Annotated in this window: 50 protein-coding genes and 6 tRNA genes (2 of these 56 only partly in view); 19 read left to right on the top strand and 37 right to left on the bottom strand. The window is 41.2% G+C overall.

All coding sequences use genetic code 11. From position 1 onward, the window contains the following. Positions 1-628 carry the 3' portion of a coniferyl aldehyde dehydrogenase gene (locus FPL17_RS18220; protein WP_159886654.1) on the top strand. Its footprint begins 833 nt before the window's first position, so only the last 628 of its 1461 coding nucleotides appear in the window; its start codon lies beyond the left edge, outside the window; it ends in the stop codon at positions 626-628. Between the two features lie 59 nt (positions 629-687). Here the strand turns inward: FPL17_RS18220 and FPL17_RS18215 are convergent, their stop codons facing one another. The 8 genes from FPL17_RS18215 to kdpA all read right to left on the bottom strand — a co-directional run bounded on the left by FPL17_RS18215 (position 688) and on the right by kdpA (position 10309). Continuing rightward, positions 688-1365 (bottom strand): DUF799 domain-containing protein, encoded by a 678-nt coding sequence (locus FPL17_RS18215; protein ID WP_005192742.1) that lies wholly within the window; start codon positions 1363-1365, stop codon positions 688-690. Next, entirely contained in the window at positions 1362-1730 is a 369-nt protein-coding gene (locus tag FPL17_RS18210) for a DUF4810 domain-containing protein (protein ID WP_005192744.1), read from the bottom strand. The genes FPL17_RS18215 and FPL17_RS18210 overlap by 4 nt, the downstream gene beginning before the upstream one ends. Positions 1731-1747: 17 nt before the next feature. Then, complete coding sequence (locus tag FPL17_RS18205; RefSeq protein ID WP_005192746.1) at positions 1748-2419, bottom strand: CsgG/HfaB family protein; 672 nt, start codon at positions 2417-2419, stop codon at positions 1748-1750. A 144-nt stretch (positions 2420-2563) separates the two neighbouring features. Beyond that, a complete protein-coding gene (locus tag FPL17_RS18200; protein ID WP_159886652.1) occupies positions 2564-3262 on the bottom strand; it encodes a response regulator in 699 nt (232 codons plus the stop codon). A gap of 11 nt (positions 3263-3273) precedes the next feature. Next, entirely contained in the window at positions 3274-5925 is a 2652-nt protein-coding gene (locus tag FPL17_RS18195; protein WP_159886650.1) for a sensor histidine kinase, read from the bottom strand. Between the two features lie 12 nt (positions 5926-5937). Then, positions 5938-6573 (bottom strand): potassium-transporting ATPase subunit KdpC, encoded by a 636-nt coding sequence (kdpC, locus tag FPL17_RS18190; protein ID WP_159886648.1) that lies wholly within the window; start codon positions 6571-6573, stop codon positions 5938-5940. A 9-nt stretch (positions 6574-6582) separates the two neighbouring features. Then, positions 6583-8595, bottom strand: a complete 2013-nt coding sequence (gene kdpB / locus FPL17_RS18185) for a potassium-transporting ATPase subunit KdpB (RefSeq protein ID WP_159886646.1) — start codon at positions 8593-8595, stop codon at positions 6583-6585. A gap of 16 nt (positions 8596-8611) precedes the next feature. Further along, on the bottom strand, positions 8612-10309 hold the full coding sequence (gene kdpA / locus FPL17_RS18180) for a potassium-transporting ATPase subunit KdpA (RefSeq protein ID WP_159886644.1): 1698 nt from the start codon (positions 10307-10309) through the stop codon (positions 8612-8614). 487 nt (positions 10310-10796) lie between these two features. Here kdpA and FPL17_RS18175 point away from each other — a divergent pair, with 487 nt between their 5' ends. Then, a complete protein-coding gene (locus FPL17_RS18175) occupies positions 10797-12239 on the top strand; it encodes an outer membrane protein transport protein (protein ID WP_159886642.1) in 1443 nt (480 codons plus the stop codon). Positions 12240-12491: 252 nt separating this feature from the next. After that, complete coding sequence (locus FPL17_RS18170) at positions 12492-13721, top strand: OmpP1/FadL family transporter (protein ID WP_159886640.1); 1230 nt, start codon at positions 12492-12494, stop codon at positions 13719-13721. 76 nt (positions 13722-13797) lie between these two features. Here the strand turns inward: FPL17_RS18170 and thrH are convergent, their stop codons facing one another. After that, entirely contained in the window at positions 13798-14415 is a 618-nt protein-coding gene (thrH, locus tag FPL17_RS18165) for a bifunctional phosphoserine phosphatase/homoserine phosphotransferase ThrH (protein ID WP_004652299.1), read from the bottom strand. Positions 14416-14623: 208 nt separating this feature from the next. Here thrH and FPL17_RS18160 point away from each other — a divergent pair, with 208 nt between their 5' ends. Together FPL17_RS18160 and FPL17_RS18155 are read left to right on the top strand one after the other, a co-directional pair. After that, positions 14624-15244, top strand: a complete 621-nt coding sequence (locus FPL17_RS18160; protein WP_005192766.1) for a phosphoadenosine phosphosulfate reductase domain-containing protein — start codon at positions 14624-14626, stop codon at positions 15242-15244. Between the two features lie 185 nt (positions 15245-15429). After that, positions 15430-16815, top strand: coding sequence for a WS/DGAT/MGAT family O-acyltransferase (locus FPL17_RS18155; RefSeq protein ID WP_005208645.1), 1386 nt, complete (start codon positions 15430-15432; stop codon positions 16813-16815). 36 nt (positions 16816-16851) lie between these two features. On the opposite strand, the gene FPL17_RS18150 is transcribed toward FPL17_RS18155, so the two are convergent. From FPL17_RS18150 to FPL17_RS18125, 6 genes are all read right to left on the bottom strand, one after another. After that, complete coding sequence (locus tag FPL17_RS18150) at positions 16852-17025, bottom strand: PA1571 family protein (protein WP_005150146.1); 174 nt, start codon at positions 17023-17025, stop codon at positions 16852-16854. A gap of 135 nt (positions 17026-17160) precedes the next feature. Beyond that, complete coding sequence (gene rng / locus FPL17_RS18145; protein ID WP_159886638.1) at positions 17161-18615, bottom strand: ribonuclease G; 1455 nt, start codon at positions 18613-18615, stop codon at positions 17161-17163. Between the two features lie 63 nt (positions 18616-18678). Beyond that, a complete protein-coding gene (locus FPL17_RS18140; protein WP_159886636.1) occupies positions 18679-19239 on the bottom strand; it encodes a Maf-like protein in 561 nt (186 codons plus the stop codon). Next, complete coding sequence (gene mreD / locus FPL17_RS18135) at positions 19227-19718, bottom strand: rod shape-determining protein MreD (protein ID WP_004802990.1); 492 nt, start codon at positions 19716-19718, stop codon at positions 19227-19229. Before mreD ends, FPL17_RS18140 begins: the two co-directional genes overlap by 13 nt. Further along, positions 19705-20562, bottom strand: coding sequence for a rod shape-determining protein MreC (gene mreC, locus FPL17_RS18130; protein WP_005192771.1), 858 nt, complete (start codon positions 20560-20562; stop codon positions 19705-19707). The genes mreD and mreC overlap by 14 nt, the downstream gene beginning before the upstream one ends. 17 nt (positions 20563-20579) lie before the next feature. Further along, complete coding sequence (locus FPL17_RS18125) at positions 20580-21620, bottom strand: rod shape-determining protein (protein ID WP_004652309.1); 1041 nt, start codon at positions 21618-21620, stop codon at positions 20580-20582. Positions 21621-21753: 133 nt separating this feature from the next. On the opposite strand from FPL17_RS18125, the gene gatC reads away from it, so the two are divergent. The 3 genes from gatC to gatB are packed head-to-tail and all read left to right on the top strand — an operon-like array spanning position 21754 to position 25072. Beyond that, entirely contained in the window at positions 21754-22071 is a 318-nt protein-coding gene (gene gatC / locus FPL17_RS18120; RefSeq protein WP_004652310.1) for an Asp-tRNA(Asn)/Glu-tRNA(Gln) amidotransferase subunit GatC, read from the top strand. Between the two features lie 53 nt (positions 22072-22124). After that, positions 22125-23603 (top strand): Asp-tRNA(Asn)/Glu-tRNA(Gln) amidotransferase subunit GatA, encoded by a 1479-nt coding sequence (gene gatA, locus FPL17_RS18115; RefSeq protein ID WP_004652311.1) that lies wholly within the window; start codon positions 22125-22127, stop codon positions 23601-23603. Further along, positions 23603-25072, top strand: a complete 1470-nt coding sequence (gene gatB / locus FPL17_RS18110; protein ID WP_005206021.1) for an Asp-tRNA(Asn)/Glu-tRNA(Gln) amidotransferase subunit GatB — start codon at positions 23603-23605, stop codon at positions 25070-25072. Before gatA ends, gatB begins: the two co-directional genes overlap by 1 nt. A 44-nt stretch (positions 25073-25116) precedes the next feature. Here the strand turns inward: gatB and FPL17_RS18105 are convergent, their stop codons facing one another. The 4 genes from FPL17_RS18105 to FPL17_RS18090 all read right to left on the bottom strand — a co-directional run bounded on the left by FPL17_RS18105 (position 25117) and on the right by FPL17_RS18090 (position 29074). Next, positions 25117-26196 (bottom strand): SIR2 family protein, encoded by a 1080-nt coding sequence (locus FPL17_RS18105; protein ID WP_159886634.1) that lies wholly within the window; start codon positions 26194-26196, stop codon positions 25117-25119. A gap of 333 nt (positions 26197-26529) precedes the next feature. Continuing rightward, positions 26530-27051 carry a hypothetical protein gene (locus FPL17_RS18100; RefSeq protein ID WP_159886632.1) on the bottom strand — a complete coding sequence of 174 codons (522 nt, stop codon included), beginning with the start codon at positions 27049-27051 and terminating at the stop codon, positions 26530-26532. Between the two features lie 153 nt (positions 27052-27204). Then, positions 27205-27975, bottom strand: a complete 771-nt coding sequence (locus FPL17_RS18095) for a hypothetical protein (protein WP_159886630.1) — start codon at positions 27973-27975, stop codon at positions 27205-27207. Between the two features lie 34 nt (positions 27976-28009). Then, positions 28010-29074: a DUF1176 domain-containing protein gene (locus tag FPL17_RS18090; RefSeq protein ID WP_159886628.1), complete on the bottom strand. Its 1065-nt coding sequence runs from the start codon at positions 29072-29074 to the stop codon at positions 28010-28012. A gap of 133 nt (positions 29075-29207) precedes the next feature. On the opposite strand from FPL17_RS18090, the gene FPL17_RS18085 reads away from it, so the two are divergent. After that, positions 29208-29957: a DUF4850 domain-containing protein gene (locus tag FPL17_RS18085; protein WP_159886626.1), complete on the top strand. Its 750-nt coding sequence runs from the start codon at positions 29208-29210 to the stop codon at positions 29955-29957. Positions 29958-29970: 13 nt separating this feature from the next. Here the strand turns inward: FPL17_RS18085 and FPL17_RS18080 are convergent, their stop codons facing one another. Continuing rightward, on the bottom strand, positions 29971-30870 hold the full coding sequence (locus FPL17_RS18080; protein WP_159886624.1) for a LysR family transcriptional regulator: 900 nt from the start codon (positions 30868-30870) through the stop codon (positions 29971-29973). Positions 30871-30970: 100 nt separating this feature from the next. Between FPL17_RS18080 and FPL17_RS18075 the strand changes: the two genes are divergently transcribed. Beyond that, the gene (locus tag FPL17_RS18075) at positions 30971-31543 is read left to right on the top strand and encodes a chromate transporter (protein ID WP_159886928.1); all 573 of its coding nucleotides are present in this window, start codon (positions 30971-30973) and stop codon (positions 31541-31543) included. Beyond that, complete coding sequence (locus FPL17_RS18070) at positions 31540-32055, top strand: chromate transporter (protein ID WP_159886622.1); 516 nt, start codon at positions 31540-31542, stop codon at positions 32053-32055. Before FPL17_RS18075 ends, FPL17_RS18070 begins: the two co-directional genes overlap by 4 nt. 57 nt (positions 32056-32112) lie before the next feature. On the opposite strand, the gene FPL17_RS18065 is transcribed toward FPL17_RS18070, so the two are convergent. The 6 genes from FPL17_RS18065 to FPL17_RS18040 all read right to left on the bottom strand — a co-directional run bounded on the left by FPL17_RS18065 (position 32113) and on the right by FPL17_RS18040 (position 41284). After that, positions 32113-34164: a M13 family metallopeptidase gene (locus FPL17_RS18065; RefSeq protein WP_159886620.1), complete on the bottom strand. Its 2052-nt coding sequence runs from the start codon at positions 34162-34164 to the stop codon at positions 32113-32115. Positions 34165-34377: 213 nt separating this feature from the next. Continuing rightward, positions 34378-35571, bottom strand: a complete 1194-nt coding sequence (sbmA, locus tag FPL17_RS18060; RefSeq protein ID WP_159886617.1) for a peptide antibiotic transporter SbmA — start codon at positions 35569-35571, stop codon at positions 34378-34380. 226 nt (positions 35572-35797) lie between these two features. Continuing rightward, complete coding sequence (locus FPL17_RS18055) at positions 35798-36778, bottom strand: patatin-like phospholipase family protein (RefSeq protein ID WP_159886615.1); 981 nt, start codon at positions 36776-36778, stop codon at positions 35798-35800. A 154-nt stretch (positions 36779-36932) separates the two neighbouring features. After that, positions 36933-38414: an alanine/glycine:cation symporter family protein gene (locus FPL17_RS18050; protein ID WP_005192817.1), complete on the bottom strand. Its 1482-nt coding sequence runs from the start codon at positions 38412-38414 to the stop codon at positions 36933-36935. 94 nt (positions 38415-38508) lie between these two features. Beyond that, the gene (gene gltS / locus FPL17_RS18045) at positions 38509-39744 is read right to left on the bottom strand and encodes a sodium/glutamate symporter (protein ID WP_005192821.1); all 1236 of its coding nucleotides are present in this window, start codon (positions 39742-39744) and stop codon (positions 38509-38511) included. Between the two features lie 190 nt (positions 39745-39934). After that, on the bottom strand, positions 39935-41284 hold the full coding sequence (locus tag FPL17_RS18040; protein ID WP_159886613.1) for a DcaP family trimeric outer membrane transporter: 1350 nt from the start codon (positions 41282-41284) through the stop codon (positions 39935-39937). A gap of 424 nt (positions 41285-41708) precedes the next feature. On the opposite strand from FPL17_RS18040, the gene FPL17_RS18035 reads away from it, so the two are divergent. After that, the gene (locus FPL17_RS18035; protein ID WP_159886611.1) at positions 41709-42413 is read left to right on the top strand and encodes a nitroreductase; all 705 of its coding nucleotides are present in this window, start codon (positions 41709-41711) and stop codon (positions 42411-42413) included. 22 nt (positions 42414-42435) lie between these two features. On the opposite strand, the gene FPL17_RS18030 is transcribed toward FPL17_RS18035, so the two are convergent. After that, a complete protein-coding gene (locus FPL17_RS18030; protein WP_005192829.1) occupies positions 42436-43650 on the bottom strand; it encodes a multidrug effflux MFS transporter in 1215 nt (404 codons plus the stop codon). Between the two features lie 107 nt (positions 43651-43757). Here FPL17_RS18030 and yccS point away from each other — a divergent pair, with 107 nt between their 5' ends. Together yccS and FPL17_RS18020 are read left to right on the top strand one after the other, a co-directional pair. Further along, positions 43758-45932 (top strand): YccS family putative transporter, encoded by a 2175-nt coding sequence (gene yccS, locus FPL17_RS18025; protein WP_159886609.1) that lies wholly within the window; start codon positions 43758-43760, stop codon positions 45930-45932. Between the two features lie 105 nt (positions 45933-46037). Beyond that, positions 46038-46619: a YcxB family protein gene (locus tag FPL17_RS18020; protein WP_151715087.1), complete on the top strand. Its 582-nt coding sequence runs from the start codon at positions 46038-46040 to the stop codon at positions 46617-46619. Positions 46620-46827: 208 nt separating this feature from the next. Here FPL17_RS18020 and FPL17_RS18015 read toward each other — a convergent pair whose 3' ends face one another. Next, positions 46828-49020: a TonB-dependent siderophore receptor gene (locus tag FPL17_RS18015; RefSeq protein WP_159886607.1), complete on the bottom strand. Its 2193-nt coding sequence runs from the start codon at positions 49018-49020 to the stop codon at positions 46828-46830. 447 nt (positions 49021-49467) lie between these two features. On the opposite strand from FPL17_RS18015, the gene FPL17_RS18010 reads away from it, so the two are divergent. Further along, positions 49468-52005, top strand: a complete 2538-nt coding sequence (locus tag FPL17_RS18010) for a PepSY domain-containing protein (protein WP_159886605.1) — start codon at positions 49468-49470, stop codon at positions 52003-52005. 120 nt (positions 52006-52125) lie between these two features. Further along, the gene (locus FPL17_RS18005; protein ID WP_159886603.1) at positions 52126-52911 is read left to right on the top strand and encodes a YdcF family protein; all 786 of its coding nucleotides are present in this window, start codon (positions 52126-52128) and stop codon (positions 52909-52911) included. Positions 52912-52931: 20 nt separating this feature from the next. Here the strand turns inward: FPL17_RS18005 and FPL17_RS18000 are convergent, their stop codons facing one another. The 9 genes from FPL17_RS18000 to FPL17_RS17960 form a co-directional block, all read right to left on the bottom strand. After that, on the bottom strand, positions 52932-53414 hold the full coding sequence (locus FPL17_RS18000; RefSeq protein ID WP_005192839.1) for a DUF2750 domain-containing protein: 483 nt from the start codon (positions 53412-53414) through the stop codon (positions 52932-52934). Positions 53415-53502: 88 nt separating this feature from the next. Then, a tRNA-Val gene (locus FPL17_RS17995) sits at positions 53503-53578 on the bottom strand. Positions 53579-53717: 139 nt separating this feature from the next. Beyond that, positions 53718-53794, bottom strand: a tRNA-Asp gene (locus tag FPL17_RS17990). Positions 53795-53834: 40 nt separating this feature from the next. Continuing rightward, a tRNA-Val gene (locus FPL17_RS17985) sits at positions 53835-53910 on the bottom strand. 93 nt (positions 53911-54003) lie between these two features. Beyond that, positions 54004-54080: transfer RNA gene (locus tag FPL17_RS17980), tRNA-Asp, on the bottom strand. A gap of 43 nt (positions 54081-54123) precedes the next feature. Continuing rightward, positions 54124-54200 (bottom strand) — tRNA-Asp (locus FPL17_RS17975). 23 nt (positions 54201-54223) lie between these two features. Beyond that, a tRNA-Val gene (locus FPL17_RS17970) sits at positions 54224-54299 on the bottom strand. A 163-nt stretch (positions 54300-54462) separates the two neighbouring features. Further along, positions 54463-54972 (bottom strand): cell wall-recycling L,D-carboxypeptidase ElsL, encoded by a 510-nt coding sequence (gene elsL / locus FPL17_RS17965; protein ID WP_005192842.1) that lies wholly within the window; start codon positions 54970-54972, stop codon positions 54463-54465. Between the two features lie 317 nt (positions 54973-55289). Next, complete coding sequence (locus FPL17_RS17960; protein WP_005150086.1) at positions 55290-55655, bottom strand: YbaN family protein; 366 nt, start codon at positions 55653-55655, stop codon at positions 55290-55292. A 100-nt stretch (positions 55656-55755) separates the two neighbouring features. Here FPL17_RS17960 and FPL17_RS17955 point away from each other — a divergent pair, with 100 nt between their 5' ends. From FPL17_RS17955 to dapE, 3 genes are all read left to right on the top strand, one after another. Next, positions 55756-56613, top strand: coding sequence for a DUF1853 family protein (locus tag FPL17_RS17955; protein ID WP_159886601.1), 858 nt, complete (start codon positions 55756-55758; stop codon positions 56611-56613). 121 nt (positions 56614-56734) lie between these two features. Continuing rightward, positions 56735-56878: an entericidin A/B family lipoprotein gene (locus tag FPL17_RS17950; RefSeq protein ID WP_016541456.1), complete on the top strand. Its 144-nt coding sequence runs from the start codon at positions 56735-56737 to the stop codon at positions 56876-56878. 123 nt (positions 56879-57001) lie between these two features. Further along, positions 57002-57671, top strand: partial view of a succinyl-diaminopimelate desuccinylase gene (gene dapE / locus FPL17_RS17945; RefSeq protein ID WP_159886599.1) — the 5' portion only. It continues 464 nt past the right edge of the window; only the first 670 of its 1134 coding nucleotides appear in the window; it begins with the start codon at positions 57002-57004; its stop codon lies beyond the right edge, outside the window.

The raw sequence follows: 57671 nt of genomic DNA, 5'->3' as shown, positions 1-57671 counted from the left end.
CCAAGCGAATTTCACTGCGATGTATGGCAATAATATCAACCAAAATTCCAACTACACTTCGATTGTGAATGATCGCCATCTAAAACGTTTGCTCGATATCTTAGATGATGCCAAAGCCAAAGGTGCTCAAATCATTGCTTGTGGTGAATATGATCGTGACAAAGATGCGCGTCGTATGCCTGTACATATCGTCCTGAATTGCACAGCAGAGATGCGGATTCTTAAAGAAGAACTATTTGGCCCAGTTTTACCTGTGGTTGCTTACGATACAGTGGATGATGCAATTGATTATATTCAAGCGGGTGAACGACCATTAGCCTTATACCTCTTTACTCACGATGCCAATGAACGTGATTATGTCTTAAAACAAACCCATTCAGGGGGTGTGACCTTGAACGATTGGGGATGGCATGTGGTCAATCATGATGCGCCGTTCGGGGGTATTGGTAACTCTGGCATGGGCACATACCATGGCGAAGAAGGTTTCCGTGAGCTTTCCCATGCAAAAACTGTTTTTGCACGTCATCGTTTCTTCCCAACGCAGTTGTTCTATCCTCCTTATGGTACTTGGGTACAGAAACTCGCCTTACGTTTCTTCTTGAAACAAGGTGATCCAAATATTAAATAAGATTCAAGAATAACAAAGCCTCATCAAGAGGCTTTTTTATTCTGCAGATGAAATATGGATTACTTCACAACACCATCTTGTTGGTATTTAGGAGAACGAGGTCCATAGAGCAAGCCCAAACCAGGGTTATGCTGTGTCGGGGTAAAGAGTTGGGTATTTACAATCGTTGCCAAAGGATAAGCACGATCATTTACACTCCCCGCGATTTGTTCAACCAATGCGCCAACTAAAGAAGTAAGTAAATCGTTGTTACCATTATTACTCGATTGCACGGCTTTCTTCTCACCAGTCCAAAGCGTCTCGTTGGTTTTTAAATCAACCAGTTTCGCATCTACACTGACCGTCGCAACACTTTGAATAACTTGATACTTGGAGCCATATTCTTTAATTCGAATATATAAAGCTGCATCGGCACCAAAGATTTCCTGTAATTTCTGCGGCGAGATGCTTTGCGCATCATGACCGTTGGTCACGCCGTTCTCTTTAAACATTGAGTCGACCACAGAAATTGGAAAGACATAGTAACCCGCTTCAGCAACTGGCGTGATCACAGTCGGCCAATAGCTATAAGTTGCCTTTACATCAGGGGAATCATTGACAGGTGGTAATACCAAAATAGATTTCGGCATATGCTGTTTATAAACCGTCATATCCTTATTTACCGTTGGAGATGAAGCACAGCCCGTCAATACCAGACCCGTCAGCAGAAGGGTTGTAACTAAAAAGGTCTTAATCATGGCTGCGTCGATCCCACATTGGCATTCATTTTCCGCAACAACCGATCCATCAATACCGTAGATTCAGGATAAACTTGTCGTTCCAATTGAAAATATTCAACTGCTTTTTGCGCATTATTCACTTGTAAAGATAACAATCCTAGATGTGCATATAAGCCTGGCGGAACAGCCAGATTTTTCGCTTTGGCTTTTTCAATTTCCGCTTCTAACTTAATGATTTGTGCACTCGGTGTGGCTTTTTCTGGCTGGTTATACATCAGATAGGTCTGTTGTGTATAAGAACCCCAACTATATAAAGGTTGAGGCCCTGCAGCACAGCCAACCAAGCCGAACGTGATTAAACTGGTGAACAGAATTTTTTTCATTTTACAGCGGTCCAGCCTTATTGCGCAGTCCAACGATTATTCTGAATATCAGTCACTAAGTTATTCACTGCTTCACGTACAGCCAAGTCTAAAACTTTACCATTTAAAGTCGAATCATAAGATGCGGTAGAACCAAAACCGAGTACTTCACGTGCGCTCAATGCATATTCCCCCGCGCCTTGTACTGAATGTACAATCTCTGAGGTTTTTACATCCACAATATTCAAGTTCACTTTGGCATAAGCAATTTGTTGTTTACCGCGACCTAAAATACCGAATAACTGCTGATCACCCACTTCTTTGCGACCAAATTCAGATACATCACCTGTAATAACGTAGCGTGCGCCTTTAATGGTTTGGGCTGTATTGCTATAACCAACTTCTTGTTTAAGTTCAGACAAATTATCGCGATTTAGAACCGAGAAATAACCCGTTTGCTGCAGATGTGTTTCTAAAATGGTTTTTGCTTGTCCACCAAGACGATCAACATTATCAGAGAAGATGCCTCTCATATAACTTGAACGGTTATCAAACTTACCAATCGAAACAGGTACTTTCACCCCATTATATTTAATCTGCTGCACTGCTGCCGTCACTTGTGGACTTTGAATTGATTTTGATGTTTCTGTGGTTGAACAGGCCATTAGACCTAAAGAACTGAATACTGTAACTGCTAATAATTTTTTCATTGTCGCTCTATCAAAATAAAGATTAAAAACGTGAAAATTATAGCTTAAAAACCGTGAACTAGCTAACACTCCGCTCTTTAATAGCACATCAATTCTTTAATAAATATTTTTATAATCCAAACAATTAGATCGGATTAATCATAATTATTCACCAAAGCGTAACCCTACGCCTGCAATGGTAAAAATATACCTCGGTGTTACTGCAGAATCGCCGATTTTTGTTCTAAGCTTTTTCACCAAGATCCGAAGATAATGGGTATCTTCTTCATGGGTAATGCCCCATAACTCGGTCATAATTTGTTTTTGCGTCACGATCTTGCCCTGATGACGAATCAATAAAGCCAGCAATTGAAACTCTTTTTTAGTTAGGGCAATTTCTTCATCTAGCAATTTAGCAGTATGTTCAGCTACATCGATACAAAGCTGCCCATCATTGAAGACTAAATTATGCTCCAACTGTTGTGGCATATTCCGAAACATCACCCGAATACGCGCACAGAGTTCTTGAATACTAAACGGCTTGGTGACATAGTCATTCGCTCCAGCATCCAATAATCTTATTTTTTGATTTTCATCAGGGCGCGCAGATAATACAATCACAGGAATCGCAGACCACTGTCGTAACTCAATCAAAACTTCTTGCCCATCCATATCTGGTAGGCCAAGATCTAAAATCAATAAATCAGCACCACGTGTCGCCAAAGTCTCCAGACCCTTCATACCATTTTCCGCGACATGCACCTGATAACCTTGTGCACGTAAAGCGATATCCAGAAACTTCCGAATTTGTGGCTCATCATCAATAATCAGAATCGATGCTTGAGAATTTAATGTTTGCGGCATAAATAATAATTTTAATCCTGATGCAGTGGTAATCGTATTCTAATTAAGGTGCCCTGACCATATGTACCTGCCAAAGCTTCAATACTACCCATATGTGCACCGATAATGGCTTTGACAATGGCGAGGCCTAAGCCCGTTCCTGTTTTGCCCCGATCACCACGTTGCATGGTATAGAACATATCAAAGATTTGCTCTCGCTCCTCTTCGGGAATGCCAACACCTTGGTCGATAATATCAATTTGAAGATAACCGTCATTCTGTTGGATATGTACTTCAATCGGGATATCATCTGGTGAAAACTTGGCTGCATTTTCTAGCACGTTAAATATCGCTTGCTCAATCAACGCAGGATGCACATGCAATTGCGGCAAGTCATCTGTCATTGTGACATCAATATTGACCTTGGGTTGATAACGCTTCAGCCGTTGCGTCGCAGAACCAATCAGTTCTTCGACACCAATCCAGTCGCGACTGAGACTCAAACCTTGATGGCCGAGTCGAGTCATATCCAGTAAATTTTGAATATAACGATCCAATCGTTCACCTTCAACATGAATGGTATCTAACAATTCATGTCGGTCTTCCTCTGACATTTGCTCGCCATAGTATTTCAGACTATCTGCAGAACCAATCATTGCCGCCAAAGGTGAGCGTAAGTCATGCGAAACTGACGACAATAATGCAGAGCGTAACTTTTCAGTTTCAGCAACTACACGGGAGTTTTCCAACTGTAAAGACAACTGCACCCGCGAAGCGGTTTGAGCAATATCATCAATCATCAATTCTGCAAGGCGTTGTTGTTCAAAACTAATGCTGTCTGTATTTTGATTAAATCGAATGGCAATGACACCATAGTCCCCCACCAAATTCAGCGGATTAAACCACCATTCGGATTGCGTTAATGTATTGGTAAAACGTCCACAAGGCTTAGCATTCTTCTGGGTCCAATTTGCTGCAATCTGATCTTTTTCATTGAATAAAGAGTGATCACCTAACTCTTGTGTTCCGATCCGTAGCCAAACAGCTGCATTTAAAGAGCTTTCTAAATGTTGCTTGGCGATATTCAGAACTTGTTCAATATCGACACAGCTGGATAGTTTCCGTTCTAATTCTTGCATTTGTAGGGAAACAGAATTTGCGGCACGTAAACTCAGTACCTGAGCACGTAATTGATTGGCTAAACGACCCACCAATAATGCTGAAATGATAAAGATGATGATGGTCATCACCCCTCGTTCAGCACTGATGCGAAGCGTAAATCGTGGTTCAATAAAGAAATAGTTATACAGCAAGAAGCAAATCAGGACACTGATAATGGTGATGAACATCCTTGCTCGCATCGCCACAATAAGTACGGTGACCACAAAGATTAAAGCCAATTCACTATAACCAATAAAGTGATCACTCACAGTTGCCGCAACCAATCCCAATAGAACAATCAAAATACTTTCGATCATCTCACGTGGATTAAATGCCAAGCCTTGTTCTAACCAAGAAGAACGGACATTATCTGTCTTTATTTTAGCTTCATTATTATTTTTAGCTTTCAAAGGTTGAACAAATGTGATCTCAAAGGGATGCTGTTTTTCTAATAGTTGATCCGCAATATGATCGGAGAACAGGCGTTGCCATAATGATTTTTTAGGACTTTTACCGAGTAAAATATTGGACGCACCATAATCATAAGCTGCTTGTAAAATGGTCGATGCAATATGATTACTATGTAACAAATAAGTATCAGCCCCTAGCTTACGTGCCAAGTTGAATGCTTTGGTCACTGCAAAAACTTGCGTATTCGAATTTTGACTTTTTTGAATCGAAATCACACTCCAGATTGCATTGCGTCTTTCCGCAATACGATGTGCCCGACGCACTAAATCTTCCGAAAACTCCGAACCATCAATCGCCAACATCACATGATTCTGGATCGGGATGATCTGTCCTTGTGCAACAAACTTTTCCCGATAATCAATTTCAACTTGCCCTGCAACGGTTTGAATCGCCAAATCACGTAAAGCTGTTAAATGTGCAGGTTTAAAAAAACCTTGCAGTGCATGAGGTGCAACATCGGCCAAATAAATTTTGCCATGATTCATGCGCTCTAATAATTCAGGAACAGGCAAATCAACCAAACGAATATCTTTCAAACGTTTTAATAACGCATCAGGAACCGTTTCACTGACCCGAATGCCCGTGATTTGATAGACCACATCATTCAGACTTTCTAGATGCTGAATGTTTAAAGTGCTATAGACATCAATGCCTGCATCCAATAATTCATTCACATCTTGCCAGCGAAATTCATGTCGGCTATTGGGTACATTGCGATGTGCGAGTTCATCCACCAACACGATTTCAGGCTTTAATTTGAGGATTTGATCAAGATCCATCTCCTCCAAAATACGACCTTGATATTCCAACGTCTTTCTAGGAATAACATTAAGCCCCTGAATCAAACGCTCGGTATCAGATCGACCGTGGGTTTCTACGATCCCAACCATCACATGTTGCCCTTGCTGCATCAATTCATGTGCTCGAGTCAGCATGGCATAGGTTTTACCAACCCCCGGCGCTGCACCCAAAAAAATGGTCAAACGTCCAGACTGTTCACGCTGGCTATGTGCCAGCCATGCATCTGCTTTATGATTACGATCGATCTGCATAAGTGCGCTCTATCAACGTGTGGTCGATGACAATTGATCTAAGGCTAGATTCAGCTGTAGCACATTGACTCGTGCTTGCCCATATAAACCAAGCTGTGCAGGCTGAATCTGTTGTTGCACTAAGTCTCGAAGTTGTTGTTCTGATAAATGACGTTGTTGAGCCACCCGTTTCACTTGTAATAATGCACTCTCAGGTGAAATATCAGGATCAATCCCACTGCCTGATGCCGTAACCATATCGTTCGGTACCTGCTGTTCTGAAATGTGATTATTGTGAGCAAATTGCACTGTTCTTTCCTTAATTTGTTTTTGTAAGTCAGGATTAGAAACCGCCAAATTACTGCCTGCCATCCCATCAACATTGTAACTTACCGCACTAGGACGGCCATGGAAATATTGTTCACCAACAAAATTTTGCCCCACCAAACTTGAACCAACAATTCTGCCATCAAGTTCGATTAAACTGCCATTGGCCTGCTTCGGAAAAATCAACTGAGCAATCGATACACTCGCAGTAGAATATAAGACCCCAGCGATCACAAATCCGACCACAATCAAACCAAGGCTTGGACGTAAAATTGCATGCACTGAATTGGATAATTTTAAATTCTGCTGATTCAATTGCTCATGATTCAATAAAGTATTCATCTCTCACTCCTAAATCCACAATGACACAACAAGATCAATTAACTTGATCGCAATAAACGGAAAGATCACACCACCTACACCGTAAATCAGCATATTACGGCGTAGCAATTGCAATGCACTGGCTGGCTTGAATTGCACACCTCTTAATGCCAATGGAATCAGCATCGGAATAATCACCGCATTAAAAATCAATGCTGAAATTACTGCACTGCTCGGACTACTGAGTTGCAAAATATTCAGCACCCCAAGTTGTGGAATTGCTACTGCAAACAGTGCAGGTAAGATCACAAAATACTTAGACACGTCATTTGCCAAGGAAAAAGTAGTTAATGCACCACGGGTAATCAATTGTTGCTTCCCTATTTCCACCACATCCAGCAGTTTGGTCGGATCAGAGTCCAAGTCCACCATGTTGCCTGCTTCCTTGGCGGCTTGCGTACCAGAGTTCATCGCTAAACCAATATCGGCTTGAGCCAAAGCTGGCGCATCATTGGTTCCATCACCGACCATTGCCACCAATTTACCAGCGGCTTGCTCTTTACGAATACAAGCCAATTTATCTTCAGGTCTTGCTTCAGCAATATAATCGTCTACCCCTGCTTCAGCCGCGATGGCCGCCGCAGTAAGCGGATTATCCCCCGTGACCATAATGGTTTTGATGCCCATCTCACGTAACAGCGCAAAACGTTCTTTAATCCCTTGCTTAATCACATCCGAAAGTTCAATCACGCCCAGAATACTGTGATTCGAAGCGACTACGAGTGGTGTCGCACCTTTAGAAGCCACCTGTTCTACGCGGGTTTTAAGCTCAATGTTGTCCTTGATCTCTTGATTAGTAAATTTAAGGATGGCATCGACAGCGCCTTTTCGAATCTTTTGTCCTGTGACCAAGTCTACCCCAGATAAACGTGTCGACGCACTAAACTGCATAAACTCCGCACCCGCTGGTTCTTTAATACTTTCACCTAACTCTTTACCAAGACTTACCACGGATTTACCTTCAGGGGTTGGGTCGGCAAAAGAAGTCAACATTGCAGCCTGGCGTAACTCACTAGGGCTCACACCAGCCAAAGGATAAAAAGCTGTGGCTTGACGATCACCATAGGTAATCGTGCCGGTCTTATCCAACAGCAACACATCAATATCACCCGCAACTTCCACGGCTTTCCCTGATTTGGCTAAGACGTTGGCTTTTAAAGCACGGTTCATCCCCGCAATACCAATCGCAGGCAACAAGCCCCCAATCGTGGTTGGAATCAAACATACCAACAGGGCAATCAACAAGACGATACTGATTTTGATTCCCACCATTGCCCCAATGAATGGTAATGTTGTCACCACCACAATAAAGGTAATGGTCATGATATTGAGCAAAATACTCAGTGCAATCTCATTCGGTGTTTTTTGGCGGTTGGCCCCTTCCACCAAAGCAATCATACGGTCTAAGAAGCTATGACCTGCTTCATTACTGACCCGAATAATAATTTCATCGGACAAAACCTTGGTACCACCAATCACACCTGAACGATCGGTGTTGGCTTCACGGAGTACAGGTGCAGACTCACCGGTAACTGCCGACTCATTGATGGTGGCGAAACCTTGAATAATTTCACCATCCGCAGGAACAATTTCACCCGCTTTGACAATCACCAAATCATCTTTTTTGAGTAGATTGGCAGAAATCGTATTCGGCACTGCATCTAAATCCAGGATACGATTTGCAGTTAGGTTTTCACGCGCCTGACGCAATGATACGGCTTGTCCTCGACCTTTAGCTTCTGCAACTGCTTCTGCATAATTGGCGAATAAGACCGTCACCAATAGAATCAAGCTTAGTACCAAACCAAAACCTAAACTGGCACTGCCCATCAAGGTTGCAATAATCGTTAAGATTGTTCCCACCCAGACACAGGCCATCACTGGGTTTTTAAAAGCATATTGTGGCAACAGTTTATGAAAGGTTTGTTGAATAATTTCTTTATTCAAAATATCCATTTGTTGTGTCGCATTTGAATGTTTCATTGTGTTTGCTCCCCACTTAAACTTTTATAGACAAGTAGTCAGCAATTGGCCCGATCACCAACACTGGCATGAATTGCAATAAGGTGAGAATCAACACGATCCCAATTAAGGTCAGTGCAAATGTCGGAGATTCAATATGCAAAGAACCTTTGCTTTCAGCTGCTTGAGCTTTGGTTGCCAAACTGACTGCAATCAACACAGGGATGATCAATACGCTATAACGACCTGCCAATAAAGCGACACTGGCACTCAGATTCCACCATAATGTGTTATCACCTAAACCTTCAAAACCTGAGCCATTGTTGGCATAGGCAGAGACATACTCATAAAACACTTGGCTGATGCCGTGAAATGCTGGATTTGAATTCCCTGTAATGGATGGGAAAGCGATTGCGATGGCAGTCAAACCAAGAATCACCACAGGCTGTAATAAAATCACCAACGCTAACAACTTAATTTCAGTCACTTCAATTTTTCGGCCAAATAACTCAGGAGTACGCCCCGTCATCAAGCCTGCAATAAATACAGCCAAGAACAGGTAAATAAAAAACTGTAATAGACCACAGCCGATACCACCCCAAATGGCATTAATCAACATATTGCACAGTTCAACCAATCCCGTCAGTGGTGAGGCAGAGTCATGCATCATGTTGACCGAGCCGTTATTCACTTGTGTGGTCAAACTTCCCCATAATGCAGATGCATCCGCACCGAAACGAAGCTCTTTCCCTTCCATTAATGCAAGATTCGGAGTCAAGGATGATTTTTCAGTCCAGAAGGTCAGTGAAGTTGAAAGCAATGACATCAACAACATGCTACCAAAAATCATCCACATCAATTTCTTACGTTGAATAAAATGCCCAACCATAAACACCACTGACAACGGGATCAGTAAGATCGCGATCATCTCAATTACATTGGATAAAGGTGTTGGATTTTCTAAAGGCACACTACTGTTTGGGGCATACCAACCGCCACCGTTACTCCCCAATTGTTTAATCGCGACCATGGGTGCAACAGGACCGAGCGGAATATGCTGTGTTTGTACCTCAGCGCTTTGTTCTAAGATCTGCGCTGTTGGACCTGCTGAAAGTGTTGCAGGGACACCTTGAAAGGTCAGTAGCAAAGAAAAAATAAGACCTAATGGAATAAAGAATCTAAATAATGGTCGGATGATATCCATCCAGTAATTACCCAAATTAACTGTATTCCAGTCTTTCTTATCCGCACCGTCCTCCCTGCCAGATTGTAGGAATAAGGCTCTTAACATCGCTACCAGCAATGCCAAGCCAATAATAGGCGATAAATATTGCAGACCTACAATCACCGTCATTTGCGATAAATAAGACAGTTGAGCCTGTCCTGAATAATGCTGCTGATTAGTATTGGTTAGAAATGAAATGGTGGTATGCAATGCCAGATCCCAATTCATATTTGGAATATGGTCAGGATTCAGCGGCAGCCATGCCTGTGTCATCAAGATTGTGACACTTGCAGCAAGCAGTAAAATATTGCTAAAGATAAAAGCAGCAAGATATTGTCGCCAGTTCATACCATGCTGCTTCACATTTAGAACAGCATAAATTGGTTGCTCAATCCATTTAAACAACGCATCACTTTTCATTGGCTTTGCTTGCATCACATCTGCAAGATAAGCACCGAGCGGATAAGCCAACAGCAAGGAAAGGATAAATACAGAAATAAATTCCCACATAGCAAATGCCATTTAAAAATTGGTCAGCTTTAGTATGAAAATTGGGGACGTAAATTCTCTATATTGAAAAAACCTGAAGACGTAAATTTTACGTAAATTATTTGAATGAAATTTAAAGTGCTTAAAAAAAATACCTAAAAAGTAAATATGGAGAAATAAATCCTAGTTTTTACAAAAAATCTTTGACCGTATGAAAAAACTTTTTCTTAAAAATGCAAAAATAATGATTATTATTTTAAAATAATAATTTATATTTATCATTATTTTACAAATAAAAACACATATGTATATAAATTTTTTAAGATTTATTTTTGTCCATTTTCATCCAATCCTTCGTACTGCTTAGTTCATTTAGAACATTTACTCTTATTTTAATTATGGTATTTTTGTTACATGAAGTTATAGCCAATCACGATAGATAACTTTTTTGTTGTCAGATCATAGCTTCTTAACACTTAAGAATCTTGAAGTTCAAGGAAAGATTACAATGAAATTAAAACATCTTAGCACTGCCATGATCTTAGCAACGCTACCTGCAACTGGAGTTTTTGCAGCCGCGTTAGACCGTTCAGGTCAATCTATGTCTGCATTTTTACAACCGGGTAATTATTTTGAAGCGGGTATTTCGGTTCTAGACCCAACGGTTAAAGGGAAAGAAGCTGGCGATACTGCAACTCAGCGTAAAATTGGTGATATGGCAGATGATTACATGTTCCCAAGCGCAGCTTTAAAACTTCAACTGACTGATAAATTCTCTTTTGGTCTACTTTACGATCAACCATTTGGTGCAGATGCAAAATACACTGGCGATAATGTCTTTGTAGCCAGCGCAAATGATGGTGTACTATCAGCAAAATCTATTGATAGTATTGTTACAAAAAGAGCCATTGCAGCACTTCAAGAGAAAAATATACCTGTAAATGATCAAACACTTGCTGCTGCAAAAGCTCAGGTACAAGGCAGCCCACAATTCCAACAGTTGGCGGGAGCTTTAAATGCCGCTAAAGGATATCTTGGCTCAAGTACAGGCTCAAATAACACTCAAGTTGAAGTAGACACTCAAAACCTTTCTTTTGTTTTTGGTTATCAACCAACAAAAAACTTTAACTTCTATGCAGGTCCTGCAATTCAAACAATTAAAGGTAATGTAAGTCTTCGTGGTGAAGCATACAGTGTTTATAATGGCTATGATGCCAAAATTAAAGAAACGACTGGTGTAGGTTGGTTAGCAGGTGCTGCTTACCAAATTCCTGAAATCGCACTTAAAGCTTCTGTAACTTATCGCTCAGAAATCGATCACGATGTGAAAGCTCAAGAAGATCTTTCTTTATTAGCCTTCCCTGCGTTACCAGGTGTTCTTGCTGGTTTAGGCCTAAATCCTGGACAACTTGCAGCTGGTCTTGCTGAAGACAAAAAAACAAAAATTACCACACCTCAATCGGTTAACTTAGATTTCCAAACAGGCATCATGGCGAATACTGTTGCCTTCGCAAATGTGCGCTGGGTAAACTGGAAAGATTTTTCAATCCAACCATATAAATTTGGCGTTTTATCACAACAAGTTGGTGGTTTAATTGGTCGTCCAAATGGCTTTAACTTAGTTGAATACTCTGATGACCAATGGTCTGTAAACGCAGGTGTTGGCCGTAAACTCAGCGAGCAATGGGCTGGTAACGTTTCTGTAGGTTGGGATTCTGGTGCAGGTAATCCTGTAACTACACTTGGTCCAACAGAAGGTTATTGGAACGTGGGTGTAGGTCTTCAATATAGCCCTACTCCTGCAACATTTATTGCTGGTGGTGTGAAATACTTCTGGTTAGGCGATGCTAAAGCGCAAACTGGTGCTCAAGCAGGTGGTAATGACTATGTTGCTGAGTTTGAAGATAACAAAGCAATCGCATATGGTTTAAAAATTGGTTATAAATTCTAATCAGAATTTATAAAAGAAAGGTCATCCTAAGATGACCTTTTTTATTGTGCTTTAATAAATAAAATCAAAATAATAGATCAATATCTAATAATCATTTAAAACCTAAGAACTACCAACATAAAACTTGAATGCTCAACTATTTTTCGTGACCTTACCAGTTCATTTATTGACATTTGTAAAATATTTAAGCGAATAAAAATTATGTTACTTTCCGCGCCATTCTGTTACAAAGTGATTTGAGAGAACATATTAATGAAGCTGAATGCTATTCAAACGGCTCTACTACTTAGCTTAGTCCCAACAACGACAACATTTGCCGCAGCACTGGATCGCTCAGGTCAATCAATTGCAGCGTTTTTACAGCCAAACAATTATTTTGAAGCGGGTATCACAGTTCTTGATCCAAATGTATCAGGTAAGGACATATCTCAAAACAATACTGGGAATATGGCGAATCATTACTACTCGCCAAATGCAGCCCTAAAAATTCAAGCAACGGATAAATTCTCGATTGGTCTTATTTATGACCAACCTTATGGGGCAGATGCAGAATATACGGGCAAAAGTAATTTTATCGAAAGTCGCCCTGTGCCATTTAAAGGTGGTACATCAGTTACAGTTGATACTGAGAACTTAAACCTATTATTCGGTTATCAGCCAAATCAAAACTGGAACCTTTATGCAGGTGCGGTTTACCAGACTTTAGATAGCACCGTGTTATTACGCGGTGAAAGCTATAGTGCCTATAACGGTTATGATTTTAAAACAGGTCGTGATGAAGCAGTTGGCTGGTTAGCGGGCGTTGCTTATCAAATGCCTGAAATTGCACTCAAAGCTTCTTTGACTTATCGTGCCAAAATCAAGCACGAAATGAATGCTTATGAAAAACATGGTGCTGCAGGTATGACAAAATACCCAGAGATCAATGCAGGTTTTACTCAGATTAATAATTCTGAAGGCCAGACAGAAATCACGACCCCACAATCTGTCAATCTTGATTTTCAAACAGGAATCATGGAAAACACGATTGCATTTGCAAACTTACGTTGGGTGAACTGGAAAGACTTTGCCATCCGTCCATATAAATTTGGCGCAGGTTCAGTTCTATCAGATATTGTAAAGAATACTGGCAAAAAAGACGGATTTGATCTTGTTGCCTATACCGAAGATCAATACTCGATTACTGCGGGTGTAGGTCGTAAAATCAATGATCAATGGGCTGGTAATGTATCAGTCGGTTGGGACTCTGGTGCAGGTAACCCTGTCACGACATTAGGTCCAACCGAAGGTTACTGGAATGTCGGTGTTGGTGTTCAATATAGCCCGACGCCTGCGACATTTATTGCGGGTGGTGTGAAATACTTCTGGCTTGGCGATGCCAAAGCTCAATCAGGTTCACAATTCAATACACCGGGCTATGTGGCTGAATTTGAAAATAATGATGCCATCGCTTATGGTTTAAAGATTGGTTATAAATTCTAAAAAATCTCCCCTCCCCCCTCTTTAATAAAGAGGGGAAACTCCCTCCTTTTCTAAAGGAGGGTTGGGGAAAATTCAATTATTCTGGAATATCACGTTGTGATACAGAACGAATCGCCTGTTTTAACGCTTCATAACCATGTAATGGTGGGAATTGTGGAAACTCAGCAATCACATTTGCTGGCGCATCAAACAAGAAGCCATGATCAGCTTCACCCAGCATCGTCGTATCATTATAAGAGTCACCTGCCGCGATGACGCGGAAGTTTAAACCGTGTAGTGCTTTTACCGCCTGACGCTTTTGATCAGGTTGACGCAACTTATACGCGGTAATCATGCCATTTTCGTCAGTTTCAAGCTTGTGACAGAAAATCGTTGGCCATCCTAATTGCTTCATGAGTGGATGAGCAAACTCATAAAAAGTATCAGATAAAATAATCAATTGAAAATGAGTACGTACCCATTCCACGAACTCTTTTGCCCCTTCGAAAGGCCCCATATCAGCAATCACAGCTTGAATATCATTTAAACCTAAACCATGCTGTTTCAAGATATTCAGACGTTGAGTCATCAACACATCGTAATCTGGAATATCACGTGTAGTTGCTTCAAGTTCTTTAATCCCTGTTTTTTTTGCAAAGTTGATCCAAATTTCTGGAACTAAAACCCCTTCAAGATCTAGGCATACGATTTCCATGCTTATCCAACTATCCTATGTGTTAAAAATTGCGCTAGTTTAGCATGGAGAGCTGTTCAAGAATCGCTCTTTTTTCATGGTCTAACCATAGATTTTTTGAATAAGAATTTGCTTGGTGGACATATCCGACTCGACATAATTGCATTACTATATGGCGTAGTGTGTCGTATATACGATAAAGACCGATGATCATAAAAGGCAACGCGTTATGACTTTAAACTTGGATCAAATCAATACAGAATTTGGCAATGATGCTGAAAAACTAGTTGAATGGGCATTGAGCTTAAATGAAAAAGCTATTGTGACAACTAATTTTCGTCCATTTGAAGCTGTCATTTTACATATGTTGACCCGTGTCAAACCTGATATCCAAGTGGTATGGATGGATAATGGCTACAACACCGAAACAACCTATAAGTATGTTGATGAGATTACAAAACTTTTGAATCTAAATCTTCTGACTTATTTGCCAAAACGCTCACGTGCACATCGCGAAGCACTGGAAGGCACTGTTCCAGCATTGGATGATCCAAAGCATGAAGCTTTTACTGCTGAAGTAAAATTAGAACCTTTTGAGCGTGCATTACGAGAAACTGCACCCAAAGTTTGGTTTACGGCATTACGTGCAACTGACACAGCTGTCCGCGCAGAAATGGACCCAGTGAGTATTAATCCAGATGGTCTTATCAAGGTTGCACCATTATTAAAATGGACTTCAAAAGACCTGTGGGAATATATGCAAAAACATAATTTACCTGATAATGAAGATTATTTTGATCCGACAAAAGGTGAAGAGCATCGCGAATGCGGTTTGCATCTAAACCACTAAATCCCCCCTTTCCATTAAAACAAAACCACTGATTCGTCAGTGGTTTTGTTTTTTATGACTCGCTTGTCTAAAGTCATATTTTAACCAGAACAAACAGTATATACTGCGCAGAACGGTTCCAATAATTCTAATAAGAGCTCCATGAGAGTATCTTAGAAAAAATGCGATGAGAGGCTAGGTCTGCTATGCGCCCACTACACCCAATTGATTTTATCTTTCTCTCGCTAGAGAAAAGGCAACAACCTATGCATGTAGGTGGATTGTTTTTATTCGAGCTTCCAGAGAATGCTTCACCTACGTTTGTGCACGATCTAGTCAATGAAATTCGCCAATCAAAAAGTATCCCTGTTCCACCATTTAACAATCAGTTGAATGGTTTGTTTTGGGGAGAAGACAGTGAGTTTGATCTAGACCATCATTTCCGCCATATTGCGCTACCAAATCCAGGACGTATCCGTGAACTGCTGGTGTATATTTCACAACAGCATAGCTCGTTGATTGATCGTGCCAAGCCACTTTGGACATGTGACATTATTGAAGGCATTGAAGGTAACCGTTTTGCCATGTACTTCAAGATTCACCATGCGATGGTGGATGGCGTTGCAGGTATGCGTCTGATTGAAAAATCACTCTCTCAAGATCCAAATGAAAAGCATGTGGTACCGTTATGGTGTGTGGAAGGAAAACGAACCAAACGTTTGAAAGCACCTAAGCCACCTACAGTGAGTAAAATTAAAGGTGTGATGGAAGGGATTAAATCTCAGCTTGAAGTTGCTCCTAAGGTCATGCATGAACTGTCACAAACCATCTTTAAAGAGATTGGTAAAAATCCTGATTATGTATCAACGTTTCAGGCACCGCCTTCAATTCTAAACCAGCGTGTTAGCTCCTCACGTCGTTTTGCTGCGCAATCTTTTGAACTCGGTCGTTTCCGTCGTATTGCCAAATCTTTGGGTGTAACGCTCAATGACGTGATTCTAGCGGTATGTTCTGGTGCTTTACGTGAATATCTGATCAGTCATAACAGCTTGCCAAAGAAACCTTTAATTGCAATGGTTCCTGCATCACTGCGTACCGATGATTCTGATGTCAGCAATCGTATTACCATGATTTTGGCAAATCTTGCGACCCATATTGAAGATCCAATTGAACGTCTGGAAATCATTCGTCGTAGCGTACAGAATTCAAAACAGCGTTTTAGCCGTATGACTGCCAATGAAATTTTAAATTATAGTGCGGTTGTGTATGGTCCAGCTGGTTTAAACATTGCATCAGGCATGTTACCTAAACGTCAGGCATTTAACCTTGTCATCTCAAACGTACCCGGTCCGCGTGAACCACTCTACTGGAATGGTGCCAAACTAGATGCGCTCTACCCTGCATCAATTGTTATGGATGGTCAAGCACTGAATATCACAATGACCAGTTATTTAGATAAACTGGAAGTGGGCTTGATTGCATGTCGTAATGCTTTGCCTAAAATGCAAAACCTATTGACCCATTTAGAAGAAGAAATTCAACGTTTTGAACAAGCTATTCAAAACTTGCCACAACAGAAAGTTGCGAATTAATTTTAGAGAAAAAATTAAGGGGCTTTCGTTAGCCCCTTATTTTTTAATTGTGCGACAACGCTGTAAAAGCTGATGGCAGGCTGAACGAATCATTGCCGTAGTAATTGGAACTTCTTTACCTTGGCTATCTACCATATAACATGTGTTTACAGGATTACTGTCTAATACATGCTTAAAACCGTGACTTACTAATCTTTCACTTACATTCATAATTAGATACCTCATATTATTTGCTAAGGCACCGAAAAGTACCTATGGCTCATTCTATGTTCCTAGTATTTAAAATTCATGATAGAAAGTAAAATTTCAGTTGTAACAAGGATTAAGCGAAATCTTGTTACAACTTTAGGTCAAAATGATATCGTATTGCTCTTGCGTATATAGATTTTCCACTTGGAATTTGATCACACGATTCACAAAATGTTCTAAATCCGCGACAGCTGGGGCTTCTGCTGTTAATAGCCGATCTATGACGGCTGGATGTGCAACGACAGTAAAGCCACCCTTGGAATCAAATGCACGCGCATAACGCATGATCTCTCGAAATATTTCGTAACATACTGTCTCTGCTGTCTTCACATAGCCCCGCCCTTGGCAGGTTGGACATGATTCACAAAGCAAATGCTCCAATGATTCACGAGTCCGTTTACGTGTCATTTCAACTAAACCCAGCTCCGAAACTTGGGTAATTTTAGTTTTCGCATGATCGCGTTCCAGCATTCTTTCAAACTGACGCATTACTTCTTCACGATGCTCAGCTTCTTGCATGTCGATAAAATCAATGATCAGAATACCACCCAAATTACGCAGACGTAGTTGTCTTGCGATCACTTGAGTTGCTTCCATATTGGTTTTAAATACTGTGTCTTCTAAGCTGCGGCCGCCCACATATGAGCCTGTATTGACATCAATCGTAGTCATCGCTTCGGTCTGATCAATCATCAGATAGCCGCCAGACTTGAGTGCGACACGGGTCTGCAATGCTTTTTGAATATCCTCTTCAACGTTATACAAATCGAAAAGCGGCTTTTCACCAGGATAATGGATTAAGCGATTTTGAATCGTCGGAACAAACTCCTCAACAAACTCACTGAGCTTGCCATGAATCTCGCGTGAATCGACATAGATCTTCGCCGTTTCATCACTGGCTAAATCTCTAATGATACGTTGCGGTAAAGGCAGTTCCTCAAAGATCAGTTCAGCAGTTGCTGCTTCTTTTTGTTTACGCTGAATAAATTCCCACAACTTGCTGAGATAACACATATCTTGTGCAATCGCAGCTTCATCAACACCTTCAGCCGCAGTACGAACGATAACACTACCTGGCAAATTATGTTCTGCCTGAATATGTTCAATGATACTACGTAGGCGGTCTCGCTCCTCTTCAGACTCAATTCGCTGCGACACACCAATGTGATTGCCATACGGCATGAGAACGAGATAGCGCGATGGGATCGAAAGATCGGTACTTAGACGGGCACCTTTGGTACCCAACATATCTTTCATGACTTGGACAGTGAGCATCTGCCCCGGATGTAACAGCTCAAAAACGTTTGGTGTCGGTTGCGAACGAGACCACACCATATCGTTAATATGCAAAAAAGCGGTTCGAGACAAACCAATATCAACAAAGGCAGCTTGCATACCCGGCAGTACACGAACCACTTTACCCTTGTAGATATTACCCACTAACCCACGTTTTACAGTTCGCTCAACGAATAATTCATTGACCGTACCATTTTCAATCAATGCCACACGACATTCCATCGGCGTGACGTTAATCAGCAACTCTTCTGCCATAACAAACTCAAAATTTTATAAAAATTCTTATAACCGAAAGTGTCGTTCCCTGTATTGAAATACTTAGGTTTTAACGCTTTCTAATAACTGTGCGATCTCATGCAAAGGCAAACCGACGACATTACTATAACTGCCTCGAATTTGTGGAATATATTGTGCTGCAATTCCCTGTATCGCATAAGCACCTGCTTTACCAATCGGTTCGCCCGTTGCCCAATATTTTTCCATTTCCGCATGACTGAGTTGCTGTAACTCAACTTGCGTTCTCACCACTGTACTTAATATCTGAGCCGAACTTGCGACACAAATTCCGGAATAGACATCATGCCATTGTCCAGAAAGCATCGACCAGATAGAAAAAGCGTGTTGCTTTGACGCTGGCTTACCAATGATCTGCCCAGCAAAACTTAAACTGGTATCTGCCGCAATCACAATTGCGTCAGCATATTTATTTAAAACAACTTGTGCCTTCTCTCGCGCCAAGCGTTCAACATAATGCTCAACAGTCTCTCCATCATGCACCGCCTCATCGACATCTGGACTATAGATTTCAAAATCCAAGCCTAGTTGCTGTAGTAGCTCCTGCCGACGAGGCGAGCTTGATGCGAGAATTATATGCGCCATTTATGTAAGCAATAATAAACCAATGGCCATACCAATACACTTGTCACAACAGGCTGCCAATGGCGCGCAATCGAAAAATGTGTACCAGCAATGGTCTGGCTTATCCATAAAAAAGTAATATGTGCAACAATCGCAATCACCGCGATGACCCACGAATTCCCAAACGTGAGAATACGTCGTTCACGAATTAAATAGCGAATACCAAAACTGATCACAACAAAACTCAACGCATTTAAACCAAACGGTGCATCAAGCAGCAGGTCTGCAAAAAGCCCCATGCCAAAAGCAAACCAGACACCACACCATACAGGCTGATAGAGAATCCAGAACAGCATAATCATTAGCATGATGGATGGTCGCCAACCCGAGGCCTCATAGGCCATCGGATAAACCATCAATACAGAACCAATCACGATGGATAGGATAATCATCCATAACGGATCTTTACGTTTCTCATAATTGAGCTTAGCGATCGGCATACGGTTGCTCCTGCGCTAAGGATTCCGAGAACAGCACCACCACATGATGACCACTGGCAAGTTGAGCGGCTGGTGTAACATCAATTTCAGCAAACTCACCCGAAGTATGACGACTGACTTTAGATACAGTCCCCACTAAATAACCTGCTGGGAAATGTTCGCCTAAACCTGAACTAAAGACTTTATCCCCAACCTGAATATTGGCACTGGTTGGCACATATTCCATTTTGAGTTGACCCAAATCGCCAGTACCCGAAATGATCGCGCGCATACCAGTACGTTCTAAACGTACAGACAATGAATGCTCTTTATCAGACAGCAACATGATACGGGCACTATGTGGATAGACATTAATGATCTGCCCCATAATCCCTTTATCGTCTAGAACTGTTTGTCCAACGCTGAGATGATCGACTGAACCACGGTTCACGATAATAATATGGCGTAATGGGTCTGCATCCGTTCCAATCACTTCCGCAATTTGCATACGTCCATCAATAATCAATGGCGTATCCAAAAGCCCTCTTAAACGGTTATTTTCCGCAGAGAGTTCTGAAAGTTTTTGGAGGCGGACTTGTGCTTGTAGCAGTTCAGCTTGCATTGCGGTGTTTTCACGACGCAATTGCGCTTCAGATTTGGTTTGTTGGTTAAGCCATTCTCGCGACAGTACAGGATAGCTTGCCAGCGCATAAATTGGATTATACGCGGCGTACAAGACATCCCTTGCAGGTTGAATTACATAAGGCATGCGCCAATCAAAGAAAAGCACCACCAAACATGTAATCACCGCAATGACAAATGAGCGAAAAGATGGCGGTTGTCTTGAAAAAAGATTCGGTTGCACCGCCTAGTCCTTATGATTTAACCAACGAAAAGCATGTCGTGGTTTGGATTGTCAAAGAACTCTAATACTTTACCGCCACCACGAGTGACACAAGTTAAAGGATCATCTGCAACAATTACAGGCAAACCTGTTTCTTGCGCAAGCAATTTATCCAGGTTACGCAATAATGCACCACCACCTGTCAACACAATACCGCGCTCTGCAATATCCGAAGATAATTCAGGAGGCGTTTGCTCTAGTGCAGATTTAACAGCGCTAACAATGCTTTGTAACGGATCAGAAATGGCCTGAGTAATTTCATCAGAAGTCACCGTAATCGCGCGAGGTACACCCTCAGCCAAGTTACGACCGCGAACTTCGATCTCTAAGGTCTTGCCATCAGCAACAGCCATACCCACTTCTTTTTTAATGACTTCGGCTGTCGTTTCCCCGATCACACAACCGTGTGCTTTACGCACATAATTGATGATTTGCTCATCAAATACATCACCACCGATACGTAAAGAATCAGCGTAGACACAACCTTGTAATGAAATGATTGCAATTTCAGTGGTACCACCACCAACATCGACAACCATCGAACCACATGCTTGCTCAACAGGCATACCCGCACCAATCGCAGCAGCCATTGGCTCTTCGATTAAACGTACATCACGCGCACCTGCATTAAATACAGCCTCGCGAATCGCACGACGCTCAACCAATGTCGATTTACAAGGTACACAGACCACAACACGCGGTGCTGGCGGGAATAAACGCTTTTCATGCACTTTGCCAATGAACTGATTCAACATGGTCTCAGTGACTTCAAAATCAGCAATCACACCGTCTTTCATCGGACGAATTGCTGAAATATTCGCTGGTGTACGGCCTAACATTTGTTTAGCATCAATACCTACAGCGGCAACAATTTTTTGTGAACCACTATGGCGAATTGCCACAACAGTTGGTTCATTTAATATAATGCCACGGCCTGGTGCATAAATAAGTGTATTTGCAGTACCTAAATCAATGGCTAAATCCGGCGAAAACAAGCCAATTAGTCGTTTTAGAATCACGGGGGCGTTCTCAATTAAACTTTGTGTGAATACAAGGTGGCAACTTTAACTAAATGTGATGATTTGAACAAGTCAATCGCTTATTATAACGCACGATATTTTGAAATTTTTTAATACTGAATTAGGTAAAGTTATGTCTACATCATCAGATGCTCAGCAGACAACAGACTTAAATGCGCAAACGGTCTCGCAAATTGCACACCTTGCACGTTTATCTCTCAATGACACGCAATCTGCTGAATATGCTCAAAGTTTAAATAAAATCCTTGGCATGATGGAAAGCTTGAAAGGCATTAATACCGATGATGTTGAGCCTTTAAAGAGCCCATTTGACAACCCGCAACCCTTACGCGCTGACGTTGTGACTGAAAGCAACCATCGTGATGAATATCAAGCGGTCGCACCTGCTACAGAAGCAGGTTTATACCTCGTACCTCGCGTAATTGAATAAGTTTTATTCGATTAGTCAATATTTTATATTTAGAATGTAAAGAAATTTTTCATATGACAGATTTACATCGCTTATCAATCCGTGAACTCTCTGAAGGCTTAAAAACAGCCCAATTTTCATCACGCGAATTGACTGAACATTATTTAAAGCGTATTGCCCAAATTGACCCGAAAGTAAAAAGTTATGTGACGGTCACCGCAGAACAGGCACTTGCTGAAGCGAATGCAGCCGATGCGGCACTGAAAGCGGGTAATGCACACGCGTTGGCAGGTATTCCACTTGCCCACAAAGATATTTTTTGTACCCAAGGCATTAAAACCACTGCCGGTTCAAAAATGCTGGATAACTTCATTTCACCTTATGATGCAACTGTGGTTGCAAAAGCCAAAGCTGCGGGTCTCGTGACTTTAGGTAAGGTGAACATGGATGAATTCGCCATGGGTTCAACTTCTGAAAACTCTTATGTCGGTGCAACCTCGAACCCTTGGGCACTGGATCATGTTCCGGGTGGTTCATCAGGTGGTTCTGCAGCAGCCGTAGCGGCTGATCTCGCGCCAATCGCAACAGGTACTGATACAGGTGGCTCAATTCGTCAACCTGCATCATTCTGCGGCTTAACAGGTTTAAAACCGACCTATGGTCGTGTATCTCGCTTCGGTATGATTGCTTATGCATCATCACTCGATCAAGGCGGTCCAATGGCACGTTCTGCGGAAGACTGTGCTTATTTGATGAATGTGATTGCAGGTCACGATGCTAAAGACTCAACGTCAATCAACAAAGAAGTGGATGATTACGTTGCTAATTTGAATGGCACAGCGGTGAAAGGCTTACGCATTGGTATTCCAAAGCAATACTTCAATGTGGCAGGTTTAGACGCGGATGTAAAAGCACGCGTTGAAGAGTCACTGAAAAAGCTTGAAGAGATGGGTGCAATCTTGGTTGAGATTGATCTCAACATGACTGAAGCCTATGTGCCGACATATTACTTGATCGCGCCTGCGGAAGCTTCTTCAAACCTGTCACGTTTTGACGGCGTACGTTATGGCTACCGCTGTGAAAATCCAGTGGATTTGATGGACTTATACAAACGTTCACGGTCAGAAGGTTTTGGTGCTGAAGTACAACGTCGTATCCTGATCGGGACTTATGCCCTTTCTGCGGGTTACTACGATGCATATTATGTCAAAGCACAAAAAGTACGTCGTTTGATTCAGCAAGATTTCCTCAAAGCATTTGAAAATGTTGATGTGATTGCTGCGCCATCTGCACCAACCACTGCTTACAAGATCGGTGCGAATCTTAGCCCGACTGAAATGTATTTAGGTGATATCTATACCCTTGCTGTGAACTTGGCAGGTCTGCCAGCGATCAACGCACCTGTAGGTTTCGATAAAGACAGCTTGCCTGTGGGCTTACAGTTGATTGGTAACTACTGGTCAGAATCACAATTGCTTTCGATTGTGCATCAATATCAACAAAATACAGACTGGCATACCAAACGTGCGGCAATTGCTGAGGAGAATGCATAATGACTGAAGCTCAAAAGTTAAAGCTTATTGACGGTTGGGAAGTCGTTATCGGGATCGAGATCCATACTCAGCTTGCAACCAAATCTAAAATTTTCTCGGGTTCATCGACTGAATTTGGACAAGACCCAAATACACAAGCCAGCCTTGTTGATTTGGCCATGCCGGGCGTGTTGCCAGTATTGAATGCTGAAGTGGTTGATCTTGCAATTCGCTTTGGTTTGGGTATCGATGCCTATATCGACCAAGCCTCTGTGTTTGCGCGTAAGAACTACTTCTACCCAGATTCGCCAAAAGGCTATCAGATCAGCCAAATGGACAATCCGATTGTGGGCTTGGGTCATATCGACATCCAGCTTGAAGATGGCACCGTGAAGCGTATTGGCGTGACTCGTGCCCATCTTGAAGAAGATGCAGGTAAATCGATCCATGACCAATTCGAAGGCATGTCGGGTATCGACTTAAACCGTGCAGGCACACCATTGCTTGAAATCGTATCTGAGCCAGATATGCGTTCGGTTGAAGAAGCGGTTGCCTATATCAAGTCAATTCACACGCTCGTGCGTTGGTTAGGTATTTCTGACGGTAACATGGCAGAAGGTTCGTTCCGTGCTGACTGTAACGTGTCACTCCGTCGTCCGGGTCAACCGTTCGGTACACGTTGCGAGTTGAAAAACCTCAACTCATTCCGTTTCATTGAGCAAGCGATTAATGTTGAAATTGAACGCCAAATGGAAATTCTGGAATACGGCGGCGAGATTGATCAGGAAACCCGTTTGTTCGATCCGAACAAGATGGAAACCCGTTCAATGCGTTCGAAAGAAGAAGCGAACGACTATCGCTACTTCCCTGATCCAGACTTATTGCCAGTGATCATTGCCGATGAGCAGATCGAAGCGGCGCGTGCTGCCCTTCCAGAACTGCCTAAAGCGCGTCGTGCACGTTTTATCGCTGACTTCGCTGTGACTGAGTACGATGCACATGTATTGACGCTGTCACGCGAAATGGCGGACTTTTATGAAGCGGTTGTGGCTGCTGCTGGCGGTGCGAAGCAAGGTAAAGTCTCTGCAAACTGGGTGATGGGTGAGTTCTCAGGTGCTTTAAACAAAGCAGGCCTAGAATTGGCGGACTCTCCTGTTTCCGCTGAGCAATTGGGTGGCATGATTGCACGTATTGTCGACAATACTATTAACGGTAAAATTGCGAAGCAAGTGTTTGGCTTTATGTGGGAAGCAGAAGGAAAATCTGCGGATGACATTATTGCTGAAAAAGGCTTGAAGCAAGAAACCGATACAGGTGCGATTGAAGCGATTATCAAAGATGTACTTGCAGCCAATGAAAAAATGGTTGAAGAGTACAAGTCTGGTAAAGAAAAAGCCTTTAACGGTCTGGTTGGCCAAGTCATGAAAGCTGCAAAAGGTAAAGCTAACCCAGCCCAAGTGAATGAATTAATGAAGAAATTGATTGGTTAAGCTGATCTAACTGCAAAAGAAAACCCGCTTTAGAGCGGGTTTTTTTAAATTGCTAGTAAATTTTCTAGCACAATATCTACCTCGCTCCAATTATTAATCCAACAAACTCTAACACCTAAATGAGTTAGGCCTACTTCTTGTATATATCTCGCCTCTTCATCTTCTGGAGCCTTCGTAATCCAAATGTGCCTAGGTGCCACATTCGCTGCATCGCTCAAAGTTTGTATTTCTTTTCGATTACTTTCAAACGACCAATTTAACCATTTCCGAATATTTGGATCAGCCAATGAATGCCCAACTATAACTAAATTAGTATGTTGCGCATGATATAAAAACAAGGATTGGGCCCATGTAGCCATACTACTAGCAATATTCAAATACGACTCTTCAAGAAAAACTAATTGATCCCTAGAATCAAAAGATTTTGATTGTGTAGTAGCGGGGTACAATGCTCCATGACAGTGATAAATTGGGACAGTACCCTTTACAATACCCGACGCGCCTCTAAGCACCTTTCTAAATGCCACACTAGGATGCAACCAACGACCAACTTTTTCAGAATGTTGATGAATTAAACATAGATCCAAATATGCATATAGCAAAGTATCTGCATTAAAATTTATGATTGCTTGTGGTGATACGTCCTTAAGAAAGCTTTTTGCTAAAACTTTTGAGAGCTTCACTAGCGAAGTATTTGAATAATGCTCATCAAAAAATTTCAATAGCTTCTTAGCTTGATTCCCTCTCAACTTTCTAGGATTATTCAACGATTGGCAAAATTCAGACTTCAAACCGATTTTATCAATTTTCTCTAAAACATCTTTATATAAACAATACTCTAAATATTCATTAAATTTTTCTACACTTTCCCCATTCGACACTATTTCATTTGCACATGCTTGCAAAAGTGAATCAAGTCCCCAACCAAGCTGTTTTGTTAAAGTTATAAAATCCTCATGAGAATAATCTTTTTGAAACACTTTATTGACTAAATCTTTAGTTAAATTTGACCACACAGGAATAATACCAGCAGAAACACCTGCCCCTACACACAGTGTCCAAGCCCGATTACCACCGACAGTACCTCTATATTTATCATCAACACCCTGAATCGATTTAACCATATTGAACTTACCTGCTAATAAATTCTAGCTATCATACGCACTACTACCAATTATATATTAAAAATCAAATACTAAAACTTAGTTATCTACAACTAATTTATTTAATCAAATATTCATTCAACTATCATTTTTATACATCACCCCAAATTCCTATTTTTCCTAGAGGAACTTTCTCAATATAATCCATCTAAATACTTGACATCAAAAAGTATCTTTTATTACTAAATTCGAAGGCTGAGAATACATTCAATTTTCAAAGTAATTTCTCTACTTAGATTACCTCCTAACTTCCATGTACAAAGTATCAAGCCTTTTACCCTTAATAATATAAATCTATTCCCCTCTCAACACACCCAACTTATTCCAGATATCAGGCGTTAAAAAAGTCGTGACCAACTTATTTAAATCAATATAACGCAAGGTACCTTGCAACTGCTGTCTGACTGCTGGATCTTTGACAATATCCTGCCCTGCACTCTGACCTAACTGCTGAAAAGCTTCTCCAACAGCCTTAATCCCTTCGGCTTGAATCACAGCCTTAGTCTGTGTCGAACACTGCTCTACAATCACACGCTGTAACACCTGTGCCAACTTCTGATCCAACTGAGTTTTCTGCTCAGGTGTGACATTACTAAAAGACTTTAAATCTGGATGCGCAGCCAAAGCGCTGAAAGTCCATTGCAAAACCGTGGTCTTATCCGCAGCTGTCGTGGCTTTCACTAAACAATCACTCAGTTGATCGACTGTTGGCCCCGCCATCGCTATTTGAGTTGTACCCAACACAGCCGCAGCCATAAATACAGAACGACTCAAATGAGAAAATTTACGGCGGGCAGAAGTATAAACACGAGACATAAGCACAGTTCCAAATTGCAATCTTCCCCTTTGTACCATGCTCTGTCTAGATCATCTGTTATGACGCTGTAAATTGCGTAAGTCCACGCCCTTAAAGCTTTAGTAAAATGTAAAACGCCCCGCTAAAACAATCCTATATTCCTGAATGCACATTTATTCCATACCAGCATAATCCCATTCTTTTGGAATATTCGGCTGCTCAGGTGCTTTATTTAAGTCAATATTCAGGTTACGGCTGCCCTTAAATGATTTCTCACCCGAATCGGATGCAGGTGATACATCCAAACTATAGCGATAACGGAACTGCCAAAGCATCGGCTTGATAGGACGAATATCCAGACTCAAACTATCTTCATCATGGCACTTGCCTTTAGAACTTTCATAATCCTGTTCTGAAAAACAGGCCCGAATCATACGGCTAAAATTAAAAGGATAGTTTTCAATAAAGCGATGTGTCTTACCTGAATCCTTTAACTCATAAAAGCTGGCACGTTCAATTCTAGCCCCACCACCTGAATATGATTCTGAAAAAGTATCAATCACCGCAACGGCATAACGGTTTTGATCCATTGGAAACAGTTTAGGGAAAATATATTGGCTAGATCGTGCCATTTCTTCCGTAGCCGCCAACTGAATACGCCACTGCTTTAACAATTTAAAACCTGTGGTCGATGTCGCAAACTGGGCAATATTTCCCTCAGATAATAACCATAAGGTTTGATCTGGCGTTTTCAAACTCTGCAATTGTGTTCGCTGCTGACATAGCTCTTTGACTTGTTCACAGAGTTGCGTCTGTTCCGTTGCACTCAGTTGCCCCTTTTTAAAGTCAAGAATCTGTAAAGGTGCAGCAAAAACAGATGCACTAAAATAGGCGGATGTCCCCACCAAAATCATTGTAGCCAGCGCAATCTTATTCTTCAGCATGATATTTCCTTAGGCTATTTTTATATTCACGACATTATTTGACGATTGCTTCAACCTGATCAAGCTCCCACACTCCACCTGCAGCAAGTCCCTTACACATCCCTGTCCACATATCTTTGGTATGCACAAATTTCTGCCCATCCCACACCCATTCATCACTCGACCAACAATCACCAATACCACGCCCTTTCTGTGAGCTACTGATAATACCCGCATAAAACTCAGAAGCATGTTCAGTCACGAAGTTCGGTTTTGTCGAGAGTGATTCATCCAACACCCATGCACCAGATCCTTCATTATAAGCACCACGCCAACACAAGGTCATTGCCAATACTTTTTTATTGGTCAATTTATACAGTTCAATCACTTGCGGCTTTGTTTCACCACCATCATAAATTCCTTCACAAAAGCCTTTCTGTTTTGGCGTCGGCTGTGCTGCCATCAAATTACGATACAACGCAGCATAACGCTTATTGTTTGGCTGCAAAGTCAGATAAGGCTTATTCGGGGTTTTGATCTGTTTTACCATGAATTTTGGCTGTGCAGCCAAGACATGCGACTCATCCACTTTGCCCTTTTTAATTAATGCACCAACAGTACCAACACGCTTTTGAAAATCATCCATTTTCAATAAGACTGCGGTCATACCCAAATCCGAGATTTGCCATTGCAAGTTCGCATTTTTAAAAATGATTTCGGTCTTTTTCTTGGATTGCTGCAATAAGGCATTAACCTGTTGCCCAGACAATCGCCCCATTAACGGAAATTCAGTTCCTTCAAACGAGACCGCACCCAAATCTTTACCATTCACATAGAAATGAATATTTTTAAGTTTGGCTGCTGGAAAAGAGGGTTCTTCATAACGTGCCAATGCAAATTCCACTTGAACAGGCTGCCGAGCACCCGCCTGACGCGTCAAAAGTAGAGAAGCAGGCTCGTTGCGATATTCTTCATTCTGATAACCTGCTGCACGACATGTGCCTGTATTGCTACAATAAATTTCCCAATCTTGGTGCGAGAATGAAATCCCCTTGATCTCTTGGGCAAAAGCACTAGAACTCATCACAATAAAGCAACAGGCTGCAAAGATCTTGTTCATAAGACGTATTTCTCAATGCAATTTATTTATTATTCAGTCAAAATATTCTAAATCTTTTAAATTGATCGCTTTGTAGGTTCTTGTATTCAAGAATATGTTAATTTGAACTGAAACTCAAAACACTGAATTAAAAATGAAAATAGCTCATACCATATCTATTATTTTACTGTCTGGCTCAACTGCGATGGCGCATGCTGAGGTACATAATTTCAAACCAATCTTTCCCAAATTCTCAAATACAGCACAGCAACGCCAAGCCGAAAATCAGATCTATGCACTCGGTGAGGTATCCTTTGCTAACGATGTCCGTGTTCCCTTTTATGGAGTGACTGCGCTGAACCCTGCCGATGATGGTCTATTAAAAGACTTTAAAAGCTGTACCGCAAAAAGCTGTCATTTTGATTTTAAACTGGATGCAAATCAGGCCAAACAACTTAAATTATTTGCGCTCCCTGAAATAGGCCTTGTGCTGGTACCTAAAAATTGGAGTGATGCAGAAGCAAGTGCTGGCGCAAATGGTACAGGTTCAGCACTACTGATGAGTCCAAATCAAAAACAGGCTATAGAATTATACGATTCATCCTTCTGTGTCGGTTGCGGTATGCCCAATGCTACGCTTTACTTTCCCAATCTGTTAAAAGAAAGTGTTGAAAATGAGTTTGGCGGCTATAAAGACCCGCAGAAATTAATCAATGTAGTTCATCCATCTAAACAAGTGGCTTTCTTTAGTTATCAAATTCCAAACTTGAATAATAAAACCCATGGCGTCGCAAAATACCATGATGAGGACACCTTTAATTTTAGAGAAATCATTGTCACGCTGGATCAGTCACAACAGCACTTGGTTGGACCAATTTTAAATTTCTATCACTTTAGCCATTAACAACCGCCATTTTTTAACTGGCTTGGCTAGCCCTGAGCAAACTTAAGAAATGTTCAACCCGAATATTATTTTCTTTGGCTCGACAAATCGCGTAAATCGGTGCAATACAAGGTTTCTTGGCTTCTAAAGGTCGATAGATAATCTGTTTATTCCAAAAGTCTTGAATCGAAGCTGGCACTATAGAAAGCCCAATCCCAGCAGCAATCAAATTAAGACTGGAGGTTAAACGTGGTGCTTCTTGTACGATATTGGGACTAAATCCTGCCTGATAGCAATTTGCCAGAATATTATCAAACAGGTCCTGCCCTGCAATACGGCGATATAGCACGAACTCATAAGGTTCTAAATCGACTAAGCGGATTGCCCCGTCCTTGTCTGTTAATGGATGATTACTGGGTAATGCGACAATCAATGGTTCATTCAAGACATGAATACTTTGTACTTGTGCATGAATGGGCGCGGGTTTGCGTAGAAAAACGATATCCAGTTTTTCATTGATCACGGCATCAGTTAAAGCCGTACTGCTATCCTCTTCCAAATGAATAGCGACAGCAGGAAACTTCTCCCTAAATTGACGCAATAAGGCAGGAAGAAATGGATGTAAGCCTGCGGAGTTGGTAAAACCAATATTGATCTGACCCTCCAGACCTTGAGCAATGTTTTTTACCCGTTTCGGAATCGACTGGGCATGTGCCAAAATTGTGATAGCTTCTTGATATAAAGCCTTGCCTGCTTCCGTCACTTCCACGCCTCGTGGCAAACGTTTCAGCAAAGCAGTATCCAATTCCTCTTCCAGACTTTTAATCAAGCGAGTCAGTGGCGGTTGTTGCATGTGCAGACGGACAGCCGCTTTAGAAATATTACTTTCCTCGACCACAGCAACAAATGCATTGAGCTTATGAATATCAATCATACATACCCTAAAAGTATAGATAACAGCAAAAATAGCATTTGTGAATATACCACAAATCATCCATTCTATAGCTCACAAGGTTGAACAAAAAGGTCGTCCAATGAAAGCCCAAGCCCTATCAATACAGAATGAGCCACTTACCACTGCTCCTGATTGTAAGGCATTATTCACGGGATTTATGAAGTTGGGATTGATGGGTTTTGGTGGTGTTTTACCACTGGCACATCGCATCATCGTTGAAGAACACAAATGGATCGATGAAGGTAAATTTACCGACTTACTCGGTGTCTGCCAATTATTGCCGGGTGGAAACATCATCAACATGTCAGTTGCAATCGGCATGGAATTCCAAGGTGTCAAAGGTGCAATCAGTTCAGTGCTCGGTTTAATCTCCGCCCCGACTGCAATTGTGCTGATCATCTACCAAGTCTATGAGTATTTTCAATATCTCCCTGCGGTCAAACACATGATTCAAGGTTTAGCTGCTGCTGCCGCAGGCTTGCTGTTTGCAACAGGCTTTAAGATGCTTAAGCCGATTTTAAAAAGTTATCTGACCATTTTTACGATTGGATTAACCTTCGTTTTTATGATCTGGATCAAGCTGCCCTTAGCACTGACTTTAGCGATTCTACTCGCCATTAACATGTTAGTTTTAGGAGTGAAAAAGTCATGATCTTAGTTACCCTTGCTGTCGTGTTTACTCAACTCTCGCTACTGGCTTTTGGTGGTGGTAATGCCATTCTCCCTGAAATGCAGCACCAAGTAGTGAACGTGCATCAATGGATGAGTGCAGAACAGTTTAGTTCGCTGTTTGCCATGGCACAGGCTGCCCCAGGCCCCAATATGATGATCGTACCTTTGGTCGGTTGGCATGTTGCAGGTCCAGCAGGACTATTGGTCACTTCTCTCGCGAAGTTTGGTCCGTCTTCAATCATTACCATTTATGCACTTAAATTCTGGGAACGTTTTAAAGACAATCCATTACGCGCACGTTTTGAAAAAGCCTTGAAACCAATTACCGTGGGTTTGGTTCTGGTTAGTGCATGGTTGATTGCAGATGCATCTGCACAAAACCTACTTCTGGTCATGATCGTGATTGTCACTGCAATCCTCGGTATGTTTAAAAAGATTCACCCACTATGGGTCATGGCTGCGGGTGCAGGACTTGGAATTGCTTTCCTTTAAGCTTTAAACCCCAATAAAAAAACCTGCTTGATGCAGGTTTTTTTACTGAATCTCGAACTACCAAATACTGACACGCTTTTCAGGCGCCAAATACATTTTATCTCCTTCTTTAATCTTGAAAGCATCATAGAACGGTGCTTGATTGACTAAAGCACCATTGGCGCGAACTTTATCTGGTGCGTGTGGATCTGTTTTTAAATACACAATCGCTTGCGCTTCACGAGTTTTGGCACGCCATACTTGCACCCAACCCATATAAAAACGCTGCTCTCCTGTCTGCCCATCAATGATTGGTGCAGGTTTACCAGCCAAGGATAGTTGATACGCTTTATAGGCAATCGACAAACCAGAGTTATCGGCAATATTTTCACCCAAGGTTAGTTCACCATTGACGTGATAACCAGCGATCGGCTCATAAGCATTGTACTGCGCCACTAAAGCCTGTGTTTTGGCTTTAAAACGATTGTGATCTTGTGCAGTCCACCAATTACGCATATTGCCCAATTCATCAAACTGACTGCCTTGATCATCAAAACCATGACTGATTTCATGTCCAATGACACTGCCAATCCCACCATAATTCACCGCATCATCGGCATCGATATTAAAGAATGGTGGTTGCAAAATTGCGGCTGGGAATACAATTTCATTTGAGGATGGATTGTAATAGGCATTTACGGTTTGAGGGGTCATAAACCACTCATCACGATCCACAGGTTTACCAAGCTTATCTAAATCATCTTGATGTTCAAATTCTCTGGCCCGAATCACGTTACCAATCAAATCACCATCTTTAATGTCCAGTGCTGAATAATCACGCCATTTCTTTGGATAACCGACTTTAATCGATAAGCTGGCCAATTTCTTTTTAGCCTGTACTTTGGTTTCAGGGCTCATCCAATCTAACTGGCTAATGCTTTGATCATAAGCCTGTATCAAGTTTTGAACCAATGTATCCATGCGTTGTTTTTTCTCTGCAGAAAAATGTTTTTCTACATAGATTTTGCCTAGACCATCGCCCAATACTGCATTCACGGTTTGTACACCACGCTTCCATCGAACTTCTTGTTCTGCAACATCACGCAAGGTTTTGCCGTAAAATTCAAAACTTTCATCTACAAAAGCCTTGTTTAAGAACGATGAAAAATTACTGATCAAGTTCCATTTAAAATAAGCTTTCCATACATTTAAAGAGGTTTTATTGATCACTGGATCAAGTGCTTTGAAATAGCTTAATTGATGTACTTGGATGGTCTGAATTTTATCCTTAACGCCAACTGTACTAAGGTAGCTGTCCCAATCAAAGCTACGGCTTAACTTATTTAAATCTTTAAGTGAGTAAATATTATAGCGCTTAGATAAATCACGATTTTGTACATTGCTCCACTGGATCTTTGCCAAGTCTGTTTCGAGCTTGAGAATGTCTTTTGCGTGCTGTGCCGCTTGCTGATCACCTGACAGTTGTAGCATGCGTTCAATATGCTTGAGATATTTGGCACGCGTTTCAACAAACTTTTTGTCATCTTTTAAATAATAATCTCGATCTGGCAAACCCAGTCGACGCTGTGCCAGACCTGCAATCATCACATCAGAGCGTTTCATATCTTGATCAATACTGATATCAAACGGCGTTCTAACTCCGATACGTGAGAAATGCCCCATTAATTGAGCAAGGTCTTTTTTGTTTTGCATTGCATCAACCTGTGCCAGCTCCTGCTGTAAGGGCTGAATTCCTTTCGCTTCAATCTCTTTTTCATTCATAAAGCTGGCATACAGACTTGAAACTTTTTGCTCAACCGTTCCTGTTGCCCATTTTTTTGCGTTGAGTTCCTCAACAATGGTATGTAACTGATTGGTCGATAATTCATGTAATTCGTTGAATGCGCCCCAACGTGATTTGTCTGCAGGAATCTCTGTTTCTTTTAACCATTTTCCATTCACATAGTCATAAAAATCATTGTTGGCAGGTACGCTTGAATCGATATATTGTTGGTCTATGCCTGAGATTTTTTGAGTTGGGGAGGATTTAATTGCTTGGTCTGCCCAAACATTTGCAGTAAAAGCAGCCAGTGCAAGCGCTAATGTACTTTTGAGCAATACAGGTTTCATGATTTATCCTATTTATTTAAGTTTTTAAGCGATACGAGAGAGAGAAATGAAAAAAGATCATTAATTTTATCAAAGGACTATAGTGAAACCACACGCTCAAATAAAGTAATTTTCACAGAAATACATATGCAAACGTCACATAAGAAACAAATTAGATGAAACAAAAAAAGCCTTAGCATCAGGCTAAGGCTTTCTCAATTTAAATCATTTTGACTAATCGAGTATTTTTTCAAAGGCTTTAAGACGCTTATGAATCGACAATAATTCGATAATTGTTTTCCATGAGCTAATTAGATATTGGAAAGATTCACGAACCTTACCAAAAACCCCACCAATCTGGTTAATTAAACCAAGAGTTAACTTGCCTGCTGCAATCGCAGGGAATAAAACGAATAGGTTGTAAATAACATCCAGTTGTCCATACCACGTTGCAGTTAAATTAAAATAGGTGTAGTGAAAATATAGTCGAAAATAGTTGTGACGAACACGACTAAATAACTCTTTTAACGTTGCAGGTTGTGCCCGATCTTCATGATCTTCACCATAAACCAATTCCTTACGAAATGCAGCTTCAACTTTTTGGTTGTTGAATTGCAAACCAGGCAGTTTTATCCCGACCACCATGAGCAATACTGTACCAAAGATTGCCCAAACGACCGCGGCCCAAACTAAAGAATATTGCAGCTCACCTATGATCGGAATTTCAGGGACGTGTTTTGAAAGCTGAAACAATAATGGCAAAAATGCAATTAATGTCATGATTGCTTTGACCAACTCAACACCCAAATCTTCCACAATGGTTGCAAAACGCATGGTATCTTCTTGCACACGTTGCGCCGCACCTTCGACATGGCGTAGCTTAGGCCAATGTTCGGTATAGTATTCATTCATGGCTGTACGCCAACGGAAGACATAATGGCTGGTAAAAAAAGCATTCACGACGGCTAAAGTCACACCGACCATGGCAATATATAAAAACACCATGGTCTCTTTATATAAGTCAGTAATACTGCCTCCACCCTTGGTCAGCATATTTTGGATCATATCCCAAAATGGTACATACCAAGCATTTACAGCGAGGCTGACCTGCACCCCAAACCAGATATTAAACAAGATAAATGCAGAGCCCCAAATCGACCAACGCTGCCATTTATTAGCAGAGAATATTCGCCAAAACCCTGCAAATAATGCTGTTGCCACAATAAACCATAGATAGAACCAGAGTGAAGAAGGCTCCCAGAATCGATTAACTCCGACAGATAACTCGGCTTCAGCATAGCCCTTTGGAAAACCTAGATATTCACCCCAACTATGACCGCCTGTATACCAGAGCAGCATATTGAGTGCTAACCACACAAGCACTGAAATAAAAAACAGGCGTGGGTTCGGAAAGAATGACTTAAACATCGTGTTTAACAATCCTTGTCGTGTTGCAATTAATCGTATAGGTCATCCTATGACCTAAAACTTAAGATTAACTGATAAAAAAGTTTTATGATTTGTAGTTATTTACCTGTTTTTTCAATTTTTTAATAGCTTTTTGTAGAGGTTTTACAATTTGTTTTTGTCTGCATATTATTTTAGTAAATGGACTCAATGACTTAAATCCATTAGACATTATTCAAAAGCTTACTTAGCGAGGTGAAGAAGTACTCATTTTTAGGGCAATGTCTTGTCGTTCTGCTTGCGTTGGATAAGTCTTACTTTGAATTGCCCATTGAATTTCAGCTAGCTTTTCATTTGCTGCATCTACACCTGCCTGCATGGTCATCTCACGACCTTTCACATCAAAAATATGTGCCTTCTCACGTAGGTCAGGTTGAATCACGATATCTGCATCTTTCAGCTCTTCTTCAGCCAAACGCCCTTGCATGATATTAATGTTTTGATTGAACAACCCCCACACATTGCTGGTCTCGGTATGGATTGGCTGTGCCAAGATATCCACGGCGATGACAACATCTGCACCCAGCTCGCGCGCGACTTGAACAGGTACTGGACTAACCAAGCCACCATCAACATACTCAACATCATGAATTTTGGTCGGCACAAACATGCTTGGGATTGATGCCGAAGCACGTACCGCCTGTCCTGTATTGCCATAGTTAAAGACAGTTCTGGTACCATCTTTTAATTCGGTCGCCACCACATACATTGGGATTTTCATCTTTTCTAATGGCATGTTATGGACTTGCTCGTTGATATAGTCTTCAACCTTTTTTCCATCAAAAAAGCCTTTTAAACTGACATTCACTTCGCGAACATCATTGGCTTTGAGTTTTAACGCAATATCTCGTAATTCGGCAGGACTTTTACCACTGGCATAGATAGATCCAACAATACTCCCAGCACTGGTTCCAACAATAAAGTCTGGACGAATTCCTTGTTGCTCTAATACTTCAATCACACCAATATGTGCATAGCCGCGTGCACCACCGCTGCCCAATACCAATGCGATCACAGGTCGTTTTTGTTGCTGTTTAATTATGCTAAATGGTTGGTTGACAGCATGGGCTTGTGCATCTTCAATGACAGGTACTAATTGTGATGTGGTTTGACAAGCTGTCAAAACCGTCATTGAGAGACCAAGCATCCATAATTTAAGCTGTTTCATACGCAACAATTGCCATATCTACGATATTTCTTGGCTAAATTTTAGCGTTTAGCTGATCTAAAAACTGTAGTATTTTTTGTATTTGTCATAAAAACAACATAAAAAAAGCTCCTCGAAAGGAGCTTTTTAGAATCTCAGCTTAACTTAGATCAAATTACCAAATATCAGAATCTACTTTTTTCTTCAATTCTGGATAGTTATCAATCTTAAACTCAGGCTCTTTAATACCTCGTTTAAGTTGAGAGGTGTAGTCTTTCAACAATGTACGTGCCATCGGTGTTAACAACAAGATTGCGATCAAGTTAATGGTTGCCATGATACCCATGAACAAGTCAGCCATCGACCAAACCAGTGGAACACTACCAATCGCACCGAAATACACCATCACCAATACAAAGATTCGGAAGATGAACATGACTTTCGGATTGTTATTAATAAACTGCACATTACTTTCTGCATAAGCATAGTTGCCTAGAACAGCTGAATAACAGAATAAGAACAACAGAACTGCCAAGAAGTCAGCACCCCAATGTCCGACTTGCGTCTCCAATGCACGTTGGGTTAATTCAACCCCAACAAAGCCTGCATCGTGATAAACACCTGACACCAAGATAATGATCGCCGTACTGGTACATACAATGAAAGTATCTACAAATACACCGAGCATTTGTACAAGACCTTGGTTCACGGGGTGTTTTACATCAGATGCTGCAGCCGCATTCGGTGCAGAACCCATACCCGCTTCGTTTGAGAACAAACCACGCTTGATACCTTGCATCATCGCCATTGAAATCATGGCACCAAAGAAACCACCCGCTGCCGCATTAAACTGGAATGCTTCCGTGAAGATTAGTTTGAAGATACCTGGAAGAAGTTCGTAATTGCTGATTGCAATATACAAAGCAACCGCTAAATACAGACCCGCTTTTAATGGTACAAACATTTCTGCAAATTTAGCGATACGTTTGATACCACCAAAAATTGCCAATGCAACCAAAACAACCAGTGCAAGACCAACCCATGAAATTTCTAGATCAACACCACCTAAGTGAGCGATGAGATTTGCTTTGTCCCAACCCCAAGCGTGCGAAGAAGCATTGGCAATCGCATTGATCTGAACTGAGTTAAATACGAAACCATAGGTAAAGATTAGTGCAAGCGCGAAGATCACACCAAAGGTTTTGCTACGTAAGCCTTGAGTAATATAGTAAGCTGGACCACCGCGGAATTGCTTACTGTTACTGTCTCTCACTTTAAATAATTGTGCGAGTGAAGATTCGATAAAAGCTGAACTCATACCGAGTAATGCTGTAAACCACATCCAAAACACAGCACCGGGTCCACCAATCGCAATCGCGATCGCAACACCAGCAATGTTACCTACACCAACTCGACTTGCTAACCCCGTTACAAAAGCCTGAAATGGTGTAAGACCATGTGAATCTTTTTCTTCACCTTTAGTACGACTGCCTCTCATCACCTTGATACTGTGAAAGAACATTCTAATCTGTACAGCTTTGGTCGCAACAGTATAGAAAATACCTACAGCAAGCAGGAAAACGACGAGGAAGTCCCATAAAGGATCATTGAAAAAACTTACCCAAGCCATCAGGGTGTCATTTAATTTTTCATTCATCACTTATTCGCTTTTAAATATTTTATGTACATCCGTACATATACGATAACAATGGATGAATCAAAAAAGCCCCACTTGGGGCTTTTGATCCGACTTAGGCAAAGAATTTCAAAATTAATTGAATTACTGTTGCGTTAATTAAATCAACGAAGAACGCACCACAAAGCGGAACAATCAAGAATGCTTTATGAGATGGTCCATACATATTGGTAATCGCTTGCATGTTTGCAACCGCAGTTGGTGTTGCCCCCATACCAAAACCACAGTGACCTGCTGCTAATACGGCTGCATCGTAGTTTTTACCCATTACACGGAAAGTAATGAATGCAGCATACAATGCCATCGTAATGGTTTGCGCACCTAAAATAACGACAAGTGGACCAGCTAAATCCGCCAATTGCCATAATTTCAATGAAAGCAATGCCATCGCAAGATAAAGTGATAATGATGCATTACCAAACACATCAATTGCACGGTCAAAGATATCTACTTTTAATACGCTTTCCAAGATATTACGTAAGATCACACCACCGCCAAGTGCCCAAACAAATGTTGGTAACTCGAACCAAGTGCCCTTACTGAAACCAGTCATGAATTCTGCAAATGCTAAACATGCAGCAAACATACCCAAAGTGGTAATCGCATTATCGGCTGTAATTAAACGAACCTGATGTGGATTTTCAAATGGTGCTAGCTCGTCAGGATGTTGATCTAAATGCGTATCGCGATCTTTAATCTCTGCTGGAGTCTGTGCTTGAGCAAGACTATAACGATTGATCAGCAATTTTGCCAATGGACCACCGATAATACCACCGATAATCAGACCAAAAGTTGCACTTGCCATACCTAAGGCTAAAGCACCTTGAATCCCATGCTGAGTTTCAAGAATTTCACCCCATGCACCTGCAGTACCATGACCACCAGTTAGTGTAATTGAACCAGCAATCAAACCGATTAAAGGATCAATACCTAATATGGTCGCTAGGCTCATACCCACAGCATTCTGCACCACAATAAATGAAGCGACACAGATCAGGAATAGAACTAAACCGATTCCCCCCTCTTTCAACTTCATGAAATTGGCACTTAAGCCAATCGAAGCGAAAAAGATCAGCATAAAACTGGTTTGTAATTCACTACTAAAAACAATACTGTAACCCCAAAGCGAGTGTACAAGTAGTGAAAGTACCGCTGCAACCAAACCGCCTGCTACAGGCTCAGGAATGTTATAGCGTTTTAAAAAATCAATTTTATTAACCAGTAAACGTCCTAATAACAAGACGATCACCGCCGAAATTAGGGTATAGAAACCATTAAAAGTAAATTCCATATCTTCTTCCGTATATTTTATCAGTTAGGTCGATGGTTTTTTGCCATCTCGAAACTCATAAAATAGTAACTCTCAAAATGAGTGAAAACTCAATCAGCTTTATAAAAAGCATACAGTTCTATATATGAACTTTTGCTAATTATGAGTGATTCAGTTTTCACGGATGATTTTCATCTGCTGGGTAGATGGCTTAGAAATTGTAGCGAGCCATTGCCCCTACACGATTATCTGTACCCTTTTGCCCATCAAAGGTTTTACGCTCGCCATAGATATACTCAAGACCAAACGTAATCGGTGTAACTGGTGAATACATGATATTCCACCAACCTTGTTGCAAAGTCTTGTTCTGTGCAGCATCTTTTGCAATAACAGCCTGCTTAGCAAAGTCATTACTGTCATCAGCAAACATTGCACCATAAGCCAAAGTACTACGTAATTTAGGGTTAATTTGATAAGTTGCACCTAAAGTTAGGGCATCGAACTCATTCAGATTTAAACCAAAATTATTAGGATTTACATTATAAGCATTGTTGGTATACAACAAGAATTTACTATCGCCCTTCACATGTGAATAGTCGATCATCGCCTGCAATGCATCGGTGAACTTATATTTTGCACCAACCGCAACACCCCAGCCTAACTCTGAATCATTAGCACTGAGTTGTTTGTCATTATTATAAGCAGCTCGACTGCGTGCTTCAGTAATCAATGCACGTGCCGAACTTGTGCCTTTGCCTTCAGCAAAATCATATTTCACTTTTGAGGTTAAAGCTGGCGCACGGTTATCGTCGCTGCCTTTTTCTAAAGCAACGGCATAACTCGTTTCAGGGTTAAACTTGCCACTATAACGAACCATTGGCGTACGGTAAGTACCGATCCCCAAAGGTGAGTTAAAATCAAGCATTTCAGGCTGTAAGTCAGTTGCCAAGAATGTTGAGGTGGTTTGACCAAATAACCAGTCATTCATTGTTAAATAAGCATGACGGATACGGATGGTGTCATTGCTTGTGCCGCCACGGAAGTCAACTTCTAACTTACCGCCAACGTCAGCACCTTCAACAGGTGCTTTAAAATCAAGACCAAGACGGGTTACGGTCGCAGTGCTATAAAAACGGTCACTGTTCTTTTCAGCCCCTTCCAGATCAACTTTATTGATGCGGTTAAAAATACCGTCACCGCCTTTAGATTGATAAGACGCATCACCACGTAAGAAACCGTATAGCTTCACTTCTGCACCAGAAGCAGTACTAAACGTTAATGGAGATTTTTTTGAAGGAGCCGCAGTCACAACTGAGGTATTTTGATTTTGGGTTGCAACAACTGGTGTGGCAGGCGCTACAGCGACCTGAGTCGCATCATTTTGTTGTTTTGCCTGGGGAACATATTGCTGTAATAACGCTTTTAATTCCTTGACTTCATCGCGAAGTTGCTGAATCTGTTCTTGCTCGCTGGCAGCATGTGTACTGTTCATCATTAAGGCTGCAACAGTGATTGCTAGACCTTGCATTACGAACGGCTTACGGATGAGAGATAAACTCATGAGAAGCTCCTTGTATGTAGTGTATATTTCAACATTTCCCACAGCGCTTGAACTGGATAAATTCAAGCTATCTGTAAATAGAAAATTCCTCCTTACTCAACCAGCAAGGAAAGCCTAATCAATTTTAAAAAGGGCGTATTATGCATAAATTTCGGATATTGTGTGTACTTTTTATTTAAGGAGTTCTCGTCATTTTCGCGTGAATAAAAAAATAGTTTTTCGATTTCATTATGTTACTAATAGTTTTCTTTTTCACACAAACCAAACAAAATACATAAAACACACTACAACTTATCTTAAAGCATTCTTTTTGTGATTATTTTTTATACATAGCTAAAGTTGTATGTGAAAAACTATCTGCAAGAGCCATTTATTGATTTATAGTCAGCACACATTAAAAGATCAAAATGATGAGGAGTTTTTTATGAACACGGAACAAGTCCGCTATGTAGATGAAGCGATTACGTCTCGTCATTCAGTCCGTGCATTTTTAGATACCCCTGTCGAAACACAAACCATTAAAGATATTTTAGCGGTAGCAAGTCGTGCGCCTTCTGGCACCAATGTTCAGCCTTGGAAAGTCTATGTGGTGACAGGGCAAAAACGTGCGGAGATGATTGATCGTGTGTGTGCCGCACAGATTGAACTACTACAGAAACCTGAGCTTGCAGCACAATATCAAGAGACGTTTGCCTATTATCCTGAAACATGGATTTCCCCTTTTATTGACCGTCGTCGTGCCAATGGCTGGGGGCTCTACGGTCTACTCGGTATTCAAAAAGGCGAAAAAGAAAAAATGGCAGCGCAACAACTGCGTAACTTTCAATTGTTCGATGCGCCTGTTGCCTTGTATTTCACCGTCAATAAAATCATGGGCATCGGTTCAAAAATGGATATTTCCATGATGATTCAAAATGTCATGGTTGCTGCCAAAGCGCGTGGCTTAGATACTTGCCCGCAAGCAGCATGGAATCATTTTCACCCAATCGTACTCGATATTCTGGGTGCGCCAGAGGACGAAGAACTGGTCTGTGCCATAGCTTTGGGTTATGCCGACCCAGACCATATTGTGAATACTTTCATTACACCACGCGAGCCAGTTGAAAACTTTACGGTGTTTCTCGATTAAGCATGTAGATAAAGCAGTTTCTCTACGCTGAGAGACTGCTTTGCTGTTTGCCGACTTTTAAAATGGCAAACAATCCCGCACTGGTAAACAACAGCATCATGATGCCCATATTCAAGGATGCTTTCCACACCAAGAAATTCAAAATAATTCCTGCCAATAAACCGCAGGCAAATTGCATACTGCCCATAATCGCACTCGCCGTACCAGCACGCGCCCCTTGCTGAGACATCGCCAAAGCCATCGCATTCGGGCCAGTTAAACCAATTCCAGACACCACCAAGAATAAGCCTGACATCAATAGTAACAACGGTGCATCCGCCATAAGACCTGCACTCAGTACAATCAATGCCCCAAAACACTGGATTAAACCACCCAAACGCAGGCGTTGGAAAATTCCCATTCGAGTATTCAGATGTTTATTCAGCGAGGACATCAACATAATCCCTGCTGCATTCAACGCAAATGCATAAGAGAAATGCTGCTGAGACAATCCATATTGCCCCATAAACACTTCGGAAGCAGAGCTAATATAGCAGAATAAAGCTGCGCCAGTTAAGCATCCCGCAAACATTGGTACTCTAAAGCTCTCATCTTTGAGAATAGCAGCATAGAGTGTGGTGACTTGATAAGCCGATAATTTTAAACGGCGTTCAACAGGCAGTGACTCTTTAAAGAAGAAATGTACACAGAGCCAACACATCACCCCAATCATCGATAAAGTGATAAAAATCGCTTGCCATGGAAAGAAATTAAGAATCCATGCACCAAAGATTGGTGCCAGAATCGGTGCCAGCCCCATCACAATCATCATGCTGGAAAAGGCTTGTGCAGAACCGTGCATATCCAGACGATCACGAATGGTTGCTCGCGCCATGACCACACCGACACAGCCACCTAAAGCTTGAAAGATACGAGCTGCAATCAAAGCCCACTCATTGGTCGCAAACACACAGGCCAAACTGGCAATCGCATAAAGCCCCAAGCCAAAATATAATGGCTTTTTACGTCCAATACGGTCACTGACAGGCCCATAAATCAACTGTCCAATCGCCAGTCCCAAAAAATAAGCGGGTAAGGTATTGGCAACCATTTGTGTACTGACCCCGAACTCATCTGCCATTTGCGGCAAAGCGGGTAAATACATATCGATCGACAACGGGCCCAATGCGGTTAACAAAGCAAGCAACAAAATCCATGCTGTTGAATATTGACGCTGATTGGTTTGCTCTGCCTGCATAATGCTCTACTTTTCATGTTAATCACCATTCTAAGCTTAGCATCCTCAACATATTTGTGCATAATAAGAATCAGAAAATTGATTGCAGAATACAAAAAGGACAAACTTTGAATCCTTGGTTCGGACGTTTAAGACAAGCAACCTATAACACCACGTTTATGTATAACGTGCGTATGTTAATCGCCTTTACGGGGACTGCTTTTGTTCCCTATCTTTTAGATTATCAATTGGCAACGATTCCCTTAACACTCGGTGTCGTTGCCGCAGCCATTAGTGATATTGATGACCGCTTTTCTGTGCGCATCATGAACCTGATTTATACCTATATCGGGTTCTTCATTACAGCGGCTTCGGTTCAACTGTTATTCCCCTATCCGATTGCCTTTGCAATTGGATTAATCGCCTCTTGTATCGGCTGGATCTTATTGGGTTCTTTAGGCCGTCGCTATGCCACCATTGCCTATGGCTGTCTGGTCATTTCGGTCTATTCAATGTTGGGCGTACATTTATTTGAACAATGGTATCTACAGCCTGCTCTGCTTGTTGTTGGTGCGGCTTGGTATGGTTTACTTTCTACTATCAGCTTTCTATTGTTCCCTGTACGTAAAGTTCAAGATCAATTGTCTGCGTCCTATACAGCCTTAGGAAGTTTCTTATTCGCTAAATCAAACTTATTTGATGTGGATATGACCCCCTCTAGCTATCAACAAAGTATGATTGATATCGCCATGGAAAATGGCAAGTTGGTGGCGATCTTTAACGATATGCGCATGTCGCTATTGACACGTCTCAAAGGTGACCGTGGACAAAAAGGAACTCGACGCAGTCTGCAATACTATTTTGTCGCTCAAGATATTCATGAGCGTGCCGATTCAGCTCATATCGACTATCAAAAACTGGCAAAAGTCTTTCAACATAGTGATATTTTATTTCGCTTTCAAAGGATCTTATCGATCCAAGGCAAAGCCTGCCAGGATTTGGCTCAATCTATTTTAAGTCGTACCCGTTATGTGCATAACAAGCGCTTTAAGCATAGTTTTGAAAACTTGCGTTTATCATTAGAAAAACTGCGCAAAGATGGACACTATGACCAAGTCAGAATTAATGCCTTATTTGCACTTTATCAAAACCTCAAATCGATTGATGCACAATTACAAAACCTAGAAACTGAACGAAATCTGCAGAAGATCAATGCACAACATACTGAAAGTCAGTTAAAAGATGATGATCTAAAAGGCTGGAATGACATCATGGTGCGGGTGAAACAGCATCTCACACCTGAGTCGGTATTGTTCCGTCATGCGGTACGTTTATCGATTGTATTGTTTATTGGCTATCTGTTTATTCAGCTTACTAATATCGCCTATGGTTACTGGATTCTGCTCACTGCGTTATTTGTATGTCAACCCAACTTCAATGCCACCAAACGACGTTTGTATTTACGTATCGTCGGAACATTAGTTGGTATTATCGTTGGACTTGCCATCATCTATTTTATTCCTTCAATCGAAGGTCAATTGGTGATGTTGATTCTGAGTGGTGTACTGTTTCTGGAGCTGCGCAGTAAGCAATATGCGCAAGCCACTGCTTTTATTACCATCCTTGCGTTAATCAACTTTAATCTGGACGGCTCTGCATTCGCTGCGGGTTTACCACGTCTTATTGACACCGTGATTGGCTGTGCCTTGGCATGGTTTGGTGTTAGCTTTATTTGGCCAGACTGGAAATTCCGTAGACTGCCGCGTTCGATTCAACGTTCTCTTCAGGCACAATGTAAATATCTTGCCGAAGTGGTAGAGCAGTATCATCAAGGTCGTAATAATGCCTTGAATTATCGCGTCGTTCGACGTGCCGCACACAATACCGATGCTGAAGTAGCTTCCCTGATTTCAACCATTGCAACTGAACCAAATATTGATGTGAATCAAAAAAGTTTAGCTTTTGAATTTTTATGCCTGAGCCATACTTTTTTAAGCTATATCGCTGCATTAGGCGCACACCGTGAGCAAATCCAAGATCAGGAAGTATTGGGTTTACTCGATCAAGCTTTGGATGACATTCAGGGTGCACTACTCAGAGATGAAGTTCCTGATTTATCAGCACAAAATCTGATGCAAACCATCCGTGATCGTCTCAGCCGCAATGAAGATAATAATCCAGAATCGCTGATTATTTTGCAGCAACTTTCTCTGATGCTCAGTGTGTTAACACGTTTAAGTATGTTAAAACAAAGCCTCAGTCATGAGCCTAATGAAGATGGTACCGAATTTGCTTCACTTTAAAGGCTGCTGAGATTGCAGCAGCCCGCCAGATTCGCCTTTGGCATAATATCTTTGCATGCCAATAGGTGTTAAACTTAACCCAGTTATATACTCGTTTTCTATATTATGACCGCCAAAACGCTATACGCTTATACGCTACAACCTGTTCCTTACGAAGTTTCTGAAGCTGAACAACGTCAAGCTCAACTTATGATTTGGCGTAGTACTAACAAATTCAGCCGCAAAGCATGGATGATTATGATTGCACTGGTTGTGCTTTCTTTAGTTGCTGCAGGACTTATTAAATATTACTCCACTTACTCAACTGTGATTTGTTGGGTAGTGATTATCGGTGTGGCACTTTTCTACCTGATCAAACGATTTGGTTTGGAATGGTATGTCAAACGCAAGATGACCGAATTCCCTGTTCAAGAAATCAAAGGACTCCGTTTAGGTGTACAACCTCATGGTATCGTGATGCGCCAAAAAATGGGGCTTCAGGAAGGCACTGCAACGATTGGCTGGAAAGACATTTACGAATGGTATAGTTCGCCTGACTTTATTTTGGTGAACTTTAAGGTAAAAACAAAAGGCGAAGAACAACAAGGCGCCTATATTTTGCCAAAGCGTATGGACTCGAAAAATTTCTCGTTCAATACCGTACGTAAACACTTAAACGAAACTGTTGGCGCACCTAAATCAATTTAAGTTTTAGTCTCTGACTTAAAAAACCTCCCTACATGGGAGGTTTTTTTTAATGGTATCAACAATATTTAGCGTCTCTAATCATTGCAATTATTGGTGGAGTCGTTGTCGCACTTCTTATCAAGTTTATAGGAATCTAAATGAAAAAGATGAGCCTGTTTTTAGTCTCATCTTTTCTTTAAGTAAATATTAGCCCCAGATCCAAACATATTTACCAGTTGATATTTAAACCCAGTGATCCATTACGAGCTTCGCCTATATTAACTGCTCCCCAATCTCCGCCAGCCCAATATTTTTTATTCAGTAGATTATTAATATTGGCATTGACCGTAGCATCATGCCCAGCCAATTTAAATTTATAAGATAACCCCGTATTAAGGATACTATAAGCTGGAAGTTTGAGATCATTACTTGTAGATGTATAAGAAGCCCCGTTGTAACGGACATTACCATGCAAGCTTAATCCTTCAATGGCTTTTAACTGATATTCAGTATTGAAGACAGCCTGCCACTTGGCTGCATTTGCGGGCCGATTGCCCAGAATCGCTTGATTAGCTTCTGAAACCCGATCAATACTTGCATCTAAGCCAATCACACTAACGCCCAATTTCCATTGATCGCTAGGACGATAACTGCCATTTAACTCTATACCTTGATAAGTGGTTAAACCATCTTGTTTTAAGTAGCGTTGTTCATCTTGAAATCGATCAATCACTGCAGCTCGTTCAATTTTAAATAAGGCAGAACTCAAGCTAAACAGTGCAATATCATATTTAAACCCTATTTCATATTGCTTGCTCACCGTTGCTTTTAAAATTTCTCCAGCATTGGCGTACATTTCACTTACACGAGAACCGGGTTCCAGACCTTCAACATAACTAGCGTATAAGGTTGCATCAGTGTTTGGCTTATATAAGACTGCAACTGTTGGGGTCGTGGTTTTAGTGCTATAACCTGAATTTTTAGTTGGATCCCGATCGACATCTTCACGATCAAAATAAGTATAGCGTAAGCCAAGAATCGTCTGCCAATGGTCATTTAAATGGATAGTATCGCTTAGGAATCCATAGCTTTGGCTTTCATCACGGTTTTTAGGCGCAAGACTAAAATCAGGAGTACGTGCAATGATAAATTTTTGTTCTTGATAAATATTTCCATTAAAATCATTTCCATAATACATTTCATTGCTATAACGATCTAGGCTCCGCTGATACCCTCCCCCCATCACCACTTCATGCTCAATCACGCCAGTGCTAAATTTACCATTGAACATCAGCTGATTAACGTAGCTTTCTAACACGCCCGCAAAATCATATAATCTTCCAGAATAATCCCCATTCCGGTTTTGTAAATTTGCAAAGGTCTTCCTTGATTCATGTTCCTTTGTCGTATATCCAAATTGATATTTACTGTCCCAATTTTCATTAAACTTCCAGTTAAAGCCAGTTGAAGCGATAAAGGTTGAAGTATCATAGTAAGCATTATCAACATTCAGATTTTTGTAGTCATAGGTCGGTTGTGGCAATTTCCCACCACTCCCCGCAACATTATAAGCACCTGAATAAAATTGAAAGGGTTCGTGTTTGAGCTTGTTTTTTTCGTAAGTAAAATTCGCATCCCAGCTCAGCCGATCATTAAATTTTTTATTTAGTGCCAAAGAACCCACAAAACGATTTGTATCTGCCGCATTGTAGGCTTCGCCTTTTTCTCCGCCCATGACGACGCGATAGCCAATATCACCAATACTGCTTCGATCACTACTGTCTATGAATGCTGAAAATAAGCTGCTATTTCGATAACCCATATCCACCACGGTTTCAGGAACCTCTTTCGAGCGTTTTAAGCTATAGCTGATTGCCCCGCCTGGTGAGCCAAAGCCATACATAAAACCTTTTAATCCTTTTAAAGCTGTGACGGTTTCGGCAGCTTCAACTGGAAAATCACCTCCCCAATATAAATCCATTGGCAGACCATCGGCATAAAAGTTACGGACACTTAACCCACGAATTTGTGCTCCCCACCAATCGGTTGTCATCGAACCTGAACCAGAATATACAGATGCATCATTGACAAAAATTTGTGCGATAGACTTTGCACCACGTTTACGAATATCTTCACTCTCTACTACTGCCATAGAAAAAGGCGTATCCAAAACAGAACGACGCCCTAAAGCACCAGACTCGATTTGTTTTTTTAATTCATCCTGTTGATCAGCCCTAACTTTAATTACAGGAAGCGAAGAAGTATCAGTATCACCACTAAGTGGCACCGCATCGTTTATCATTGTAGGCTTAAGTTGTCCCTCCTTTTCAGCATAAGCCGTAGAAGAACTTCCAAAAAACATACTGAATAGTGCAATTTGAATTGTTGTTGCAAGTACTGTTTTTCTATGTTGAAAGGACATATTCCCTCCTCATCAATAAAAAAATATTTCCTTTGGTGCAATGAATGTTTTGATCTCAACAAAATGACAAGACTGTTGTTACAAGCGACAACCTTGATAAAATGAAATATTTGTGACCAAATCTGTGATCAAGCTATAGATCAATTGCAGGGGTAGAACTAAAAAATTGTTGTTTTGAATGATGAGAAAGTCTTAGAAGCATCATCACCTCGTTAGGTGAATAATAATTATTATCATTTTAAATTTAAATTAATTTTACCTCCCTTTGGTCACACCAATTAATCAATCATTTGTTTTTATTAAATTTTACAATTAATCATGCGCACATTTTGTCCTTAAATGGTAAATAATAATCAAAATCAATATTACCTGCAAAATCCATATTATGTACTTATTCTTAGGTTATAATTTTTTACATGAATTTCATTATCTTTCCATTTTTTGACCATGTTTAAAAAAGTTTTCTTCCAGATTCACTGGTTTTTAGGGATCACCGCGGGACTCATTCTCTCTTTAATGGGAGTCACGGGTGCAATCTACTCATACGAACCACAGATTCTAAAATGGATCAACCAAGACAGTTATGTGGTTGAGGTTGCTCAAACACCAAAACTCACCCCTGCCGAGCTGTATCAACATTTCAATCAGCAACAACCCGAGATTGAAATTAATAGCATCACCATCGCCGCCGATCCAACCGCATCGTCAACCGTCAATATTAAAAAAGAAGGTGCGCGTCGTGGTTATAACATGATGGTAAACCCGTACACAGCGGCAGTCTTACCGGAAGTTAAAGGTCGCGATACACTGCAATTTATTCAGCGTTTACACCGTAATTTAACCGCTGGTGAGTTTGGCGCACAGATTACTGGGGCATCGACCTTGATGCTGATTTTCTTTGTATTGAGTGGCATCTATCTACGCTTTCCAAAGAAACATAGCTTTAAACAATGGTTGTTTATTAAACCTAAACTGAAAGGTCGTAATTTTATTTGGGATCTACATGCAGTGGTGGGAACTTGGGTGGTTGTGTTCTATCTACTGTTTGCATGTACAGGCTTATATTGGTCATATGACTGGTGGCGTGCTGGCATGTTCAAAGTTATGGGCGTTGAACAACCACAACGTAATCAACAAAATAATGGCCGCGGTAAAGATAAACAACCAGAGCTAGAAAAAACGCAGGTCAATACCATCCTGACGCAAACATGGAAAGGGGTAAATGCACAGATTGGGCGTGAATATTCCAGCCTGACCTTAAATATTCCTAAACGTGATGATGCCAAGGTTGAACTTTCATTTGTCGATGCTATTCCACAACATGAACGTGCACGTAACCAAGCAGTCTATAATTATCAAGACAATAGATTCGAAAAATTTGAACTCTATGAAGACAAGAAGCTCAATGAAAAAATCATGAGCAGCATGCTGCCGGTACATCGCGGTAGCTTCTTTGGTTCAACCTATCAATTTATTGCCATGTTGGCTTCATTAGCAATGCCACTGTTCTTTGTAACTGGTTGGATGCTGTATCTAAAACGTCGTAAACAGAAGAAATTAACTCAAGCGGCACGTCAGTCACTCAACGCACAGCCGATTGATCCAAATGCCAAGCCTTGGCTGATTACTTATGCAACGCAAACGGGTGTGGCTGAACAATTGGCTTGGCGTACAGCAACAAGCTTGCAAGAAGCGCAACAGCCAACCACGATTAAACCAATTCAGCAACTGACTGAGCAAGATCTATTACAAGCATCACAGGTTTTATTCGTAGTCAGTACCTATGGTACAGGTGAGGCACCTGATCTTGCTGCAAGTTTCAGCAAGAAACTGATGCAACAAAAACTTGATCTTAGCCAAATGCAATATGCTGTACTGGCACTGGGTTCAAAAGAATACCCTGATAGTTATTGCAGCTTCGGCTATGCAGTAGATGCATGGTTAAAGCAATGTCATGCGCAACCATTATTCGACTTGATCGAAGTGGATAATGCCAATGCCACTGATATTCAGCGTTGGAATCAGGGCTTGTCTGCGGTAACCCAGCATGAGCTACATGCCATGAATTTAGAAAAAGTATTTGATCAATGGACACTAAGCGAACGCACCCTACTTAATCCGGATAGCTTAGGGCAGGCAGCTTATAATATCGAGCTAACCTCAGCTTCAGACATGACATGGCATGCGGGTGATATTGCAGAAATTCAACCTGCCAATAGTTTGGCCGATATTCAGAACTTCTTGATCAAATATCAAACACCAGCACATAGTATTGTTAAATCATTGAACCAAAATATTGAACAAGCGCTGTGGGATAGAAATCTGCGGGTTGAAATCCAGCCTTTTAGTACACTTGAAGATTTACTGGAACAGTTGCCTACCCTACCCGCACGTGAATATTCGATTGCCAGTATTCCTTCTCAACAAGTACTAAGACTGGTGGTTCGCCAAAAACGCGATGCAAATGATCAACTCGGTCTTGGTTCTGGCTGGTTAACCGAATTTGCGCAATTGAAGCAGACTATTGCCCTGCGTATTCGGACCAATGAATCATTCCATTTAATTGACGATAACCGCCCTATTATCTGCATTGGTAATGGTACTGGTATCGCAGGTCTCATGAGCTTGTTACAGCAACGTAACCGACAAAATTACACTGCCAACTGGCTGATCTTTGGTGAACGTCAACGTGAGCATGATTTCTTCTATCAGGAAACCATTCAAGCCTGGTTAAACATGGGAACACTACAACGTTTAGACCTCGCCTTTTCTCGCGATCAAGAACAGCGTATCTATGTTCAGGACGTATTACGCAACAATGCTGATGAACTGATCAAATGGGTTGAGCAAGGTGCTGTGATTTATGTCTGTGGTAGCATTGAAGGCATGGCTTCTGGTGTCGATCAGGCATTGATGGATATTCTCAGCGAAGAAAAACTGGATGAGTTAAGACAAACTGGTCGTTATCGCCGAGACGTTTATTAATTCTTCTCTATCTAAAAAACGAGTGCTAGCCACTCGTTTTTTTATACGACAATAAGAGGATTTGCCTTTCTCTGAATTTTGCATACACTTAGCACGGTTCAAATCGACACAATTAAGATTATGCAAATAAGTTCATGGGTTCGTATTATTTTAGCCCTTATCGGTTCAGTTCTGTTCTTAGATGGCGCAATTCTGATCGCTTTTAAAAAGATTCATATCGGAACAGTACTACCGCTGCTACTTGGACTATTTTTCTGTCTCTATGCTTATTTCTATTATCATATTGAACGTTTCTTTTTCTATCATTTCCGCTTGCATTCAATCTGGCGCTTCGGCTGGCTCTGCTTCTGGATTTGGTTAGTTAGCTTAGGCTATTTCTTTGATTATCTTTCAGATAATAATGCCAAAACTCAACATATCCCCGCGGTTAAAGCGATTATCGTACTAGGTAGTGGCGTGGAAAAAGGACAACCATCTGCAACACTCGCAAAACGCTTAGATCGTGCTGCACCTGTTGCTTTAGCTCAACCTCAAGCAAAATTAGTCATGACAGGTGGTATTGATTTTGGTGAAACTGATAGCGAAGCCGTGGTGATGTCACGTTACGTACAACAGCACTATCGCATTCCTGCATCACAAATCATTTTGGAAGATAAAAGCACCAGCACTGAGCTGAATCTCAAAAATAGTCAAACCTTATTGCAGGCACAACATATCAATATTCAGCAGCCAATTGCAATCGCAACCAGTGACTTCCATACCTTACGTGCTGCTGCGATTGCCAAGAAACAAGGCTACAGCAATATCACCATGCTTGGTGCAACCACACCTTTGGCAACACGTTACAATGCATGGTTAAGAGAATACTTTGCCTATGCGAGTGGCTGGATCTTAAATGAGTATTGATTGAGAGATTACCCTCTCAATTAGGATGAAGCTGAGTTATGCAAACGAATATCACGTGGTAAAGGTAGCTTTAACTCAGCAAAAACATCTGGGCGCTGTAAATAAACTTGGTACAGAAAATTCTTGATATCCAACAATAACGCATCAGGGGAAACCAAGAGATTATTTCCCTCGGGGGTTAAATCTAAAGATAAAATCGTATTGTTTTCTTTTAAAAATGGAATCAACTTTTCAATAAAAGCCAGTAACGGCACTTCTTGAATTTCATACTGCGCCCAATTATCTTTAATCAGTAATTTTGCTAGACTTTTATTCTGCCAGACTGATAGCGCATGCTGTCCAGATGGCGTTGAGCATAAGGCCCAACCATCGTGATACAGTGCAATCACGTGGCGTTGCATAATAATATTTTGAATAAACTGACGGTAAGCGTCTTTGAGTGAAGAACCAGAAGGTGTAGTTTGAGATTTCGACGCAGCCTTGCGTTGATAAGGGTTTCTCATAAAGTACTTCAATATTAGAATCATTATTGATGCTAATCATAAAATAACTTTGTATGGATTACAATGATATGAGATTTGAGGAGATATATGGTGGGCGCTGACGGGATCGAACCGCCGACATTCTGCTTGTAAGGCAGACGCTCTACCAACTGAGCTAAGCGCCCTGAGCGAGGATAAACAAAGCGAAGCTTTGTCTGAGCGCAAGAGAAAAATCTTTGATTTTTCTAATGGCATCTCGAATCAGAGATCAAGTATAAAGATACTTGTTAAAACTAACATTCTCTTAAATTGATATCAAGAGAATGGCGCAGCGGACGGGGCTCGAACCCGCGACCCTCGGCGTGACAGGCCGATATTCTAACCAACTGAACTACCGCTGCACTGTATTACTTCATAATGAGAAGTAAGTGTCACAAATTATGGTGGGCGCTGACGGGATCGAACCGCCGACATTCTGCTTGTAAGGCAGACGCTCTACCAACTGAGCTAAGCGCCCTAAGGAATAAAAACTGATTAACTATCAATCTTTATGACGCAAGATAAAAATTATCATCTTGTACCCCAAGGTTTTCATTCTTGCAAATTTAAGTGGCGCAGCGGACGGGGCTCGAACCCGCGACCCTCGGCGTGACAGGCCGATATTCTAACCAACTGAACTACCGCTGCACGATAATTTTGCAATCATGACAAACAATTATTAAAACTTAAGTGGCGCAGCGGACGGGGCTCGAACCCGCGACCCTCGGCGTGACAGGCCGATATTCTAACCAACTGAACTACCGCTGCACTTGAGTTTTAACGTAAAGGCTTGGTGGGCGCTGACGGGATCGAACCGCCGACATTCTGCTTGTAAGGCAGACGCTCTACCAACTGAGCTAAGCGCCCTTAACGTCTTCATCGTTTGTGAGGTGCATTATAGAGAATCTTTACAGCCTGTCAAACGCTTTTGCCACTGTTTTCCTAAAAAACCGCACGAATGATTAAAAAATAAGTAATTCTTTGAAAAAATCAACATTTCCGTATTTTATTTAAGCACTTATTTGCATTTTCATGCATTATTTTCTAAGGCTTGTTCAGAAATATAAACCACGGCTTGCTCAGAAACGAGTTCAAACAGTTCAAGAATTTCATCATTCTTCATACGAATGCAACCATGTGACATTGGAATGCCCATCGGTTCTGTATCAGGAGTACCATGGATATAGATATAACGCTTAAAGGTATCGTGCCCTTCCCCATGGTTAAAGCCTTCCTCTAAACCATCCAACCATAAGATTCGTGACAATATCCAATCTCGTTGTGGAAATTGTTGCGCTAGTTGTTGGTCATATACTTCACCCGTGGGCTGGCGTGCAATAAAGACAGCATTTTTAGGCGCATCACCACCAATCTTTTGTGCAACCTGATGCCAACCTCTTGGCGTCTTGCCACTATTCTCTTGTTCGCCAATACCATTTTTACCTGAAGAGATCACATAGAATTTATTATGTTTTGGCAAATGTAAGGTTTGTTTTGCTAAATCAATGACGATATCTGCCTGATCTAGGGTATAGCTCATTTTTATCTCGATAGATGAAAGAACACTTTTATTTCAACATAGACCGTAATCTTTTTCTTGTATTTTTAGGTAGTTTTAATTGTTCGTCAGTTTTAAATATAAAAACAAAACGATGTAGCGTGATTTAATCTTGTTCTGATCTTTTGGATCTGCGATAAGCAATGTTTTATCGATTCTCAGAACAAAGAATTTCTTTTCTTAACTCGCCACTCGCAGCATGGCTGCTCGTCTTGCGCTCGGACAAAGCGTTGCTTTGTTTAACTCGCCACTCGCAGCATAGCTGCTCGTCTTGCGCTTCGGGCAAAGCGTTGCTTTGCTTATCCTCGCTCAGGCTCGGGGCGTAACCACAGCCACACTGCAACGATAAACATAGTGACATCGGTAAAGACTTTTACCCAAAATGGCGCATTGGTAAATAGCATTAAGATACCGCTAATCAGCATCATAATACTGGCGATCCATTTCGCCTTGCGTGGAACTGTGCCATGCTCACGCCAATTCCGTAAGGTCGGTCCATACTTCGGATGGTTCAATAACCATGCATCCATTTCAGGCCAGCCTTTTGAAGCAGCCCATGCTGCTAAAATCAGAAAGACAGTGGTTGGCATCCCCGGTAGAATCGCCCCAATAATTCCTAACGTAATAAAAATCACGACTAAACTACGCCAGAATAATGTTTTCATTGAGCAATTAACCAACACCGATTTACAACCGTGCTAGTATAAAGCGTTTTTATCGTTCTTTCTTAAACTTCACTTATTATTTCAATGATTGAGTTAATTCATGCCTAACCTGATTACCACTTCCAGCTATTTTGAACCGTGGTTACAGTTTAATAACCCAATCGTACGACATTTAGCATTTTGTATTGCCAGCCCTAATATATTGGCTCAGATTCCCAATGAGCTTAATGTAAAACATCATTTTGAGCTTCATCACGATTCGATTTGGCTCACTCATTATCAAAACTATGAACAGCGATTAAAGCAACTGGATCAACAGCCTCAGCCACTGATTGATTTTCTGGCACAACTCAAAAGTACTCGTCTCGGTTTACGTTTTGAGAATTTACTCTGGTTCTGGTTATTGGATGATAACTATCATCCCTACCAACTGCTGGGACATAGTATTCAAAAAATTGCAGGTGCAGTGACCTTAGGTGAACTCGATTTTGTTGTACTCAATACACAAACAAATGAAATTGAACATTGGGAAGTCGCTTTAAAATATTACCTTGGTGAAAACGAATTAGATTTAGCACAATGGTACGGCCTAAACCGCGAAGACACCTTGCACCGAAAGTTAAAACATTTTACTGAACGTCAATTTCAGTTTTCAGAAGCCAATCACCATCAAATTCAAAGAAAGTTTGCAGTGATGAAAGGTCAACTCTATCTACCCGAGCAACAAAACAGCTTAGGTTTACCGTCTTGGATAAATGCATCACGGCGTTTAGGGCAATGGGGAACCCACATCCCACAAACGCCTTATTATCGCTTACAACGTCATGAATGGCTCTGCCCTGATTCAGAGCCATCATCACAAACCGCTGTCTGGTGGACCAATGGTTTGTATTATCAGGATCAGCCAACACATTCTTATTATATGTTTCGCCAACTTTCGCTTTTATTTATGAAATAAAGTGAATTATTATTCTACAAATTAACATTTTATAACACATCTACCATCAAACCCACATAGTCATTTACTGTTAACTTTTTTAGCCTCTTAAGTACATCATAATTAAATTGAAATGGAGACGATGATGAAAAAAATCTTAGTTGCTTCAATCATGACTGCTTTTGTTTTAACTGGCTGTAATACATTCAAAGGTATTGGTAAAGATGTGTCTAAGGCAGGTGATAAAGTCACACAAACTGCGGAGAAAACACAAGATAAAATGTAATCCCTGAAAGCAACTTACCAAAACCTTATCTAAACCTAGATAAGGTTTATTTTCCCATACCTTTCTGCTGCATATTCCCCTATTATATCGGTTCACATTTCACCAGATTTAGCTACATCTCGCATGAACCATTCCGATACGCTTGAACTTAGTTTACAACTCCTTCGTCAACCTTCTGTAACGCCTGTAGATCATGATTGTCAAAACATCATGGCAGAACGTTTAGCAAAGATTGGCTTTAATATCGAAAACATGCGTTTTGAAGATGTTGATAATTTATGGGCACGCCGCGGTACTGAAAATCCAGTATTCTGCTTTGCAGGACATACCGATGTTGTACCAACTGGCCATTTAGACGCATGGAATTCAGATCCATTTTTACCAAGTATTCGTGATGGTAAATTGTATGGGCGTGGTTCTGCTGATATGAAAACAGCATTGGCTGCGATGGTGGTTGCTTCTGAGCGTTTTGTTGCAAAACATCCAAATCATAAAGGTTCTATTGCCTTCCTAATTACTTCAGATGAAGAAGGTCCATCAATTAATGGTACAGTTAAAGTCATTGAAACATTAGAAGCGCGTAATGAAAAAATGACGTGGTGCTTAGTTGGCGAACCATCAAGCACAAATCAACTGGGCGATATCGTCAAGAATGGCCGTCGTGGCTCTCTAAATGCTGTACTGACTGTTCATGGCAAGCAAGGTCATGTTGCCTATCCACATCTCGCTGAGAACCCAATTCATTCTGCTTCTAAAGCCATCAATGAATTGTGCGAAACAGTTTGGGACAACG

This window comes from Acinetobacter dispersus (genome assembly GCF_009884975.1).
GTDB lineage: Bacteria > Pseudomonadota > Gammaproteobacteria > Pseudomonadales > Moraxellaceae > Acinetobacter > Acinetobacter dispersus.
Note: the sequence above shows the minus strand (reverse complement) of the source record. Positions and strands in the feature narration are given on the sequence as shown.

What these genes read in the sequence shown, in the direction of transcription:
- FPL17_RS18215 (WP_005192742.1), bottom strand. Translation starts at nt 1,365, where the DNA reads ATGATTAAGACCTTTTTAGTTACAACCCTTCTGCTGACGGGTCTGGTA.
- FPL17_RS18210 (WP_005192744.1), bottom strand. Translation starts at nt 1,730, where the DNA reads ATGAAAAAAATTCTGTTCACCAGTTTAATCACGTTCGGCTTGGTTGGC.
- FPL17_RS18205 (WP_005192746.1), bottom strand. Translation starts at nt 2,419, where the DNA reads ATGAAAAAATTATTAGCAGTTACAGTATTCAGTTCTTTAGGTCTAATG.
- FPL17_RS18200 (WP_159886652.1), bottom strand. Translation starts at nt 3,262, where the DNA reads ATGCCGCAAACATTAAATTCTCAAGCATCGATTCTGATTATTGATGAT.
- FPL17_RS18195 (WP_159886650.1), bottom strand. Translation starts at nt 5,925, where the DNA reads ATGCAGATCGATCGTAATCATAAAGCAGATGCATGGCTGGCACATAGC.
- kdpC (WP_159886648.1), bottom strand. Translation starts at nt 6,573, where the DNA reads ATGAATACTTTATTGAATCATGAGCAATTGAATCAGCAGAATTTAAAA.
- kdpB (WP_159886646.1), bottom strand. Translation starts at nt 8,595, where the DNA reads ATGAAACATTCAAATGCGACACAACAAATGGATATTTTGAATAAAGAA.
- kdpA (WP_159886644.1), bottom strand. Translation starts at nt 10,309, where the DNA reads ATGTGGGAATTTATTTCTGTATTTATCCTTTCCTTGCTGTTGGCTTAT.
- FPL17_RS18175 (WP_159886642.1), top strand. Translation starts at nt 10,797, where the DNA reads ATGAAATTAAAACATCTTAGCACTGCCATGATCTTAGCAACGCTACCT.
- FPL17_RS18170 (WP_159886640.1), top strand. Translation starts at nt 12,492, where the DNA reads ATGAAGCTGAATGCTATTCAAACGGCTCTACTACTTAGCTTAGTCCCA.
- thrH (WP_004652299.1), bottom strand. Translation starts at nt 14,415, where the DNA reads ATGGAAATCGTATGCCTAGATCTTGAAGGGGTTTTAGTTCCAGAAATT.
- FPL17_RS18160 (WP_005192766.1), top strand. Translation starts at nt 14,624, where the DNA reads ATGACTTTAAACTTGGATCAAATCAATACAGAATTTGGCAATGATGCT.
- FPL17_RS18155 (WP_005208645.1), top strand. Translation starts at nt 15,430, where the DNA reads ATGCGCCCACTACACCCAATTGATTTTATCTTTCTCTCGCTAGAGAAA.
- FPL17_RS18150 (WP_005150146.1), bottom strand. Translation starts at nt 17,025, where the DNA reads ATGAATGTAAGTGAAAGATTAGTAAGTCACGGTTTTAAGCATGTATTA.
- rng (WP_159886638.1), bottom strand. Translation starts at nt 18,615, where the DNA reads ATGGCAGAAGAGTTGCTGATTAACGTCACGCCGATGGAATGTCGTGTG.
- FPL17_RS18140 (WP_159886636.1), bottom strand. Translation starts at nt 19,239, where the DNA reads ATGGCGCATATAATTCTCGCATCAAGCTCGCCTCGTCGGCAGGAGCTA.
- mreD (WP_004802990.1), bottom strand. Translation starts at nt 19,718, where the DNA reads ATGCCGATCGCTAAGCTCAATTATGAGAAACGTAAAGATCCGTTATGG.
- gatC (WP_004652310.1), top strand. Translation starts at nt 21,754, where the DNA reads ATGTCTACATCATCAGATGCTCAGCAGACAACAGACTTAAATGCGCAA.
- gatA (WP_004652311.1), top strand. Translation starts at nt 22,125, where the DNA reads ATGACAGATTTACATCGCTTATCAATCCGTGAACTCTCTGAAGGCTTA.
- gatB (WP_005206021.1), top strand. Translation starts at nt 23,603, where the DNA reads ATGACTGAAGCTCAAAAGTTAAAGCTTATTGACGGTTGGGAAGTCGTT.
- FPL17_RS18105 (WP_159886634.1), bottom strand. Translation starts at nt 26,196, where the DNA reads ATGGTTAAATCGATTCAGGGTGTTGATGATAAATATAGAGGTACTGTC.
- FPL17_RS18100 (WP_159886632.1), bottom strand. Translation starts at nt 27,051, where the DNA reads ATGTCTCGTGTTTATACTTCTGCCCGCCGTAAATTTTCTCATTTGAGT.
- FPL17_RS18095 (WP_159886630.1), bottom strand. Translation starts at nt 27,975, where the DNA reads ATGCTGAAGAATAAGATTGCGCTGGCTACAATGATTTTGGTGGGGACA.
- FPL17_RS18090 (WP_159886628.1), bottom strand. Translation starts at nt 29,074, where the DNA reads ATGAACAAGATCTTTGCAGCCTGTTGCTTTATTGTGATGAGTTCTAGT.
- FPL17_RS18085 (WP_159886626.1), top strand. Translation starts at nt 29,208, where the DNA reads ATGAAAATAGCTCATACCATATCTATTATTTTACTGTCTGGCTCAACT.
- FPL17_RS18080 (WP_159886624.1), bottom strand. Translation starts at nt 30,870, where the DNA reads ATGATTGATATTCATAAGCTCAATGCATTTGTTGCTGTGGTCGAGGAA.
- FPL17_RS18075 (WP_159886928.1), top strand. Translation starts at nt 30,971, where the DNA reads ATGAAAGCCCAAGCCCTATCAATACAGAATGAGCCACTTACCACTGCT.
- FPL17_RS18070 (WP_159886622.1), top strand. Translation starts at nt 31,540, where the DNA reads ATGATCTTAGTTACCCTTGCTGTCGTGTTTACTCAACTCTCGCTACTG.
- FPL17_RS18065 (WP_159886620.1), bottom strand. Translation starts at nt 34,164, where the DNA reads ATGAAACCTGTATTGCTCAAAAGTACATTAGCGCTTGCACTGGCTGCT.
- sbmA (WP_159886617.1), bottom strand. Translation starts at nt 35,571, where the DNA reads ATGTTTAAGTCATTCTTTCCGAACCCACGCCTGTTTTTTATTTCAGTG.
- FPL17_RS18055 (WP_159886615.1), bottom strand. Translation starts at nt 36,778, where the DNA reads ATGAAACAGCTTAAATTATGGATGCTTGGTCTCTCAATGACGGTTTTG.
- FPL17_RS18050 (WP_005192817.1), bottom strand. Translation starts at nt 38,414, where the DNA reads ATGAATGAAAAATTAAATGACACCCTGATGGCTTGGGTAAGTTTTTTC.
- gltS (WP_005192821.1), bottom strand. Translation starts at nt 39,744, where the DNA reads ATGGAATTTACTTTTAATGGTTTCTATACCCTAATTTCGGCGGTGATC.
- FPL17_RS18040 (WP_159886613.1), bottom strand. Translation starts at nt 41,284, where the DNA reads ATGAGTTTATCTCTCATCCGTAAGCCGTTCGTAATGCAAGGTCTAGCA.
- FPL17_RS18035 (WP_159886611.1), top strand. Translation starts at nt 41,709, where the DNA reads ATGAACACGGAACAAGTCCGCTATGTAGATGAAGCGATTACGTCTCGT.
- FPL17_RS18030 (WP_005192829.1), bottom strand. Translation starts at nt 43,650, where the DNA reads ATGCAGGCAGAGCAAACCAATCAGCGTCAATATTCAACAGCATGGATT.
- FPL17_RS18020 (WP_151715087.1), top strand. Translation starts at nt 46,038, where the DNA reads ATGACCGCCAAAACGCTATACGCTTATACGCTACAACCTGTTCCTTAC.
- FPL17_RS18015 (WP_159886607.1), bottom strand. Translation starts at nt 49,020, where the DNA reads ATGTCCTTTCAACATAGAAAAACAGTACTTGCAACAACAATTCAAATT.
- FPL17_RS18010 (WP_159886605.1), top strand. Translation starts at nt 49,468, where the DNA reads ATGTTTAAAAAAGTTTTCTTCCAGATTCACTGGTTTTTAGGGATCACC.
- FPL17_RS18005 (WP_159886603.1), top strand. Translation starts at nt 52,126, where the DNA reads ATGCAAATAAGTTCATGGGTTCGTATTATTTTAGCCCTTATCGGTTCA.
- FPL17_RS18000 (WP_005192839.1), bottom strand. Translation starts at nt 53,414, where the DNA reads ATGAGAAACCCTTATCAACGCAAGGCTGCGTCGAAATCTCAAACTACA.
- elsL (WP_005192842.1), bottom strand. Translation starts at nt 54,972, where the DNA reads ATGAGCTATACCCTAGATCAGGCAGATATCGTCATTGATTTAGCAAAA.
- FPL17_RS17960 (WP_005150086.1), bottom strand. Translation starts at nt 55,655, where the DNA reads ATGAAAACATTATTCTGGCGTAGTTTAGTCGTGATTTTTATTACGTTA.
- FPL17_RS17955 (WP_159886601.1), top strand. Translation starts at nt 55,756, where the DNA reads ATGCCTAACCTGATTACCACTTCCAGCTATTTTGAACCGTGGTTACAG.
- FPL17_RS17950 (WP_016541456.1), top strand. Translation starts at nt 56,735, where the DNA reads ATGATGAAAAAAATCTTAGTTGCTTCAATCATGACTGCTTTTGTTTTA.